51 protein-coding genes (1 of these 51 running past the window's edge) are annotated in these 57,671 nt (G+C 39.1%); 36 read left to right on the top strand and 15 right to left on the bottom strand.

Going from position 1 to position 57,671, the window contains the following annotated elements; genetic code table 11:
* From lysA to gyrA, 6 genes are all read left to right on the top strand, one after another.
* Positions 1-1,202, top strand: the 3' portion of a protein-coding gene (lysA, locus tag Aru01_RS09410; RefSeq protein ID WP_016656950.1) for a diaminopimelate decarboxylase. The gene continues 49 nt to the left of window position 1, outside the view; only the last 1,202 of its 1,251 coding nucleotides appear in the window; the start codon falls outside the window, past its left edge; the stop codon is at positions 1,200-1,202.
* A gap of 6 nt (positions 1,203-1,208) precedes the next feature.
* Positions 1,209-2,054: a diaminopimelate epimerase gene (gene dapF / locus Aru01_RS09405; protein WP_016656949.1), complete on the top strand. Its 846-nt coding sequence runs from the start codon at positions 1,209-1,211 to the stop codon at positions 2,052-2,054.
* A 45-nt stretch (positions 2,055-2,099) separates the two neighbouring features.
* Positions 2,100-3,014 carry a tyrosine recombinase XerC gene (locus tag Aru01_RS09400; protein WP_016656948.1) on the top strand — a complete coding sequence of 305 codons (915 nt, stop codon included), beginning with the start codon at positions 2,100-2,102 and terminating at the stop codon, positions 3,012-3,014.
* A 458-nt stretch (positions 3,015-3,472) separates the two neighbouring features.
* On the top strand, positions 3,473-4,222 hold the full coding sequence (locus Aru01_RS09395; protein ID WP_016656947.1) for an electron transfer flavoprotein subunit beta/FixA family protein: 750 nt from the start codon (positions 3,473-3,475) through the stop codon (positions 4,220-4,222).
* Between the two features lie 17 nt (positions 4,223-4,239).
* Positions 4,240-5,172: an FAD-binding protein gene (locus Aru01_RS09390; protein ID WP_016656946.1), complete on the top strand. Its 933-nt coding sequence runs from the start codon at positions 4,240-4,242 to the stop codon at positions 5,170-5,172.
* Between the two features lie 400 nt (positions 5,173-5,572).
* The gene (gyrA, locus tag Aru01_RS09385) at positions 5,573-8,542 is read left to right on the top strand and encodes a DNA gyrase subunit A (RefSeq protein ID WP_016656945.1); all 2,970 of its coding nucleotides are present in this window, start codon (positions 5,573-5,575) and stop codon (positions 8,540-8,542) included.
* A gap of 60 nt (positions 8,543-8,602) precedes the next feature.
* On the opposite strand, the gene Aru01_RS09380 is transcribed toward gyrA, so the two are convergent.
* Positions 8,603-8,878, bottom strand: coding sequence for a putative hemolysin (locus Aru01_RS09380; protein WP_016656944.1), 276 nt, complete (start codon positions 8,876-8,878; stop codon positions 8,603-8,605).
* A 239-nt stretch (positions 8,879-9,117) separates the two neighbouring features.
* Between Aru01_RS09380 and Aru01_RS09375 the strand changes: the two genes are divergently transcribed.
* The gene (locus tag Aru01_RS09375; RefSeq protein ID WP_016656943.1) at positions 9,118-10,500 is read left to right on the top strand and encodes a metal-dependent hydrolase family protein; all 1,383 of its coding nucleotides are present in this window, start codon (positions 9,118-9,120) and stop codon (positions 10,498-10,500) included.
* 317 nt (positions 10,501-10,817) lie between these two features.
* On the opposite strand, the gene Aru01_RS09370 is transcribed toward Aru01_RS09375, so the two are convergent.
* Positions 10,818-11,177 (bottom strand): YMGG-like glycine zipper-containing protein, encoded by a 360-nt coding sequence (locus Aru01_RS09370; protein ID WP_016656942.1) that lies wholly within the window; start codon positions 11,175-11,177, stop codon positions 10,818-10,820.
* Positions 11,178-11,421: 244 nt separating this feature from the next.
* Between Aru01_RS09370 and mscL the strand changes: the two genes are divergently transcribed.
* Entirely contained in the window at positions 11,422-11,853 is a 432-nt protein-coding gene (gene mscL / locus Aru01_RS09365) for a large conductance mechanosensitive channel protein MscL (protein ID WP_016656941.1), read from the top strand.
* 85 nt (positions 11,854-11,938) lie between these two features.
* Here the strand turns inward: mscL and Aru01_RS09360 are convergent, their stop codons facing one another.
* From Aru01_RS09360 to Aru01_RS09345, 4 genes are read right to left on the bottom strand one after another with little or no spacing between them, the layout of a single operon-like run.
* Positions 11,939-13,042, bottom strand: a complete 1,104-nt coding sequence (locus Aru01_RS09360; RefSeq protein ID WP_016656940.1) for an ABC transporter permease — start codon at positions 13,040-13,042, stop codon at positions 11,939-11,941.
* Positions 13,039-14,181, bottom strand: a complete 1,143-nt coding sequence (locus tag Aru01_RS09355; RefSeq protein ID WP_016656939.1) for an ABC transporter permease — start codon at positions 14,179-14,181, stop codon at positions 13,039-13,041. The genes Aru01_RS09360 and Aru01_RS09355 overlap by 4 nt, the downstream gene beginning before the upstream one ends.
* The gene (locus Aru01_RS09350; RefSeq protein ID WP_016656938.1) at positions 14,181-15,389 is read right to left on the bottom strand and encodes an HlyD family secretion protein; all 1,209 of its coding nucleotides are present in this window, start codon (positions 15,387-15,389) and stop codon (positions 14,181-14,183) included. The genes Aru01_RS09355 and Aru01_RS09350 overlap by 1 nt, the downstream gene beginning before the upstream one ends.
* Positions 15,390-15,408: 19 nt before the next feature.
* Positions 15,409-16,917: a TolC family protein gene (locus Aru01_RS09345; protein WP_155757971.1), complete on the bottom strand. Its 1,509-nt coding sequence runs from the start codon at positions 16,915-16,917 to the stop codon at positions 15,409-15,411.
* 365 nt (positions 16,918-17,282) lie between these two features.
* Between Aru01_RS09345 and serC the strand changes: the two genes are divergently transcribed.
* Positions 17,283-18,362 (top strand): 3-phosphoserine/phosphohydroxythreonine transaminase, encoded by a 1,080-nt coding sequence (serC, locus tag Aru01_RS09340; protein WP_016656936.1) that lies wholly within the window; start codon positions 17,283-17,285, stop codon positions 18,360-18,362.
* Positions 18,363-19,336: 974 nt separating this feature from the next.
* On the opposite strand, the gene Aru01_RS09335 is transcribed toward serC, so the two are convergent.
* Positions 19,337-20,284, bottom strand: coding sequence for a hypothetical protein (locus tag Aru01_RS09335; protein WP_016656935.1), 948 nt, complete (start codon positions 20,282-20,284; stop codon positions 19,337-19,339).
* Positions 20,285-20,532: 248 nt separating this feature from the next.
* Between Aru01_RS09335 and Aru01_RS09330 the strand changes: the two genes are divergently transcribed.
* From Aru01_RS09330 to Aru01_RS09310, 5 genes are all read left to right on the top strand, one after another.
* A complete protein-coding gene (locus tag Aru01_RS09330; protein WP_016656934.1) occupies positions 20,533-21,006 on the top strand; it encodes a YaiI/YqxD family protein in 474 nt (157 codons plus the stop codon).
* Between the two features lie 15 nt (positions 21,007-21,021).
* Complete coding sequence (locus tag Aru01_RS09325) at positions 21,022-21,933, top strand: DMT family transporter (protein ID WP_016656933.1); 912 nt, start codon at positions 21,022-21,024, stop codon at positions 21,931-21,933.
* A gap of 300 nt (positions 21,934-22,233) precedes the next feature.
* Complete coding sequence (locus Aru01_RS09320) at positions 22,234-23,469, top strand: lipoprotein-releasing ABC transporter permease subunit (RefSeq protein WP_016656932.1); 1,236 nt, start codon at positions 22,234-22,236, stop codon at positions 23,467-23,469.
* Positions 23,462-24,151: a lipoprotein-releasing ABC transporter ATP-binding protein LolD gene (lolD, locus tag Aru01_RS09315; protein WP_016656931.1), complete on the top strand. Its 690-nt coding sequence runs from the start codon at positions 23,462-23,464 to the stop codon at positions 24,149-24,151. Before Aru01_RS09320 ends, lolD begins: the two co-directional genes overlap by 8 nt.
* A 125-nt stretch (positions 24,152-24,276) precedes the next feature.
* Positions 24,277-26,664 carry a DNA internalization-related competence protein ComEC/Rec2 gene (locus Aru01_RS09310; protein WP_016656930.1) on the top strand — a complete coding sequence of 796 codons (2,388 nt, stop codon included), beginning with the start codon at positions 24,277-24,279 and terminating at the stop codon, positions 26,662-26,664.
* On the opposite strand, the gene Aru01_RS09305 is transcribed toward Aru01_RS09310, so the two are convergent.
* Positions 26,656-27,609 (bottom strand): lysophospholipid acyltransferase family protein, encoded by a 954-nt coding sequence (locus Aru01_RS09305; protein ID WP_016656929.1) that lies wholly within the window; start codon positions 27,607-27,609, stop codon positions 26,656-26,658. The genes Aru01_RS09310 and Aru01_RS09305 overlap by 9 nt on opposite strands.
* Before the next feature lie 139 nt (positions 27,610-27,748).
* Between Aru01_RS09305 and sppA the strand changes: the two genes are divergently transcribed.
* Positions 27,749-28,771, top strand: coding sequence for a signal peptide peptidase SppA (gene sppA / locus Aru01_RS09300; protein ID WP_016656928.1), 1,023 nt, complete (start codon positions 27,749-27,751; stop codon positions 28,769-28,771).
* 13 nt (positions 28,772-28,784) lie between these two features.
* Positions 28,785-29,597, top strand: coding sequence for an alpha/beta hydrolase (locus tag Aru01_RS09295; RefSeq protein ID WP_016656927.1), 813 nt, complete (start codon positions 28,785-28,787; stop codon positions 29,595-29,597).
* 86 nt (positions 29,598-29,683) lie between these two features.
* Here the strand turns inward: Aru01_RS09295 and purN are convergent, their stop codons facing one another.
* Positions 29,684-30,316 (bottom strand): phosphoribosylglycinamide formyltransferase, encoded by a 633-nt coding sequence (gene purN, locus Aru01_RS09290; protein ID WP_016656926.1) that lies wholly within the window; start codon positions 30,314-30,316, stop codon positions 29,684-29,686.
* Entirely contained in the window at positions 30,313-31,383 is a 1,071-nt protein-coding gene (gene purM, locus Aru01_RS09285; protein WP_016656925.1) for a phosphoribosylformylglycinamidine cyclo-ligase, read from the bottom strand. Before purM ends, purN begins: the two co-directional genes overlap by 4 nt.
* 134 nt (positions 31,384-31,517) lie before the next feature.
* Between purM and Aru01_RS09280 the strand changes: the two genes are divergently transcribed.
* The 9 genes from Aru01_RS09280 to Aru01_RS09240 all read left to right on the top strand — a co-directional run bounded on the left by Aru01_RS09280 (position 31,518) and on the right by Aru01_RS09240 (position 43,054).
* Complete coding sequence (locus Aru01_RS09280; RefSeq protein ID WP_016656924.1) at positions 31,518-32,717, top strand: AI-2E family transporter; 1,200 nt, start codon at positions 31,518-31,520, stop codon at positions 32,715-32,717.
* A gap of 22 nt (positions 32,718-32,739) precedes the next feature.
* The gene (hda, locus tag Aru01_RS09275; RefSeq protein ID WP_016656923.1) at positions 32,740-33,444 is read left to right on the top strand and encodes a DnaA regulatory inactivator Hda; all 705 of its coding nucleotides are present in this window, start codon (positions 32,740-32,742) and stop codon (positions 33,442-33,444) included.
* A 103-nt stretch (positions 33,445-33,547) separates the two neighbouring features.
* Positions 33,548-35,389: a rhombotarget A gene (gene rbtA, locus Aru01_RS09270; RefSeq protein WP_016656922.1), complete on the top strand. Its 1,842-nt coding sequence runs from the start codon at positions 33,548-33,550 to the stop codon at positions 35,387-35,389.
* Entirely contained in the window at positions 35,376-37,790 is a 2,415-nt protein-coding gene (locus Aru01_RS09265; protein WP_016656921.1) for a CSLREA domain-containing protein, read from the top strand. The genes rbtA and Aru01_RS09265 overlap by 14 nt, the downstream gene beginning before the upstream one ends.
* A 271-nt stretch (positions 37,791-38,061) precedes the next feature.
* Entirely contained in the window at positions 38,062-38,853 is a 792-nt protein-coding gene (locus Aru01_RS09260; RefSeq protein WP_016656920.1) for a hypothetical protein, read from the top strand.
* A gap of 7 nt (positions 38,854-38,860) precedes the next feature.
* Positions 38,861-40,003: a toxic anion resistance protein gene (locus Aru01_RS09255; RefSeq protein WP_016656919.1), complete on the top strand. Its 1,143-nt coding sequence runs from the start codon at positions 38,861-38,863 to the stop codon at positions 40,001-40,003.
* A gap of 52 nt (positions 40,004-40,055) precedes the next feature.
* A complete protein-coding gene (locus tag Aru01_RS09250) occupies positions 40,056-40,979 on the top strand; it encodes a hypothetical protein (protein WP_016656918.1) in 924 nt (307 codons plus the stop codon).
* Between the two features lie 189 nt (positions 40,980-41,168).
* Complete coding sequence (locus Aru01_RS09245) at positions 41,169-41,714, top strand: hypothetical protein (protein ID WP_016656917.1); 546 nt, start codon at positions 41,169-41,171, stop codon at positions 41,712-41,714.
* A gap of 425 nt (positions 41,715-42,139) precedes the next feature.
* A complete protein-coding gene (locus Aru01_RS09240) occupies positions 42,140-43,054 on the top strand; it encodes a lytic polysaccharide monooxygenase auxiliary activity family 9 protein (RefSeq protein WP_016656916.1) in 915 nt (304 codons plus the stop codon).
* Positions 43,055-43,433: 379 nt separating this feature from the next.
* On the opposite strand, the gene Aru01_RS09235 is transcribed toward Aru01_RS09240, so the two are convergent.
* Positions 43,434-44,213, bottom strand: a complete 780-nt coding sequence (locus tag Aru01_RS09235) for a ferredoxin--NADP reductase (RefSeq protein ID WP_016656915.1) — start codon at positions 44,211-44,213, stop codon at positions 43,434-43,436.
* Positions 44,214-44,316: 103 nt separating this feature from the next.
* On the opposite strand from Aru01_RS09235, the gene tsaA reads away from it, so the two are divergent.
* The 5 genes from tsaA (at position 44,317) to Aru01_RS09210 (ending at position 49,661) form a co-directional block, all read left to right on the top strand.
* Entirely contained in the window at positions 44,317-45,054 is a 738-nt protein-coding gene (tsaA, locus tag Aru01_RS09230; RefSeq protein WP_040331247.1) for a tRNA (N6-threonylcarbamoyladenosine(37)-N6)-methyltransferase TrmO, read from the top strand.
* A 183-nt stretch (positions 45,055-45,237) separates the two neighbouring features.
* Entirely contained in the window at positions 45,238-46,974 is a 1,737-nt protein-coding gene (tfpB, locus tag Aru01_RS09225; RefSeq protein WP_016656913.1) for a type IV pilus assembly ATPase TfpB, read from the top strand.
* Positions 46,975-47,110: 136 nt separating this feature from the next.
* Positions 47,111-47,482: a NirD/YgiW/YdeI family stress tolerance protein gene (locus Aru01_RS09220; protein WP_016656912.1), complete on the top strand. Its 372-nt coding sequence runs from the start codon at positions 47,111-47,113 to the stop codon at positions 47,480-47,482.
* Between the two features lie 123 nt (positions 47,483-47,605).
* On the top strand, positions 47,606-48,274 hold the full coding sequence (locus Aru01_RS09215; protein ID WP_016656911.1) for a response regulator transcription factor: 669 nt from the start codon (positions 47,606-47,608) through the stop codon (positions 48,272-48,274).
* Positions 48,275-48,281: 7 nt separating this feature from the next.
* Positions 48,282-49,661, top strand: a complete 1,380-nt coding sequence (locus Aru01_RS09210) for a sensor histidine kinase (protein ID WP_016656910.1) — start codon at positions 48,282-48,284, stop codon at positions 49,659-49,661.
* Between the two features lie 107 nt (positions 49,662-49,768).
* Here the strand turns inward: Aru01_RS09210 and hemP are convergent, their stop codons facing one another.
* Positions 49,769-49,939: a hemin uptake protein HemP gene (gene hemP / locus Aru01_RS09205; RefSeq protein WP_016656909.1), complete on the bottom strand. Its 171-nt coding sequence runs from the start codon at positions 49,937-49,939 to the stop codon at positions 49,769-49,771.
* A gap of 134 nt (positions 49,940-50,073) precedes the next feature.
* Between hemP and Aru01_RS09200 the strand changes: the two genes are divergently transcribed.
* Positions 50,074-50,982: an NUDIX domain-containing protein gene (locus tag Aru01_RS09200; RefSeq protein ID WP_016656908.1), complete on the top strand. Its 909-nt coding sequence runs from the start codon at positions 50,074-50,076 to the stop codon at positions 50,980-50,982.
* 14 nt (positions 50,983-50,996) lie between these two features.
* On the opposite strand, the gene Aru01_RS09195 is transcribed toward Aru01_RS09200, so the two are convergent.
* Positions 50,997-51,557 carry a hypothetical protein gene (locus Aru01_RS09195; protein ID WP_016656907.1) on the bottom strand — a complete coding sequence of 187 codons (561 nt, stop codon included), beginning with the start codon at positions 51,555-51,557 and terminating at the stop codon, positions 50,997-50,999.
* 129 nt (positions 51,558-51,686) lie between these two features.
* Positions 51,687-54,059 carry a penicillin-binding protein 1B gene (mrcB, locus tag Aru01_RS09190; RefSeq protein WP_016656906.1) on the bottom strand — a complete coding sequence of 791 codons (2,373 nt, stop codon included), beginning with the start codon at positions 54,057-54,059 and terminating at the stop codon, positions 51,687-51,689.
* Positions 54,060-54,244: 185 nt separating this feature from the next.
* Between mrcB and Aru01_RS09185 the strand changes: the two genes are divergently transcribed.
* The gene (locus Aru01_RS09185; RefSeq protein ID WP_016656905.1) at positions 54,245-55,150 is read left to right on the top strand and encodes an NAD(+) kinase; all 906 of its coding nucleotides are present in this window, start codon (positions 54,245-54,247) and stop codon (positions 55,148-55,150) included.
* A gap of 2 nt (positions 55,151-55,152) precedes the next feature.
* A complete protein-coding gene (locus Aru01_RS09180) occupies positions 55,153-55,416 on the top strand; it encodes a YeaC family protein (RefSeq protein ID WP_016656904.1) in 264 nt (87 codons plus the stop codon).
* 87 nt (positions 55,417-55,503) lie between these two features.
* On the opposite strand, the gene Aru01_RS09175 is transcribed toward Aru01_RS09180, so the two are convergent.
* Positions 55,504-56,271: a hypothetical protein gene (locus Aru01_RS09175; RefSeq protein WP_016656903.1), complete on the bottom strand. Its 768-nt coding sequence runs from the start codon at positions 56,269-56,271 to the stop codon at positions 55,504-55,506.
* 71 nt (positions 56,272-56,342) lie between these two features.
* Between Aru01_RS09175 and Aru01_RS09170 the strand changes: the two genes are divergently transcribed.
* The 3 genes from Aru01_RS09170 to Aru01_RS09160 all read left to right on the top strand — a co-directional run.
* Positions 56,343-56,762 carry a hypothetical protein gene (locus Aru01_RS09170; protein WP_016656902.1) on the top strand — a complete coding sequence of 140 codons (420 nt, stop codon included), beginning with the start codon at positions 56,343-56,345 and terminating at the stop codon, positions 56,760-56,762.
* A complete protein-coding gene (locus Aru01_RS09165) occupies positions 56,755-56,907 on the top strand; it encodes a hypothetical protein (protein WP_155757970.1) in 153 nt (50 codons plus the stop codon). The genes Aru01_RS09170 and Aru01_RS09165 overlap by 8 nt, the downstream gene beginning before the upstream one ends.
* Positions 56,908-57,321: 414 nt before the next feature.
* A partial coding sequence (locus Aru01_RS09160) for a hypothetical protein (RefSeq protein WP_217995750.1) occupies positions 57,322-57,671 on the top strand: 350 nt, incomplete at its 3' end.

Genomic DNA, 57,671 nt, shown 5'->3' with positions numbered 1-57,671 from the left:
TAGATGATTTGGCACAGCGTTTTTCTACACCCTTGTATGTGTATTCAAAAGCAACCTTAGAACAGCACTATCTATCTTTAGATCAAGCATTTGATTATATAGACCACCAGATTTGCTTTGCGGTGAAGTCAAACTCAAATATTGCTGTGCTCAATGTGTTGGCCAAATTGGGTTCAGGTTTTGATATCGTCACAGGCGGTGAGCTTGCACGTGTATTAGCAGCAGGTGGTGAGCCAAGTAAAATTGTCTTTTCAGGTTTAGGCAAGACAGAGGCTGATATTCAAAAAGCGCTCGAAGTGGGCATTGCCTGTTTTAATGTTGAGTCATATGCTGAACTTGCACGTATTGAGAAAGTTGCAGCAGCAATGAATGTACAGGCGCCAATCTCACTACGTGTCAATCCAGACGTCGATGCAAAAACTCATCCCTATATTTCGACCGGTCTAAAAGAAAATAAATTTGGTATTCCTTCCGATAATGTCTTAGAAACTTATCAATATGCTCAAAGTTTGCCACATTTGAATATTGTGGGTATTGATTGCCATATTGGCTCTCAACTGACTGAAACCCAGCCTTTTGTCGATGCACTAGATCGTGTTATTGGTATGATCGAACAGCTAAAAGAGTTGGGTATCACATTTAAACATATCGATATTGGTGGTGGATTAGGTGTACGTTACCAAGATGAAACACCGCCAAGTTTTGCAGAATATGCCAATGCAATGCGACCAGCATTAGAGAAGCTTGGTCTTAAAGTTTATATGGAACCAGGCCGCTGTATTTCAGCAAATGCAGGGGTGTTATTAACTCAAGTTGATCTACTTAAACCAACAGAACATCGCAATTTTGCTGTGATTGATGCGGCAATGAATGACATGATTCGTCCTTCTTTGTACCAAGCTTGGATGGATATTCAAAATGTACAGACCCGTCCAGTTGCAGAGGTCAAAACATGGGATATCGTGGGCGCGATCTGTGAAACAGGTGATTTCCTAGGTAAAGATCGAGAGTTAGCCTTAGAAACCAATGATTATTTGGCAGTTTTTGGGGCTGGTGCTTATGGCTTTGTGATGAGCTCTAACTACAATAGTCGAGGTCGTGCTGCAGAAGTGATGGTTGATGGCGATCAAGTGCATTTGATTCGTGCACGTGAACCGATAGAATCACTTTGGCAAAATGAATATTTATTACCTGCGGAGTAAAGCACAATGTTGTTAGAGTTCACCAAAATGCATGGCTTGGGCAATGACTTTATGGTGGTTGACTTAATCAGCCAGCGTGCCTTTTTAGATCCTGCAACGATTCGCCGTATGGCGGATCGACATTTTGGCGTGGGTTTCGATCAACTACTTATTGTTGAACCACCAGATTATCCTCAAGTCGATTTTAAGTACCGTATTTTTAATGCAGATGGTAGTGAAGTTGAACAGTGTGGTAATGGCGTACGTTGTTTTGCACGATTTGTTCATGAGCGTCGTTTGACCAATAAGACTAAACTTAAAGTTCAGACTTCTTCAGGGATTGTAGAGCCTGAATTGGGGCCAAATGGTTGGGTTCGAGTTAATATGGGCTATCCGAAATTTCAGCCGACTGAAATTCCATTTGTGACGCAAGAAACAGAAGCGTTATATACCCTTGAGTTGAAAGATCAACAGCAGTTGAATATCGATGTGGTGAATATGGGGAATCCTCATGCAGTGACCATCGTCAACGATATTTTAACTGCGGATGTGGAAAATATTGGCCCTCAAGTAGAGTCGCATGTGAATTTTCCTGAGCGCGTCAATGCTGGGTTTATGCAAATCATTGATGAAAGCAGTATTCGTTTGCGTGTATTTGAACGTGGTGTCGGTGAAACTTTAGCGTGTGGTACTGGCGCCTGTGCGGCAGCAGTTTCAGGCATTCGCCGTGGATTATTGTCTAATCAAGTCAAGGTTGAATTGGCTGGTGGTGTCTTACAAATTGAATGGCGAGAAGGCGATGTGGTTTGGATGACAGGTCCGACCAGCATGGTTTACGAAGGCCGTTTAGACCTGAGCTATTTTCAAGGTTAAGGGCGAGTCAGGTTAAGTATGTCTAACACATTGGGAGAGGCAACGATGAAAATTGGTGCGATGCAACTACTCTCAATGTGGATGAAGCAGCTTGAGCTTCAAAATCAGTCTGCACATACTCTTGATGCTTATTTTCGTGATGTCACTGCTTTTATTGACTTTTGTTATAGTCAAGATCTTGAGTTAAATCAGGTTGAAGCAGCTGACTTACGTCAATATCTGGCTTTTAAAGTTGAACAGCAACAACTGAGTGCAAGCAGTTTGCAGCGTCATTTAAGTTCAATTCGTCAATTTATGAAGTGGGCAGAGCAGGGCAAATATCTGTCGATGAGTCCTGGTGATGATTTTAAATTAAAACGCCAATCACGACCTTTGCCTGGTCTGATTGATATTGAGACGATCCATCAAATTTTAGATCAAGCACCACCTGATGCTGTCATTGAACAGCAGCTCTGGGTGCGTGACAAAGCGATGCTTGAGTTTTTTTATTCAAGTGGGCTGCGTTTGGCGGAATTACAAGGCCTTAACTTTAACGATATTCATCTTAATCGTCTGCTACTTAGGGTAACGGGTAAAGGCAATAAAACCCGCGTTGTTCCGTTTGGACAAAAAGCGAAAGATGCATTATTGGAATGGATTAAAGTCTACCAACTGTGGTTGGGAGAGTTTAGTGCTGAAAATGCAGTTTTTATCAGTCAAAAGGGTATGCGTCTTACTGCGAGACAGATTGAAAATCGAGTTAAGTCTCAAGCCTTACGTGCCGGCGTTGGTGTAGATTTACATCCGCATTTATTGCGCCATTGTTTTGCAAGCCATATGCTCAGTAATAGTGGTGATTTGCGTGCAGTACAGGAAATGTTAGGTCATCAAAACTTGACCACTACCCAGATTTATACCCATATTGATTTTGAACATCTCGCACAGGTGTATGACCGAGCACATCCGCGTGCCACTAAATAAGAGTTATCTACAACACAGGTTCAGCATCATTGATCGATCTAATCCTACAAAATTGTTGAAGCTTTAAAGTATTCCTCAGACTTGTTTATATAAAAAATGTAAGCAATATATCTCATTTGACAGACAGATAATGAAAGTTTGTATCGTGAAATTGCAAAAAAATCATGTGGTTTTTTACTGAACAGTATTGATGTGGTTTGATTTAATTTTTTTGAAAAAATGTTAAAATTCAAACAGTAAATACCATGAATAGCCTTATAATTTAAATTTCAAGCAGATTCTTTCTTAGACGATGAACTGTAGGTTCAGTTTTTTTACTGCTTTTTTAAGGCACTTTTGCGATTTGTGACTTGACCGAAATGCCAAACACACTGCAAGATAGGGCACCTAAAAAATTTAACTGAAGGGTTATCATAGCCTTTCACAACATTTAATTTGCTAAAACAGCCGAGGACTACATGAAGGCTCTTGTTGCAGTAAAACGTGTGGTAGATGCCAACGTTAAAGTCCGTGTGAAGTCGGACAATAGTGGGGTTGACTTAACGAACGTTAAAATGTCAATTAACCCATTCTGTGAAATCGCTGTTGAAGAAGCGGTTCGCTTAAAAGAAAAGGGAACAGTATCAGAAATTATCGTTGTCTCTATTGGTCCTAAAGAAGCCCAAGAGCAAATTCGTTCAGCAATGGCATTGGGTGCGGATCGCGGTATCTTAGTTGAAACTGCTGATGACATCGGTGCATTGGAAGTTGCTAAAATTTTAAAAGGCATCGTAGAACAAGAACAACCTCAGTTGATTCTTCTTGGTAAACAAGCAATCGATGATGACTCCAACCAAGTTGGCCAAATGCTAGGTGCTTTACTTGGCGCAGGCCAAGGTACTTTTGCTTCTGAAGTAAAAGTCGAAGGTGACAAAGTTCAAGTAACACGTGAAATCGATGGTGGTTTACAAACCGTTGAACTTACATTACCTGCAATTATCACAACTGACCTACGTCTCAATGAACCACGTTATGCAGCTTTGCCTAACATCATGAAAGCACGTAAAAAACCGCTCGATACTAAATCTCCTGCAGATTATGGTGTGACAACAACAACTAAACTGAAAACAGTTAAAGTTGAGCCACCAGCAGAGCGTAAAGCAGGCGTACAAGTGAAGTCAGTTGATGAGCTTGTAGAAAAATTGAAAAATGAAGCGAAAGTGATCTAATACGGAAGGATAAAATCATGAGTATTTTAGTTATCGCTGAGCACGACAATAAGACACTAAATGGTGCAACTTTAAACGTTGTTGCTGCAGCTCAAAAAATCGGTGGTGATATCACTGTATTGGTTGCTGGTGCTGGTGCACAGGCAGTTGCTGATGCTGCTGCTAAAGTGGCTGGTGTAAGCAAAGTATTGTTGGCTGATAATGCTGCTTATGCAAACCAATTGGCTGAGAACGTTGCAGCACTTGTTGCAGATTTAGCTAAAAACTACAAACATGTATTAGCTGCATCTACAACTACAGGTAAAAACATTTTACCTCGCGTTGCGGCTTTACTTGATGTCAGCATGATTACTGACATTATTGCAGTTGAGTCTGCCAATACGTTCAAACGTCCGATTTATGCAGGTAACGCGATTGCAACTGTACAATCTGATGAAGCAGTTGTAGTGGGTACTGTTCGTGGTACAGCATTTGATGCTGTAGCAAGCGAAGGTGGCTCAGCTGCTGTTGAAGCAGTTGCTGAAGTTAAAGACGCAGGTATTTCTAAGTTTGTTGCTGAAGAAATTGTAAAATCTGAGCGTCCTGAGTTAACTGCTGCACGTATCGTTGTTTCTGGTGGTCGCGGTGTTGGTTCAGGTGAAAACTACCACACTGTACTTGATCCATTAGCAGACAAGCTTGGTGCTGCACAAGGTGCTTCACGTGCTGCTGTTGATGCAGGCTTTGTACCTAACGATATGCAAGTTGGTCAAACAGGTAAAATCGTTGCACCTGACTTATATATCGCTGTAGGTATCTCTGGTGCAATTCAGCATTTGGCTGGTATGAAAGATTCTAAAGTGATCGTTGCGATCAACAAAGATGAAGAAGCGCCAATCAACGCTGTTGCTGATTATTGGTTAGTTGGCGATTTAAATGCTGTAGTGCCTGAGTTGGTTACTAAGCTTTAATCTTGCATTACTGATCAAGATCAAAAAACTGCTCCTATTCGGGGCAGTTTTTTTATGTCTGCTCATTGAGCACAGAGTATGATGCGATGGGCAACAATATGCATCAGCATGGCTTTAAAGCGTATTTTAGGCGCTTAGGTGGCGTATTGTTGTGCATATTGATCATAATTTAACATTTGACCTGTCCTTGCTTTGGTTAAAACAAAGTTTGTCTAATCAATGAGCAAATATTTTATATAAAATATAACAAGATAGTCCTTAGCCAGCAGCCAATATGGTAGATAAATATGCTATAATTTTTCGCTATAATTCTCGAATTAGCGCAGTTATTTTTAGCTAATTTTTTGCATGATTATTTAAATAAATCAAGCACTACACTTACTTGTAATAAGGAGTATGCATGAGCGTATCGGAAACTAGACCGATTGCCATTGAAGATGAGCTCAAGCACTCATATCTGGATTATGCAATGAGCGTGATTGTGTCACGTGCATTGCCTGATGTGAGAGATGGTTTAAAACCTGTGCATCGCCGCGTATTATTTGCGATGCATGAGCTAGGCAATGACTATAACAAAGCGTATAAAAAGTCTGCTCGTGTTGTCGGTGATGTAATCGGTAAATACCATCCACATGGTGATTCAGCTGTTTATGAAACCATTGTCCGGATGGCACAAGATTTCAGCTTACGTTATCAACTCATTGATGGCCAAGGTAACTTTGGTTCAGTAGATGGTGATAGTGCGGCGGCAATGCGTTATACCGAAGTCCGTATGCGCAAATTGACCCATGAAATACTGGCTGATTTGGAGAAGGACACCGTTGATTGGGAAGATAACTACGATGGCTCTGAGCGTATTCCTCAGGTTATGCCAACGCGTATTCCTAATCTATTAATTAACGGTGCAGCCGGGATTGCAGTGGGTATGGCGACCAATATGGCGCCACATAACTTAACTGAAGTTATTCACGCTTGTTTGGCTTATGCTGATAATCCGAATATTAGTATTGAAGGATTGATGGAGCATATTTCAGGCCCAGATTTCCCTACAGGCGGTATTATCTACGGTAAATCAGGCATTGTAGATGCTTACCGTACAGGTAAAGGTCGTTTGCATATTCGTGGTAAATATCACTTCGAAGAAGATCAAAAAACTGGTCGTACAACGATTGTATTTACTGAAATTCCTTATCAAGTGAACAAAGCAAAAACCATTGAGCGTATCGCTGAATTGGTCAAAGAGAAGAAGCTTGAAGGAATCTCTGAGTTACGTGACGAATCTGATAAAGATGGGATGCGTATTGCGATTGACTTAAAGCGTGGTGAAAACGCAGAAGTTATCGTTAACAATCTATTCTTGCAAACGCAATTAGAAAATTCATTCAGCATTAATATGGTGTGTCTCGATAATGGACAACCTAAGCTGATGAATCTTAAAGATATCATTGCTGCGTTTATCCGTCATCGTCAAGAAGTTGTGACTCGTCGTACGATGTACGAACTACGTAAAGCGCGTGAGCGTGGTCATACTTTAGAAGGTTTAACGGTTGCATTGGCAAATATTGATGCCATTATCGAAACCATTAAAACTTCTGCCAACCCAGCTGAAGCGCGTGAACGCTTACAAGCAGGTGAATGGGCGGGTGGCGGTGTTATTGCTTTACTGGAAAAAGCAGGCTCAGTTTCTATTCGTCCAGATGAGATTGATGGCGAAGACCCAACACGTCCATTTGGTTTAGAGGGTGATATTTATCGTTTATCACCAGCTCAGGTTTCCGCGATTTTAGAATTGCGTCTACATCGCTTAACAGGTTTAGAACAAGACAAGTTATTGGCTGAGTATGAAGAAATTCTGGGTCAAATTGCAGAATTGACTGCGATCCTTAATGACTTCAATTTATTGATGAATGTGATTCGTGAAGAATTGGCAGTAATCTTGCAGCAGTATGGTGATGGACGTCGTACCGAGATCGTTGAATCACGTATTGATTTCTGCCGTGAAGATCTTATTCCTGAAGAGCAAGTGGTGTTGACCGTTTCTCAAACTGGATATGCTAAAACACAGCCACTCTCTGACTATGCAGCACAGCGTCGTGGTGGTCGTGGTAAATCAGCAACAAGTATGAAAGATGATGATTTTATTCAACATTTAATCGTTACATCGAACCATGCTACGGTACTTTGCTTTACCAACATTGGTAAAGTGTATCGTCTAAAAGTATTTGAAGTGCCACAAGCATCACGTGGTGCTAAAGGTCGCCCTATGGTGAACCTATTGCCACTTGATGAGAAAGAAACAATTACTGCAATTTTACCTGTAATTGATGCACCGAAGAAATTTGTAGAACGTTTCGCTGATTTTAAAGCTTTTGTACAAAGTAATGCAGCGCATTTACAAAATAATGCTGTAGTTCAAGCACATTATACTGAACTACAAAATGCATTAGCGCTTTCTGAAGATCAGGCTGAAGAATTAGCAGCTGATGTTACAGCTGTGCTAAATTCAATTCAGCAAGAATTTGATGTGACTGATCTTGAAGATCCGATTATTGCTGATTTTGCACAACAAGCAGATAGCTTACCGAAAAACTTCTATGTCTTCATGGCAACAGCTTCAGGTACAGTAAAACGTGTGGAACTGGATCAGTTTAGTAATGTCCGTTCAAATGGTTTGCGTGCAATTGAGCTAAATGAAGAAGATACGCTGATTGGTGTAGCAGTTACTGATGGTGAACAACAGATCATGTTGTTCTCGAATGAAGGTAAAGCCATTCGTTTTGCAGAAAGCGATGTACGTGCAATGGGGCGTACAGCCAAAGGTGTACGTGGTATGCGTGTTACGCTTGCTGCAGCACAAGCTGAAGAAGTTGAAGATCAAGAGGTTGAAGGCGAGGATGATGAACAATCAGATTCAACGCTGGTGAGCCGTATTGTATCTTTGGTTGTTGTTCCAGCGACGGGTGAAGTGTTGTGTGCTTGTGCCAATGGTTATGGTAAACGTACACCAGTGGATGACTTCCCAACCAAGAAACGTGGTGGTAAAGGTGTTATTGCAATTAAGACCTCTGAACGTAATGGTGAGTTGATCGGCGCTGTTTCAATCGATGAAAGCAAAGAGTTAATGCTTATTTCTGATGGCGGGACTTTAGTTCGTACTCGTGCTGCAGAAGTTGCGACAACAGGACGTAATGCACAAGGTGTGCGTCTTATTCGTCTAGGTCAAGAAGAGGTTCTAGTCGGTGTTGTATCGATTGAAGCTGTAGAAGATGAAGATGAATTGATTGAAGACGTCATTGATGTGGTTGAACAAGTGACTGAAACTGAAAATACTGAGAGTGACACTCCTGTAGATCAGTCAGATCAAAGCTAAAATTAAGTAGATTAAAACGGCCGTCCATGTGACGGCCGTTTTTTTTAATCGATAACAGTGCTATTTACTTTGAGGTGCTGTGTTTCTTTGTTCAGTATGATGCAAATGGTAGAGTTTCCATTCTTCGATCACTTGCCCATCGGGGAGTTCACAGTAGCCAACTTCACCTTCTGCTTCTTTTTTAATGCTTAATTTACCGCCAATTTTCTCACAATAGACGCTGGCTGGATTGGCCATGCCGATTTTCATGGATTCTGCTTTGTGAGGCGTATTTGCACAGGCACTTAAGCCGATGATTGAAAATAAGCTGCCAGCAATAAGAAGTTTCTTGATCATTTTATACTCGTTATGACATAAATTAAAACTTAGGTTGTTATGGAAAATTTTATCTTATTATCAATAAAATATAATTTCTTTATGTAACAATAAATCAGAAATTAGTCTTTCTCGTTTAGGATAGCCTCATTGTAAAATTGACGTTATTTCAACGCATAATAACTCATGATTTTGTATCTTTGCTTGATGATGCTGTAAGCAATAAATCGAGGCCCATTACAATTTTTTAAGGAATGAACATGACAATTGCAAAATATCTTAGAAATACTTCAATCCTATTTTTTGCGATCAGCACACCTGTTTTTGCACATACGCCTCCCACACAGCCAAGTCCAGTTAGCACAGCTCAGGCTCAGCAATTAAGCGAAGTACTATTTGAAAATGTACGAATTTTTGATGGTAAATCTCAAAAACTTTCCACAGCAGTCAATGTATTAGTGCGTGGAAATCAGATCCAAGAAATTTCAAGCCAACCGATCAATGTTGCAAGCCATGTTAAAGTGATTCAAGGTCAACAAAAGGTACTGATGCCTGGACTCATTGATGCACATTGGCATGCGATGCTAGCTGCATTACCGCCAACACTGATGATGACCGCAGAAGTCGCTGATATTAATTTTATAGCAGCTCAAGAAGCAAAGAATACACTGATGCGTGGTTTCACAAGTGTACGTGATTTGGGTGGGCCGGTTTTTTCGTTAAAGCGAGCGATTGATAAGCAGATGGTTGATGGTCCACGTATTTGGCCATCAGGTTCGATTATTTCACAAACAGGTGGTCATGCAGATTTTCGTATGACCTATGAAGTTCCTTCTGCAACAAATGGTGGATTGAGTCGCGGTGAAGCTTTGGGTGGTGGGATTGTCGCAGATGGCGTAACTGAAGTACTCAAACGGACACGTGAGCAGCTCATGCTGGGTGCATCGCAAATTAAACTTGCAGCAGGTGGGGGAGTTTCCTCACATTATGATCCGATAGATGTTGCTCAATATACTGAAGAAGAGTTCCGTGCAGCAGTGAATGCTGCTGAAAACTGGGGAACTTATGTCTCTGTACATGCGTATACACCGAAGTCGATCCAAACCGCATTAAAAGGCGGGGTAAAAGTGATTGAGCATGGTCAACTGTTAGATGAAGCAACAGCAAAACTTATGGCCCAAAAAGGGGCATGGCTCAGTTCACAAGCTTTTATTGATAATGAATTTGCTAACCCTCAAGTGGGTGAAAACCGTGAAAAACAAAAACAAGTTCAAGCAGGTACTGATAAATCTTTTGAATTGGCAAAGAAATACAAGCTGAAAGTTGCGTGGGGAACCGATATTTTGTTTAACCCTAAAATGACGAAGAACCAAGGTGCGCTGTTAACCACAATGACACGCTGGTATCAACCTGCAGAAGTGTTAAAAATGGCAACTTCAACCAATGCAGAATTATTGGCACTCTCAGGTGAACGAAGTCCTTATAAAGGCAAATTTGGTGTAGTTGAAACAGGTGCGATGGCTGACTTATTGCTGGTTGATGGTGATCCGATTACAGACCTAAAATTATTGGCAGATCCAAATAAAAATCTCTTGGTGATCATGAAAGATGGCGTGATCTATAAAAATATTTTGAATAAATAAATGGTTAAATGAAAGCATTTTCATTGATCATAAATAGGCAGAGACTTGAGTATATTGTGGCTAAAAATGATTGATCAGCTGGGTGTATTTAACATGAGTTGATGTCTGATTTTAAATAGTCATGAGAAACAAGTCATTGATGATGTAAATGCCACTGTAGCTTTTCACTACAGTGGCATTTTTGTCATCATGTAAGTAGGTGAAATGAGGCTATGCCAAAGTTTAAAAGTTTCATTATTTTGTGTCTATAACACAGTAAAGGGCGCATTCAAGCTCAATATGAATAAACCCTGAATATGGATGAAGATGAAGCTAATTTACTTACGATTATTGTTATGAAGACTAGATCCAGCACCAGCACCGACAGCACCACCAATTGCAGCACCTTTAGTGCCGCCAACTTTACTGCCTACAGCTGCACCTGCTGCTCCACCCACTGCACTTGCAGCAGCATTACCATTTGAACCACCTTGTGCCTTACTTCCAGCGGCGCCACCCACACCACCTCCAATAGCAGCCCCAGTTGTACCGCCAACTTTATTTCCGACAGCGCCACCCACACCACCACCAATGACCGCCCCAGTTGTTGTACGTTTTGGTTGGGTGTCTACAGCGATACAGCCAGATAGGGCTGTGATTAAATAAGTAACAGTTGCTATAGCAAATTTATTTTTCATATCAATAGCCTATAATTAGAGTTAATTTATATTATCAAGTTTGATAAATTTTTTTTATCATTTTTTGATCGGTTTTATCAATTTTAAAAATTACTTGAATTACTATATTTTGGACAAAAACATAATTAAATTAAATGCTTAATTGTGTTTTTGACATCAATACAAACTAGTTGTTTGAGTAATAATAATTGTTAACTCATTCATACAATAACAATTTTTTTCGATATAAGTCATAGGAAAGATAATGAGTATTATTCAAGAGTTTAGAGAATTTGCTGTCAAGGGTAATGTAATGGACCTCGCTGTAGGTGTCATTATCGGTGGTGCATTTGGGAAAATTATCGACTCCATGGTTAAAGACATCATTATGCCCTTAGTTTCTTGGGTGTTAGGTGGTGATGTTGATTTCTCTAGTTGGTTCGTTGTACTAGGCGATAATCCTAAAAATATTACAAGCTTAGCAGCTGCACAAGCTGAAGGTCTGAACATCTTTGCTTATGGTAACTTCCTCACCGTCGCAATTAACTTCTTCTTATTAGCTTTAGTGGTCTTTGCTTTAGTGAAAGGAATGAATAAATTACGTAATCAACAACCAGCACCGGAGCCAGCACCAGCCGCTACTCCTGAAGATATTGAATTGTTACGTGAAATTCGTGATGAATTGAAAAAACGTTAAGTTTAAATTTTAACAATGTTGTTCAGCTGCAATGCTGAACACAATAAAAACCTCTAAATTCAAAATTGTTTAGAGGTTTTTTATTTTAAGCATTCTTGGTCGGCAAGCTAGATAAACGACGATACGCCCAGACTGTAGTGATTAATGCAATCAAGATCAAATATCCAAGTTTAGTAAGTACATCGCTTGTTGGAACACCCATTTGATTAAGCTGAATAAAGAGCTGAATTCCCTGAGTAGAGGGGAGTATTTGCCCAAAGCTGGCTAATACCTCTGGCATAGCAGCATGAGGCCAAGCGACTCCTGATAAGAGCAGGAGTGGGATTGAACTAAACACCATGATATGTCCGGCACGTTCAGGCACATCAAGATATGAAGCCAGCAATAAACTCAGTCCAACAACAGCACTGATAAATATCGGTACTGCAATAAGCATTGCCCAAAAATTGCCACCACGTGGATAATCATATAACCAAAAACTAAAGCCAAATAAATAATAACAGCCAAAACAACCAATACTAAGTGCGGCCATATAACAACCACTAAACCCAGAAAAACTCATGACTTGCTTTTGAACACGATATCCAGCGATTAACATGCCGAGTCCAATAAATAAGGTTTGATGAATAATCAAAGGGGAAATCGCAGGAAAAATATAACTGCCATAACCTGAATAAACATTAAATAATGGAATTTGATGGATGGGTAGATGAGGTGAAAAATGCGAAAACTCAGTAAAGCGTTGTAATTGTTGTTGAATGGCATGTTCAATTGAACTTGCTAGACCACTACCGATTTGTTTGGTTTTTAAAAAATTAGTGGCATTTAAATAAAGTCCCACTCCGCCGATTTCACCACGTGCCAGGCTTTGCGAGAGGTTAAAGGGCAGTAATAATATAGCATCAGCCTTTTGTTGTTTGACTAACATTTCTGCTTCAGCAAAATTCGCCGTCACTGCCATGATTTGAACTTTCGGGCTTTTACTCACCTCAGTAACAATTTGCTGGCTAATGATGCTCTGTTCTTCATCTACAATGACCACAGGTAGATGTGTGGCTTGCTCTGCTTTGTAGGCGGTGGGATAAAAAAAACTATAAAAAACCACTGACAATATCAGTGTGGTAAAAATCGCACTATTACTCACAATATCTTGTAAGGTTTGTAGGTATGCCTGCACAAAAGCCTTCATGTTACGAGCTCCTTGTGTTTTAGCGATTTAGCAATTAGTAATGCACAAAGCAAAGCAAAAATACATAGAAATAACGCGATAATACCCAATTGTGGCAAGGAGCTCATCAAAGGACTGGCCATTGCCCATTGTTGGGTTTGCAATTTTGCATATGGAGTATAAGGAATAAGGTCAGCCCAAATTTGAGTAAAAGCTACCGCATTATTGACGGGAAGGGTAACACCCGCAAAGCTTAAAGAAGAGCCACCATAAACAGCAATCACACCAAAACTCTTACTTAAGTTGCGTGTAGCCAAGACAATACAAGCACTGATATAGGCATAGGCATAATAAAATACAAACTGTGCAACTAAGATAATCCAGAGTTGTCCTGCAATGAACCAACCTCGTATAACCACCATCCAGTACATCCAAGCCCAAGTCCATAGACAAAAAATCAGGACATAAACCAGAATCTTTGCATTTAACTCTTTGAAGGTTGTCGCAAGTGTCGTTGGCGCTGCCAATGAATGCTTCGAATTTAAGTAATGATGTCCAATGCTAAATGCGACACAGCAACAGAGTAATAAATGCAAAATGGCAGGAACCATGAGAGGCTGCAAATAAAACTCATAATTGAGCCCTGGGTTATATAGGGGTGAAATTTTAACGTGTGCGGTAGGTATATTAATATCTGGAATGTGCTGTGCAAGATAATCTTCACCCATATAGGCTGCGATCGCTTGTAGTGTGCTAAGTGACATAGCTGATGAAATACTATTACCAACACTAAAATAACTGAGGTTATAGGCAATAGCGATACCCGCATCATCTGCATGAACTAAGCGTTGTTCTGCACCCTCTGGAACATAGACATAGCCCCAAATTTTAGTTTGGTTGATTTGACGTTCAACTTCAGTCAGGTCCGTTGTTTTTAATACAACATCAACTGTTGTATTTAAGCTCAGACGATGTTCAATTTCATGACTGAGCTGACTATGGTCTTGATCAACAAAAGCTATAGGTAAATGCTCAGCTTTTCCCTGATAGAACATGCTGGCAAGCATAATAAGCAAAAGCAAGGGAACAAGCGTTACCATGGCCAGATCCCAACGGTGATTGGCTAGATAACGTAGTTCTCGAAGCATGCTGGCAAACATTAAACTTTGGCCTTAACTTTAAATAATACACTCATCCCACTTTTAAGCTCAGCAGTAGGCTGAGTAGGGCTTAAGTGGAGTTTAAAACTTCGAATATCATAACCACCTGTTTGTCTTGTAGTTTTGATGGTAGCAAACTCACCCTCAGCCTCAATATGATCGATTTTAAAGTTAATCGTACGGTTAAGCGCGGGCACAAAGCCTTCTAAGCTTTTAGCCTGATAGACTTGAGCATATTGGTCTTCACGAACATTTAAACTGACCCATGCATGCTGACTTTCAATAATGCTTAATAGGGGTACACCTATTCCTACAAATTCAGATACTTTGCCATAGGTTTTTGAAATTTGACCATCAACAGGAGAGCGTAAGGTGGTTTCAGCTTCTAGAGCACTGGCTTCATTGACAGCGGCTTGAGCGATTTCAACTTGTGCATCGGCAGTTGATTTTTGTTCAACAGTACTGCCACGTTTGGCACGGGCATATTGTTGATAAGCTGCCATGCTCATTTGCTGTGCTGAAATGGCAGCAGCTTGCATTTCATCACGACGTTGTCTTGAAATCACGCCTTCTTGATATAGCTTGGCACCCCGTTGATAGGTGGTTTGAGCGAGATTTTCTTGAGCCTTTAAACTCTGCCAATTTGAATAGAGGGTTTCAATATTTTCCTGCTGGGATCCTCGCTCAGCAGTGGATTGTAATGCCATAGTTGCTTGCAAGCTGGCCAGTGATTGTTGTTTTTTTGCTTCAATTTCAGGACTATGTAGGCGAACAAGCAATTGGCCCTTATTGACCATTTGACCTTCTTTGACTAGAAACTCTTCGATACGACTCGGTAATTTAGTGCTGACATGTACTGTTTCAGCTTCAACTCGTCCTTGTAATTCAACCCACTGCGGTTGGTAGCTTTTCCAAAGTCCAAAAGCAACTAAGGTAAAAAGTGCGAGAACGATTAGGAGTAAAATCAATTTCTTAATTTTAGCTGACCTAGGTTCAGATGGATTAGACGCAGATGGAGCACCGGGTTCTGAGGTTGATGTTTTTGTATTGGGTTCATTGCTTACAGTTTTTTTGGTCTGATCCGTTGAGTTCTCTGTCGTCGTCACATCTGGTTCAGTGGAATTGACTGCTGCTGTTTGACCTGATTGGGTAGGTTGATCATCTGCTGTTGGAGTAGAGTTTTGATCGCGAGAGGATGCTTGTGTCATGTCTGATCTCCAGCATTCATTAACGAATATACATCGTATTAGGTTGATTTACGTAGTTCTGAAACTGCTCAATTGAACCGTGACTTTCGAGTAAAGTGGCAAGTGCCAAAATATAGCGATAGGCATTTAAGGCAGTTTCACTTTCTAAGGCATTGAGCATGTTTTGGGCGTCGATGACTTGAGTTGCTGTCCCCATACTTTCTTTAAAAGACAGTTCTTGAATGCGTAGGTTTTCTTGCGCTGCCTTAATATTTTGTTGTAGCAAAACATGACTTTGCTGTGCACTTTGCAACTCGTTATAGGCACGATAAATCATATTCTCAGTTTCTTGCTTGGTCCGTGAAGTCAGTAATTCAGCTGCTTGACGTTGTAACTCTGCAGCTCTGATATTTTTATTTTTATCGATACCAGAAAATAAATTATAACGAGCAGCAACACCCACAATCCAATTGTGGTCACTGTCTAGGCCATATTCACCAAATGCAAAAACACTTGGTCGTTTTGAGGCATGTTGTAATTCGACATTTGCATCTGCTAATCGTGTATCCATCTGCATTTTACGGATCAAAGCTGAATGTTCTGGAAAGCTGTTTAATAGCGCTGTGAGTGATTGATCATGTGCTGTATTGATAAAGAGAGGGGTGCTAAGTTGATCTACAGTATTTTGTTGTAGTAGGTTGCTAAGTTTAAATACGCTGCTTGACAGATCAGCTTGGGTACTTTGTAAATTACGTTGAGCATTGTTTTTAACAACCTCAAATTGCATACGTTGGCCTTTACTAATAAACCCTTGTTGTTCAAGTTTTAAGGCATTTTGATAATGCTTAGAGGTCGTTGCTAAATTAGATTGATTTGCTTGTAATAATTTATGTTGTAGCTGCACATCAAAATAGGCTTGGATTAGCTCATAACGCTGAATGTTTTCTTGTTGTTGACTATTGAGTTGACTGCGTGCTGACTTTAACTGTGCCATTTCTTTGGTTGTTGAGGTAAAACCACCTGTATACAAAGGCATTAAGACCGAAATGGTTGGGCGGATGGTCTGATCTTCAATGGTAAATTTCGCATTATTCGGAATCATACCTAGGCCACTTTGTAGGCCTTGTTGTAATTGATCTTTGACTGGACCTTTCATATCGTCTGGTAGGTTCGGCCACTGATCAACATTTTGATTAATGCTGTTACTTAGTGAGTTTTCAATATTGTTTTTAAAAGAGTCTAAAGGGACATCTACCTTACTTTGAAAGGCATAAGCGCGAACATTAAGATCAACACGTGGCATCCCTAAATTTTTGACTGCTTGTGCCTCAAGTTCACTCGCTTGTTGTAAGGCTTGGTGTGCCATTGTACTGTAAGAACCACTGAGGTACTGTTGTTCCGCTTCCGCATAGCTTAAATTTTTAGCTTGTAAAGGGTGGACCATAAAAAATCCACTGCAAATGCAGAGTAATGGTCGTGAGTAGTGTTGAATCCAGTGAATAATTGAAAAGCTAGACAGTGATCTATATAAAGGGCTTTGGCTTTGCATCAACGTGGTCTCGAATACAACAAAGTGATCAAGCTTATTTGACCTAAGGACAATATTAAATATAGATAAAAACCCATCATAAATATAAAGAACGTATTTATGACTTATATAAATAGAGATGAGTCATATTGTTTAGAATGAAAAGCAAAAGATCACGATTATTTTAAAGAAAATTTATAGTGAACGTTATGCTAAAATCCAGTAAAAATCAAATCAGTTAGCTTATTTTATTGGCTAAATAAAGTGACGCTATATTCTATATAAAAATAATCGCTATCAATCCTTGTTTTACATAATGCATCGATATGGATTATATGCTTAAATGCCATCTTCTCGTTCATTTCACTTTCAAAAAGGGAAACATCATGCGCGCGTACAATTTCTGTGCTGGTCCTGCTGCATTACCAACTGCTGTATTAGAAAAAGCTCAACGTGAACTGTTGGATTGGCAGGGTAAGGGCGTCTCCATCATGGAAATGAGCCATCGTAGTTCAGACTATGTTGCCGTTTCGGCTAAGGCAGAAGCTGATTTACGTAAGCTTATGAATATTCCAGAAAACTATAAAGTGTTGTTCTTACAAGGTGGGGCTTCATTACAGTTTTCGGCAATTCCATTGAATTTATTGGGTAAAAACAATAAAGCTGACTATATTCATACAGGAATTTGGTCAGAAAAAGCGTTAAAAGAAGCACAGCGCTATGGTGATATTCATACCGTTGAAGCGGCAACGCAAATTGATGGAAAGTTTGCAATCAAACCAGAACAGGAATGGAACTTGTCAGCTGATGCTGCTTATGTGCATTATGCTGAAAATGAAACTATTGGTGGGATACAGTTTAAAGATATTCCAAATGTACAAGCTCCTTTAGTTTCTGATTTATCTTCAAGTATTTTATCTGCTCCACTTGATGTAAGTAAATTTGGTTTAATTTACGCTGGTGCTCAAAAGAATATTGGGCCAGCTGGTTTAACTATTGTTATTGTTCGTGAAGATTTACTGGATCAAGCAAAACCAGAAATTCCGAGTATTTTAAAATATTCTGCGCAAGCTAAAAATGACTCTATGGTGAATACCCCAGCTACTTATGCTTGGTACTTAGCAGGTTTAGTTTTTGAATGGCTACTTGAGCAGGGTGGGGTTGATGCAATTCATAAGATCAATTTAGCAAAAGCTGAGTTACTTTATGGTTATATCGATGCAAGTGATTTTTATAACAACCCAATTGCTGTTCCTAACCGCTCATTAATGAACGTACCATTCACTTTAGCTAATGCTGATTTAGAAAAATTGTTCCTTAAAGAGGCTGAAGAACATCACTTATTGAACTTGGCAGGTCACCGTTCTGTCGGTGGTATGCGTGCAAGTATTTATAATGCTGTGCCACTTGAAGGGGTGCAAGCATTGGTTGACTTTATGGATGGCTTTGTTAAACGCCACGGTTAAGTCACCGAAAATGAATAAAAAAACCTCAGTTAAATACTGAGGTTTTTTTACTTTCGATGATTTTAAAAGTGAGCAAATAAACTGATTTGGTGAAAGATCACCGCGCTAAGAAACATACCGAGTATAAAAAAGCAGCATGCGCCAGCATCCAATCTTATGCGGAAGCCATTTTCTTGATGAATTAGACTAGTCGAGTGTTCGGGTATAATTTTCATCACTAAACCTAAGTAATAAATTATTGTGTGTAAGGTATTTGGTTTGATGTACTTTTATCATAATAATTAGATTAAATAAAGTACTAACTTAAATTTAATCTATAAATAACATTATCAATTATCTATAAAATTTGAATTTAAAAATGGTAGATTTTAAATTCAAATACAAACAATTAAATTAAAAACTGTGGATAAGTCTTTTGTAATGTAGAATATCTTGATCAATTTTTTTTGCTAAGACTAATGATCAAAAGGCAGGAGATTGTACTGTAAAATAAGCTTTTATCCAAATAAATATCATGATTAAAGTATTGTAATAATTGATATAAATAAGAAATTACATGTACTATTTATTCGGTTTTAAAACAAAAAGGTTTAAATCAAGTCCAAGATATAATCGGAGTATTTTATATATTGATGATTTAGGAAAGTCCTAATAATGCAATAATGTATAAAAAGTAAGTGAGCTAAATGAAGTGCTGTGTTTAGGCTTAACTGTGGGTAAAATGTTAATATAAGTTAATTGGACAATCTCTAATCAAGGGAGTCTGATTTAAATAATAATGAGTCAATCAGCCATAACAAATGAATAACAATGAGTATGCTGTATTGGAGATTGCGTTAAACTTATAGGAATACCTAGACTGTGGTTTAAATCCCTCGGCGGTTTAAGCAACAATCAAATGAATGAATATAAAACTGCTGTTAAAAGCCATTAAGCATCGGCAAATGAGATAACAGCAGTCTTTTTATCTAAAGTTATTCTGGGCTGCGCTGTTCTGCAAGCGAGTGGATCGTTGCCTGAACCCAGATATTGCCACGGATATATTGACCGATTTCGAAATTTTGAAGTTCTGGCTCTTGTGTCGCAATACGAATCAACGTTGCAGGTTGATCAGGCTCTAGAAATAAAGTGACATCATACAGCGTAAAGTTTTGCTGCATAAATGGCATGTTGGTTTTACCCACGATCTTACCTTGAAACCAAGCTTCATCTTCTTGACCCAAAGTCTCGCCATATAAATACGCCACCATTTTAGAGAAATCGACAGTGACTGGTTCAAGCTCTTCTGCTGTTTTAGGTTGCCAAGCATCAATAAGCTCTTGAAGGTTATCTGGGCTAACACCATCGTGCTCAGCCAAAATATCGTTTAATGCGTGATGATGGCGAATAGAAGCAGGGTCATCCACGACGATACTGTCATGATCCGAAACTTTCTCTAAGGCATAGGCCCAGCCATTGAGTTGAACTTGATAATCTTCATCGGCTTGGTAAAAGTCGTGATTAACGCTGTAAAGTTGGTCAAATGCATACACCGTACTATTTGGACCAAGTTGAAGTTGTAATACTGCTTGTGTATTAGATTTACAGCTAATAATACGGCTAATTTTAGCATTACAGTTATATGGGCTATGGAAACTAGGAAAAGCGGTTTTTACAGCCTTAGGTTTATTATTTTCTACGCTGACTATTTGGTTAAACATCACTTCAGCATGGCTTGGACCCTGAATCAACCACATGTGTTGGTCCATATCACATTCTTTTTCACACAAACCCATAGGCATAATTGGTGCATCAAGTGCCATGCCCAGCCATTTAGGAACATCAGTCGTTGCTTGGGGGGAAAGTAAGCTCCAATGCTCAATATGACTGCCAAAGTTTTGATCTTCTATGATAATAATTTCTGGTTTGTTTTGATTGTTCATATGCGTGCATTAAAACCTAAATAACATGTGACTATTAATCGAGGGTAATCTGTAAATTTCAAGGTGTTAATTAAATTTACTGCAGATTATTCTGCGTTTGTGTAATTTTTGCATCAAATGATGCTATTTTTTAATTTCAAGATGAGTTTAATGCATCATGATGAAATCCATAGTTTTGTCATGCCAAGCACAGTGTTTAGCCAGAATCTTTGTTACACTAAGCATCTTACTCAATACAAGGTACTGTAGTGTTGCCATTTAAACTTTGGGTTGATGCAGATGCATTACCCAAGATATTACGTGAAATTATTTTGCGTGCTTCAGATCGATATCAACTCGATATTACCTTTGTTGCGAATCAACCGATAGGGATTCGTACGTCAACACGTATTCATTTTTTACAAGTACTTGCAGGGGCTGATCAGGCCGATCAAGAGATTGTCGATCGCATGCAAAGTAATGATATTGTCATTACACAAGACATACCGCTTGCTGCTTTAGTGATCGAAAAAGGTGGAATTGCCTTACATCCACGCGGTGAAGTGTTCACAGTGGCGAATATTAAGGCACGTTTACATCTCAGGGATTTTATGGATACCTTGCGCGGTGCAGGTGTACAAACAGGCGGGCCACCACCGATTTCAGAGCGTGATAAACGAGAGTTTTCTAGTAGTTTGGATCAAACAATCCTAAAGCAAAAACGCAAATTAAATGCACTTTAGGATAGGTTGTCGCATATGCCATCTTCATTAAATATTATCCTGACATATATCTTACTGGTATTTATCTGGTCAACTACGCCACTTGCAATTGTGTGGAGTGTTGAGGATATCAATCTGTACTGGGCTTTGGTGATTCGTTTTTTCATCGCCTTGTTTTTATCAAGTTTACTCTTGCTCATACTGAAAATTAAATTACCGGTAAACCGACAGGCTTTACATAGTTATGTTGCTGGTGCTTTTAGTTTGATTGGTTCACAGCTCTTTACTTATGCGGCAACAGATTATCTCAGTTCAGGTGTATTGGCATTAATGTTTGGGCTGGCACCGATTATGGCCGGTTTAATTGGACGTTTTGCCTTTGGCCAAAGTTTAAAATGGATTCAGTGGTTTGGTATGACCATGGCAATCGTTGGTCTGGGTATTATTTGCATGAGCGGTGGCCAAGGACAACATGTACATCCAATTGGCATCATACTAATGCTCATCAGCGTATTTAATTATGCACTGTCGATTTATTGGGTAAAAAAAGTGAATGCACAGATTGAACCTATGGCTCAGGCGACAGGGTCGATTTTCGTTTCAACTTTGGTTGCATCAGCAATAATTCCCTTTATTTGGCATTTGGCACCTACCCATATGCCAGAGATGAAAAGTATCCTCGCTCTGCTTTATACCGTGGTGATGGCTTCACTCATCGCAATGTTTTGTTATTTTAAGCTGGTACAAAATATCCCTGCCAGCACCTTGTCGTTGACAACAGTAATGACACCGATGTTAGCCATGTTTTTTGGTGCAATTCTCAATGCAGAAATACCGAGTGTTTGGGTGTTTTTAGGTGCAGTCATTTTAATCTGTGGTGTGGTTGTGTACTTTTATCCAAGCTTACGGGCAAGTAGACAACAAGATAAAAAACGTTATGTGCAATAAAGTGGATTAAATCGAATAAATGTGATGAAGAAATAAGGATAACATACGTGTAATCTGTTGATATTTTTATTCAATTGTTCTAATTCGTATTTAAGTGCATGATCAAATTGATCTAATAGTGTAAGTAGTAGAAAATAGCTGCCAATATGAACTGGGCATTTTCAAAGATCATTCAATGTAATGTTGTTTGAAATCGTCTGATTATTCATCTTTAAGGCAGCATCAACTCTAGATTTTATACGGCGCGCTGTGCCGATCTTGATGCTGTAAACTTTCATAAAAACCTCGGACTAGATTGGTATGTTTAAACCTATCTCGCTATATATAGGGTTGAGATATACTCGCGCACGACGCAGTAATCACTTTATTTCTTTTATTGCTTTAGTTTCCATGATCGGTTTGACACTTGGTGTCGCCGTATTAATTACTGTTTTAGCAGTAATGAATGGTTTTGATCGTGAGTTGAAAAACAGAGTGCTCGGTATGGTGCCGCAAGCGACTGTCTCAACAACACATACCATCACCGATTGGCCTGTGCTCGCAAAACAAATTGAAGAACATCCACATGTTGCCGGTGCTGCTCCATTTACCCAATTGCAAGGCATGATTACTGCTCAAGGACAAGTGTCTGGTGTGTTGGTCACCGGGATTGAACCTAAACTTGAGAAAAAAGTATCGATTATTCAAGACCACATGGTTGAAGGTAGTATCGATCAACTGAAACAAGGCGAGTTTGGGATCGTTTTAGGTAAGCAATTGACTGACAATCTAGGTTTGAGCCTCAATGATAAAGTCACTTTGGTTCTCCCTGAAGCCACGCCATCTGCAGCGGGTATTATTCCTCGTTTTAAACGTTTTACTCTTGTTGGCATATTTAGTATTGGTGCTGATGTTGATTCTGCAATGGGTTATATTGCGCTCAACGATGCCGCCACTTTGTTACGTCAACCAGACGGCGCACAAGCAATTCGTATGAAGCTTGACAATATTTTCCTTGCACCAGAGATCTCGCAGCAGATTGCACGAGAATTGCCAGGCACTTTCTTTGCTTCTGATTGGACTTATACGCATGGTAATTTGTTCAATGCGATCCAAATGGAAAAAGCAATGGTGAGTTTACTCCTGTTCCTGATTGTCTTGGTTGCAGCGTTTAATATTGTTTCATCACTTGTCATGGTGGTCACAGATAAAAAAGCAGATATTGCGATTTTAAGAACTTTAGGTGCATCACCACGAACCATTACCAAGATATTTATGGTGCAAGGTACGATTATTGGTGTGATTGGTACCTTGTCAGGTGCTGTGCTTGGAGTTATTTTTGCTTCATCAGTGAGTAGTTTATTGGGCTGGATTAATACGACTTTCGGACTTCATTTATTTGATTCGTACTTCATTAACTATTTACCGACTTATTTGCGTTGGCAAGATGTACTGCTGATTGTCTCAGTATCTTTAATACTCAGCTTTTTAGCGACAATTTACCCAGCATGGCGTGCAGCCAAAATTCAACCTGCAGAGGCACTTCGTTATGAGTAATGTTGTACTTGAAGCTCGTAATATTCAAAAGCAATTTAATGATGGGAAAGCTTCGATTGAAGTCATTAAAGACTTGTCGATTAAAGTGCATGCGGGTGAATTTGTCTCTATTGTTGGAGCGAGTGGATCTGGTAAAAGTACTTTATTACATATACTCGGCGGTTTAGACCTTCCATCTAAAGGCCAAGTATTGCTTAACGGTGAGCGATTCGATCACTTGTCTGAGGCAGAACGTGGTTATTTGCGTAATCAAAATTTGGGTTTTGTTTATCAGTTCCATCATTTATTGCCTGAATTTACTGCACTTGAAAATGTGGCCATGCCGCTAATGCTTCGTTCAGATGCAAATTATAAGCAAGTGAAATTACAAGCAGAAAAACTGTTAGATCGCGTTGGCTTGTCTCATCGTCTGACACATACCCCAGGGGAGTTATCTGGTGGTGAACGTCAACGTGTGGCTTTAGCACGTGCTTTAGTGACTCAGCCTAAACTGATGATGGCAGATGAACCTACTGGAAACTTAGACCGTAAAACAGCTCAGCAGATCTTTGTTTTACTTAAAGAGTTGCAGCAAGAGTTAAAAATGTCGATGTTGATCGTCACCCATGATGAACAATTGGCACGTTCCGCAGATCAAACATTGCTAATGCAAGATGGTATGTGGGCTGATCCTAAAGTTTAAACGATCCGACTAAATCCCTTTTAAAGCCCATTTCGATGGGCTTTAATTTTATCTAATTTCCAAATTTAGATGATGCAGTATTGGCATGAGGCTCACTTGCATTTTAGTTGCGTGGATTGCGGGTATTGCTCAAATCGGGCGATCTGAGTCTGCCTTATCTGCTCGCTTTTCTAGCTTTTTCGATCGCGATGTTGTTTGCACAGTGGATGCAATGGCTATCACTGCACTTTTATTTAAGTGTACTGATATTATTTTTAAGTAGTATCGCGAGTTTTGCTGTAGGGCAATCCTATGCCAATCACCACCTTACAGCGCTATTGAGATATCGTGAAATTCACAGTGCCAAAGTGACGGTATTGATTTATGTAGATCGTATTGCCCAAAAATCACAGCATGAAGCCAATACTTGGCAACAACAAGTATCCGTATTAGGTCATCAGCCGGAAATAGTACATTGGCGTGTGCAGTATCCTGTACATAGCCCAATTCAATTAAAATTGGGCCATTATTATAAAGCGACTGGACAAATTATTCCTCATCACGGCTATGCTGTCCCAGCTGTGTTTAATCAAGAGCTATGGCTATTGCAGCAACGCTATATGGCAAGCTTACAACTTGAGTCTTTACAAGCTGTAGACGTGAAGGAGGTAATGAAGTTTCATGCGCCATTTGTACAGAAGCAACAGCAGCTCTTGGCAAAAATAGCTCAATATATTGAAAACAAACGCTTGGCATTTAGGCAATGGTTGCAAATACAACAGCTTTCTCAACACGGTTTAATCTTAGCTTTAGTGAGTGCAGATCAAAGTCTATTACCTGAGCACATACAGTCCTTATTTCGTCGTCTTGGTATCATGCATTTACTGGCCATATCTGGGCCACATGTCTTGATTTTTGCCTTACTGTGCTGTGCGTTAGTCAGACGAATAGTCAGTGGCTTATATCCACAGTTATTTTTGTATTGGCCACGTCCAGATTTACTATTATGGCCTTTTGTATTATGTGTTTGGTGGTATGCAGCTTTTGTTGGTTTTGAAGTGCCTGCATTAAGAACTGTACTGAGCGTGACATTATTAAGTTTATTACTTTTGATTAAACAGCGCTTTTCAACATTACATATCCTTTTATTGAGCGCGAGTATTTTACTTTTCTTTGACCCGCTCAATATTTTGGCAGCAGCATTTTGGTTATCTTATATTTCATCTCTGATTTTAATCAGAATTTATTTAGGCCAATTTTCCCAAACTGCAGTTCAAAGTGAGAGCATGAGTATAGTTAGACGACTTGTACGTCAATTAATGCTTTTAACAAAGTCGCAATGGAAAATATTTATCGCATTGTTGCCGTTAATGCTATGGGTGTTCCAGCAGTTTTCTTGGCTTGCACCATTAGCTAACTGTATCGCTGTGCCGATTTTAGCTGCTGTGGTTGTTCCTCTTGCTGTTGTGGCCAGCAGTGTTTATCAGTTCATGCCGAGTGTAGCAAAAGGGGTGTTTCACCTCAGTAATACGGTGTTGGAGTTATTACTTTGGTTATTACAGCACTTGGATCAGGCAATAAGCAATGCCATGCTGACACCTGCTTTAACCACATTAAACATTGCTGGATTAGCTATGGTGCTGATCTTATTGTTTTTACCCAATAGTTTGTTGCTTCGGCTCTATTGGTACTGCTGTGCAGTCGCATGTATTTACACACCGCAGGCTCAAGTTGCTTTTGAGCTAAATGTAATTGATGTTGGGCAGGGACAGGCAGTGCTGTTAAAAATAGCCAAGCAACATCTGATGATTGATTTAGGGGGCAGTTATAATGAGCAACAGTGGGGCATCGGTGAACATGTACTGAGTCCATTTTTGCTCAGTCAAGGTATCGTACAGTTGGATCAGGTGATCATTTCTCATCTGGATCAGGACCATCGTGGTGGCTTAAGCAGTTTATCTAAACGTATTAAGATCCAATCTTTTTTATCGAACCAGTATGATGGTGACTTTGCAAAAGCAGGCTATGCTGATGTGCCTTTTCAGTACTGTCATCAAGGACAACATTGGCAATATGAGGGTGTTCGTGTACAGATCTTAGCCCCACGACAAGAGCAACTTGCTGATGTTTCCGAACATAAGAATGATCTCTCTTGTATTGTGTATATTCAGGTGCCCAAAGCACTGGGCTACCAAAACTTTCTCATCATGGGTGATGCGGGCTGGCCAGCCGAATATCAGTTAATGCAGGATTATCCTGATCTCGATGTTGATGTTTTGCTTCTCGGTCATCATGGCAGTCGCCATAGTTCGGCTTATGATTTTTTAAAATGGCTCAAGCCACAACTGGCTGTGGTCAGTGTTGGGCGGCACAATCGTTATGGCCACCCGCATGCTAAAGTACTGAGCCGACTGCAAGCCTTGTCAATCCCATTAAAACAAACTCAGAATGAAGGCACTATGCGTTTCTATCTAGATGATCAGCAGGTCATGCAGTTAGAGCTACAACGAGATCAACGACGTTGGTTAAGATGAAGTATTTTGTTGTTGCTGTTGGCGAACAGACTCAACTAGTTGCAACGCCTCTTTAGGGTCAAGGTGATATACATTATCAAGTTCTGGATTCGCTTTAAAGCGTTTATAGCTCCAGTGATAATGTTCTGGATAGCGACGAATAAGTTGTTCAATCATATGGTGAATGACCAATGTACCTTGTTCTGCAGTCCCTTGATAAATGGCTTCATCTACAGGCTCGATGTACATATCGAAGCCGTTTGATGGGTTGCGCATCGCATATAAAAATAGTGCACTGGCTTTAGTCTTTTGAATCAGTTTAGCGCTTAAACTGCTACTGGCTAAGGGAATACCGAAGTACTCAATCATATCACCGCCAATATTAGGACTATGATCAGGCAAAATAACCGTCGTACCACCTTGTTTTAAGGCTTTAAAAATTTGTCTAACCCCTGATTCATCAGTTGGAACCAGTGTGGCATTTTCTCGACTACGTGCTTGGCGTACAAATTGATCTGCTTCAGCATTTTTGATCGGTTTATACATAATGGTCATTTGGGTGTGCTGAGCAAACCAAGCATTCATGACTTCCCATGTACCAAAATGTGGAACAACTAAAACTAAACCTTTACCTGCTGCAATCGCAGCATGTACATGCGCTTCACCTTCAATATGATGAATTCGTGAAATGTTTTTTTCATTACTACTTGCCCAAATACTAAAGAACTCGAAGTAAGACTGCATTTCATTGCGGATTGCTGCTTGCGTAATTTGATTGCGCTGTGCATCACTTAGCTCTGGCAAACAAATATTAATATTTAGGCTTAAGGTCTTTGAGGTTTTACTTACGCCAGTTAAATTGACGATGGCTGCTAAACCTCGTGCAATAAAACGCAAGAACATGATTGGTTGTCGACCAAAAAGGTTTAATAAGCGGGTTACTGTCGTTGTTTGTTGTTTTTTCATCGTGTGTAGAGAAAGTGAATCCGTTTGATTTAAGTAAAAATGCCATGATTATTATAGGTTAATTCGAGTTGATTAGACAGTTTAATCATAAACCTTGTATATAATGCTTACCTAAATTTCTATTTGGATCATCTTTACTATGTCCGATTGGCCACCACAACCACATAAAGAAAAAACCGACCAACCCGCAACGCCTACTGGGCAAGAGTGGAAAATATTAGAAAAAGCAGTACTTTCCTCAGTCAAAGAGCAACAACGTAGTCGTCGTTGGGGAATATTTTTCAAATTTGTGAGCATGCTTTATGTGCTTGCGATTTTGATCTTTATGTTTAGAGGTTGTACTTTAACGAGTTCAACTGAAAATGTTACTGGCATTACAGATACACATTTAGCCGTTGTTAATATCATTGGTACGATCGATTCGGGTAATCAGTCCGTCAACAGCATAGATACGATTAAATCATTAAAAAGTGCTTTTGAGGCGAAAGGTAGCCGTGCAGTTGTACTCAATATTAATTCACCAGGGGGTTCACCTGTACAATCTGATGATATTTGGCAAGAAATTCAATATCTGAAGAAGCAACACCCGAACAAGAAAGTCTATGCTGTGATTGGTGATATGGGCGCTTCTGGAGCATATTATATCGCTTCTGCTGCTGATCAAATTTGGGTGAATCCATCAAGCTTAGTCGGGTCGATTGGTGTAATTATGCCAAACTATGGTGTAAGTGGTTTAGCACAAAAACTCGGCATTGAAGATCGCACTATGACAGCGGGAAGCAATAAAGATATTTTAAGTATGAGTAAGCCGATTAATGCTGAGCAAAAGCAACATATTCAGGCATTACTTGATAACGTACATTCTCATTTTATTCAGGCTGTCAAAACAGGTCGTGGCGATAAACTAAAATCGACTGATCCAGCAATTTTCTCAGGTCTATTCTGGACAGGTGAGCAAGCGATTAAATTGGGGATTGCAGATAAGGCGGGTAACCTCGAGAGTTTAAAACGCGAGTTAGATATTAGTAAGACAGTCAACTATACTGTGGAGCGCACTCCTTTTGATTCAATCATGGGGCGTATGGGAAGTGAAATGGGTCAACACTTGGGCACTGCAGTAATGCAGCAAGTGCAGTCGCAAAACCAAACCAAGATACAGTAATTGCGAGTACATGATGTCGAATAGCAATAAACCGATTATACATTTTGCGCATGCCAATGGTGTGCCCTCAAAAGTTTATACAAAATTATTTGAACAACTGAGTGACGAGTATCAAGTAGTTTATGTGCCAATGATTGGCCCTGATAAGCGTTATCCAATTACCAATCATTGGCCACACTTGGTCGATCAGATTATTGATAGTGTAACGCAACAAGCGAAAGGCCAAGCGGTCATCGGTTTGGGACATTCTTTAGGCTCGGTTTTGACCTATATGGCAGCAAAGAAGCGTCCAGAATTGTTTCGTCAAGTGATTATGCTTGATCCACCTTTTATTATGGGCAAGCATTCACTGTTGTTTCATCTGGCAAAAATTTTTCATCCGAAAACCGTTGATAAAATTACGCCAGCAGGTTTATCAGTGCGTCGCCGTGATCACTGGGAATCACGAGAACAAGCGGGTGAGTTACTCAGACCCAAAGGTTTTTATAAACACTTCGATGAAGACTGTTTTCAGGCTTATTTGCAATATGCTTTGACTGAAGATCCTGCACGTGGTGGGGTAACCTTAAGCATCGCAAAAGCGGATGAAGTGGCTATTTTTAGAAATAATCCTTCACTGTGGTGGTTGCCGATGGCGAAGTCAGTTATGCCAGTTAATATGGTGGTAGGACATGACAGTCAGTTTTTAAAACGAGGCTTTCCACAGATTGCACAGCGTAAATTGGCAATTCCATTTCAGGTGACTGAGGGTGGGCATATGTTCCCATTAGAACATCCAGAAACTACAGTTGATGTCGTGAAACAGCTCATTACTCAATATCAGTAAGTTAGATGAGTGTGTGTCTGGTGATAAAAAAGCGCATCTGTTGATGCGCTTTTTTTCCCACGTTTTATATGATTAAAACGTGAAGATTAAAATTGACTAAACTGGATAGGGCGCTGTAGGGCTTGGCCACGGAAAGTCACATGACCATCTGTTTGATATTGCAAAGTGCCTTGACATAACCAGTCTACAACAAGCGGATAGATAAAATGTTCAAGCTGATGAATACGTTCAGCTAAGCTTTGAGCTGTATCGTGCTGTGCTACCTTAAGTACACTTTGTGCCAAGGCTGGACCTGCGTCGAGTTCGGCGGTAACAAAGTGTACAGTACATCCATGAAATACTTCACCACTATTCAACACCCGTTGATGGGTATGCATGCCTTTATAGTTTGGCAAAAGTGAAGGGTGGATGTTGAGCATTTTACCTTGCCAACGATTGACAAAGATTGGGCTTAAGATACGCATAAAGCCAGCTAAAATGACCAGATCGACCTCCCAGTCAAGCAACTTTTGATGCATAACCGCATCAAAACTCACTCGATCAGGATAGTCTTTATGTTCTATCACCGCTGTTGCGATACCTGCTTGTTCTGCACGTTGCAGAGCAAAAGCATCAGCTTTGTTAGAAATGACACCAACAATTTGTCCTGATACTTTTGCATCAATAATGGCCTGTAAATTGCTGCCGTTACCTGAAACCAGTACCGCGATTTTCATCATGCAAAAATCACGCGAATTTTTTCATCTGCACCAGCAACTGAAGCTGCATTTTCTTGGATATGTCCAATTTTCCAAGCAGACTCACCTTGTGCATTTAAGATATCAATTGTGCTTTGTGCATCAGCTGCATCAACAGCGATCACCATACCAACACCACAGTTAAAGGTACGATACATTTCAAACTGTTCTACACCGCCTTCGCGTTGTAGTAATTTGAATAGCTCAGGCCACTGCCAAGATGATTCATCAATAACAGCTTGTGCGCCATTAGGCAGTACACGTGGTAAGTTACCTGGTAAACCGCCACCTGTAATATGAGCCATAGCATGCACATTGATCTGTTTGCATAACTCAAGAATAGGTTTAACGTAAATACGGGTAGGTTCCATCACGACATCCGCCAAACTGCGGCCATCAATGATTTGCTCTAGGTCAACATTTTTAACATCAATGATTTTGCGTAACAATGAATAACCATTTGAATGTGCACCAGAAGATGCAACACCAATCAGCACATCGCCAGCTTTAACCTGACTACCATCAATGATTTTACTGTGTTCTACGACACCAACAGCAAAGCCAGCAAGGTCATAGTCTTCGCCTTCGTACATGCCAGGCATTTCAGCAGTTTCACCACCGACTAGGGCACAACCAGCAAGTTCACAGCCTTGACCGATCCCTGTAACGACATCAGCAGCGACGTCAACATTTAAGTGACCAGTTGCATAGTAGTCAAGGAAGAATAATGGTTCTGCACCACAGACCAAAAGATCGTTGACACACATCGCAACTAAATCTTGACCAATGGTATTGTGACGGTTTAGATTTAACGCAACGCGTAGTTTTGTTCCAACGCCGTCTGTGCCCGAAACCAATACAGGCTCTTCGTAGCCTTTAGGAATTTTGCATAGCGCGCCAAAACCACCTAATCCACCCATCACCTCAGGTCGAGTTGTTCGTTTAGCGACTGATTTGATTCGATCGACTAGTGCGTCGCCCGCTTCAATGTCCACACCAGCATCTTTGTAACTTAAACCAGTGTTTGATTGAGAAGTTGTGTTGCTCATAATGAAGTCTCCGCATTCGCGCGGAGATTATACCTGATTATGTAAAACTCTTATGTTAATTCTATGCGAAAATGCTATCTTAATTTAATTATTTTAACTTAGACTGCCAAGAAACATGAATAAGGCGCGATGATATGCATGATATAACTTTAAAACGCATTTTTATATTGTCGGCAATCGGGGTGGGATTATGGATTCTCTATCTACTCAAACCTGTCGTTATCCCATTTTTAGCGGCTTTTTTTATTGCCTACCTATTTAGTCAACCTGTCAATAAACTTTCTCGATACCTACCACGTTGGTTGGCGATCAGTAATGTCTTTTTAGCCATTATCTTGGTGGTTGTTCTGGCGATTTGGTTTGTGGTGCCTTTGGTTTGGAAACAGTTGGTTTATTTCCGTGATAGCTTACCTGCGGGAATTTCATGGATTAACCACACCTTACTTCCTTGGGGAGCGAAGGTCTTTAATCTAGAAAACATGCAAATAGATACAGACCAACTTTCTAAAGTGGTCATGGACTATGTGCAAACCAACTACAATATGGACAGCATCCAAACGATGTTGCTCTCGATCTTGCAATCAGGCCTGAGTGTCATCCAAGTCAGTGGTACTGTTGTTTTAGTTCCAATCATTACTTTCTACTTTTTGTTAGATTGGAATCGGATGTTGGCGCGTATGCATAAATTGATTCCACCACGTTTTGAAACTAAAACCATGAAAATCGTCAATGACTGTCACGATGTACTCGGTGCATTTGTAAAAGGTCAGTTTTTGGTGATGGTTCTACTGGGTATCGTTTATGCAGTTGGCTTACAAGCTGTAGGTATTGAAGTTGGCTTAATTATCGGTATGGTTGCTGGCTTAGCCAGTATCATCCCGTATTTAGGCTTTGCAGTAGGGATTATTGCTGCGGTCATTGCTGCATTATTCCAATTTGGCTTGGACTGGGTGCATTTAGCCATGGTCTTTGGTGTGTTTATGTTAGGTCAGGTGATTGAAGGCTATATTTTACAGCCCTTTTTATTGGGCGATAAAATTGGTTTATCACCTGTTGCGGTGGTATTTGCCGTGTTGGCGGGTGCGCAATTAGGTGGATTCTTGGGCATGTTGGTGGCTTTGCCTGTTGCTGCGGTTATTGTGGTATTACTCAAACATTTGCGTCAAAGTTACGAACAGAGTGATTTTTATCAAGATAGACTTGTAATTGCTCATGATCACCTCCATACAGATCAACAAAATGTAGCGCATGAAGCCTTAGACCCAACACAAGATGTAGTGCCTGAAGCACCAACAACCCTGCAATCATCTAATGATGATCAGTCAGTAAAATAAACTTTGGAGTATAAATAAACCGATGCGTCAATTGCAGTTGAATATTGAACCTCAGCTTGATGCGAAGATCAGTGACTTTTCTGGCCCTGGATGGGGTGCTGTAATTGATGCTGTGAGACAGTTACACGCTGGATTACTGAATCGGTTTTATGTCTATGGTGAGGCGGGCACTGGGAAGAGTCATTTACTCACCGCCATTTGTGACTCTTATCAAGAGATTGGCAAATCAGCCATTAAAGTTTCATTGCTGGAACTACTCGATGCACCTATTGAGGCCATCAGTGCTTTAGAAAGTTATGATTTGGTGGCCTTAGATGACATAGAGGCTATTATTGGTGTGCCACATTGGCAAACTGCGATTTTTCATTTGATCAATAGCAGTCAGCAAGATGGTGGTCAATTGGTTTTTTCCTCTCGTTTTGCGCCTAAAGAATTAAAACTCGAACTCTATGACTTACGCTCACGCCTAAATCAAGCGGTAAGTGTACGCGTTCCTAATGGTGAGGATTTTGCAGATCGCGAATCGTTACTACACTCAGTACTCACACGTCGTGGCGTACATTTTGATGCCCAGATCATTGATTACTTACTGAATCATGGGCCACACCAGCCCAGTTTGTTACTTCAGTCGGTAGATCAATTGGAAAAACTGCTACAAGGTGAGAAGACTAAACTCTCACATGCAGTTTTACGACAAATCTATGCCCTAATCAACGAATATCATTGACCCCAAAAGCCTTGTTTAATTTTTTAATTTGTGACAGATTGGGCAGAAATATGTAAAGTATTTTTGTGTCTAGAACAAATAAAAAGATGGAAAGGAGAGGCTGATGCTCAAGCGGAGCGTGGTGTTGGGACTATGTATTGGGGCGAGTCAGATAAATGCTGCACCAATATATGTTACAACAACCGAGGATACTGTTGCAGACGATAAACAATGTTCACTACGTGAAGCTATTGAATATATAAATTTAGGCATGCCTAAAGAGGGTCACAACGGATGTGGTGGTGAGGGTGCAGAAAACACGATTTATTTAAAAGCAAAAACTGAATATAAACTTAAAAGCCAAGTCAAAATCCAAAATAATCTGATATTACGTACAGAGTCTGAGCAAGGTGCAGATGAGACCAGACCAGAAATTTATAATGCTACGATTAAAATGACAGGCAAAGATCGTTTGTTTTGGATTGAGCGCCATAGTGAATCTGCTAATTCAGAAGACCCTAAGCCTGGCCCAATATTAGCCTCTTTCTTTAGGCTTACACTCAAAGGGTGTAATGATGATCAATGTCAAGATCAAGGCGGCCTGATTTATAATAAAGAAAATATTGAAGTGACTCGTAGCCAACTTCAAGGTGGCAAAGCACGACTCGGTGGTGCGATTTATAATGCAGGTGAATATAAAGAAGGTCAGTCACTAAGTACAGTTAAAATGTTTAACGCTTTGTTTAAAGACAATAAAGCAGTACAAGGTGCAGTTATATATAGTGATTTACCGCAGTATATCGGTACAGGTTTAGTTCTTAGAGACAATGAAGTTACTGATGTTAACGCTGCACTAATGGAGATCAAAACACCTTTTACAGAAGAGCAGTTAAAAAAATTAGGCAATACATTATTACGTGGTGTGAGTAATAGTACGGTATTTAATAATAAAGGCTTTGTAATTCGTGTTGTCGATGGCATGAGCTTGAACAACAATACTATTATTTTGAATAATAAGGGCTTGATAGTCGATTCACCACTTAAACAAGCTTATGTCGCCAACAGTATTTTGCTCAACAATGGACAACAAGACTGTCAGGTGAAAGGTACAGTTGAAGCCAATAATATGACCAATAACCTGTATAGCGCAGGTTGTGAAGGTAAACAAGGACAGGTATTACCTAAAGGTACAGTTTTACTTGCAGGTAAAAGTATCGATGCTGAATGTGATATTGATAGTGAGGGCATACTTTGCCCATTTAATAACAAGAGTAAAGACAGTGATTGGGGATTTTTTAAACCGCGCTTATTAAATCGATATAAATTTATTACCGATTCACCAATTGTCAATCGTGGTCCAATTCTTGGAGAACAAGAGATATTATCTTGTGCTGCGATGGATCAACGAGAGAAGCCTCGCCCTGTCAATCAACCTGAACACTGTGATCGTGGTGCAATTGAACTCTATGTAGACACGCTTAATACAGAGAGGGTGGGTAAAGACATTTTTTATGGTCAAGTTGCAACGATGACTTTAGATGAGCAACTTAAAGATGGTGAGTTGGTTCGCCCAGAAGTGTGTGTCGGTTTATTTGGTCAGCGTCCAGATGGTCAAAACTGGCAACCTGGTTGTTTAAAAACGGTGCAATCCAATAGTACTTTGACTTCCAAAGGAAGCTTAAGTATCAGCCAAGCAGGTGTATTAACCTATGTACCCAATGGGAATTGGCATGGTTTAGATGAATTTACAACATTAGTGGTCACCACTACCACACGTTTTACTGATTCGACAAATCCTTATGTTTCAATTCCTACGCGAATTGTACAAGGACCTCAAGATGGTATTGATAATAAAAAAGTCGGTGGTGGTGGATCTACAGGTCTGTGGGGTTTATTGGGTCTTGGTGCTGTAGCGGCTTTACGCCTCGCAAGTCGTAAACGAGGAGCAAAACATGATTCAATATAAAAAAACCGCTTTGGTCGTTGCAACACTGACTTTAATGAGTCTATCTCTGAGTGCACAAACTGCTGATCGAACAATTTATGTAACGACATTTGCCGATGAAGATGGAGAGAACTCAAATGCGTGTTCTTTGCGTGAGGCAATTGTTACTGCATCTACAGGTAAAGCCTATGGGGGCTGTCCTGTCGGGGAGGTTGTTGCAACTCGTGCAACCGTGATTCAGTTGGAAGCAGGTGAGTATCAACTTAAACGCGAATTACAACCGACCCAAAATGTCGTTATACAAGGTAAAGCGCCTGTTAACTATGAAAAGCCTGATGTGTTAACCAATGATTATCCTGCGTTAACAGCCATTCAAACTAAAATACGTGCAGTAGCGAATAATCGTATTTTAAATAGCTCAACATTTAATCAGCCCGCCGTGACCATAGATAATGTTGAACTTTATGATGGTGTGAGTACTGGTCGTGGAGGAGCACTTTTAGCTGGCGGTGCTCTGATACTAAATAATGTATCTATTTTTAATAGTAAAGCTCAAGAAGGTGGGGCGGTTTATCTTGACGGCGTCTATAGTAGCTTTACTGCCAACCGTGGTCGTATAGAAGGTAATCAGGCTGAGCGTGGCAGTGTAATCGCAATGAGCTGTAGTGATAACCTAACGACGACAGTGCGAGAAGTCTATATCGACTTTATGAGCATCCTGAACAATGGATCTGCAAATAGTCAAAGTACTTTTGCTTACTGTGGGCAAGCTAAAGCCCGAATCAGTGCCAGTAGTATAGGTCTCAATCAGGCAGATCCGACACGTGGTAGTATTATTCAATTTAGTTCTAAAACACCTTATGGCAATGTGCCATTAAGTGTCAAAAACACTTCATTAGAGTTATTAAGTAACACTATCACTCAAAATACAGCTTTCTCGACATTACTTTATGATGGGGCGGGTAAAAAAGACCTTAACTTTAATGTGTTAGCTTTTAATACAGGGAAGTCTTGTCGTTATGCAGACAAGCGTGAAGGGGTTAAATATGCAAATATTTATGCACGAGGTAATGCTGTTTTACTCAAAGCTGGTCATGATGAATGTGAGCTGATCAGTGAGGATGCTGAAGCAGTTGCGAAGGATAATATTGCAGTAGATCAGTATAGTTTTAATCAGCTGCTCAGCCCTTTATCGCAAAACACACCTGATGAATATACTGCATATATGCCAATGTATTTTACTAAGCCGGGGATGAGTAATAATCCATTGATTGATAGCAAGTTTGAATCAGGTTGTAGTAACTTGGATCAGCGTGGGATTAAGCGGATTAATGTGGTGAACTCTGTAGGCAACGATGAAAAACCCAATACATGTGATATAGGTGCAACAGAGGTGCTGCGTTTAACAACCAGTAATTTAACTGCAGCAAACCCATCTATAGTGGACTTACTTAAGGAATTTGAAGCGGTTCGTGATAGCTTTGATGCATTCGTTAAGAATCCACAAACTAAACCAGAGTTTTTGCCTTACTATAAGTTACAAGTTGAAAAATATGCAAAACTCCGAGAGTTGACCGAGGCAAAGCAAAAGTACCGCACAGTTTTTATAGACCCTTTTAAAGGCAATTGGCCTGATGAAACGGTGAGTGATCAAGGGGTGCGTGAGATTAAACATCTGAGTGCTGATTTATATGATGTATCTTATCAAGCACTCGGTGTTGGAAAGTTGGATAGTGACAATAAATTTCAAGGACAATTTGATCAGAACTTAAAGTGTGAATGGGATAAGGATCTAGAACAAATTCTGATGTATCGCTTGGATGATCGTATTACTCCAGATGGTGATACAGAGTTTTGTTCATATAAATTGACCATGAAATCCAATCCTGCTAAATCGTCATCAGCTTATATCATGGTGAGTTTTAGAAATATAGAACCTGTAGCAGAGCCTGTGAGTTATACCGTCTCTCCTGGAGATACGGGATGGACTGAGCTTAAGCTACTTGAAAATACCCATGACAAGGGCGATGGTGATGTCAGTAAACTGCAAAGTAAGCCGAATAAACTAAGTTATTATACGGATGAAAAAGGACAGGATTTAGCAATTCGTTTTACCCAAACACGTGATGCAGTACAAATTCAGTCTGAGCGTTCAGGCCCATGTCCTGATGATGTGAAGCTGACCTGTCATGGTGGTAAAATCCAAGCTAAATTAAAAAATACCTTTGATCCTTTTAACTATAGATTAAAATATCTGGTATACGATGTGGAAGGTTTGGCTTCTAAAGAAGCAGAAATTGAAATTATAAACACAGGCTCTTCAAAGGGTGCAACCAGTGGCGGTGGTTCAGTGGGTATGCTGAGCACATTGGCATTATTGACTTTAGTCTATTTACGTCGTAGGGCCAGCCGTGTGAAATAATTCGCTGCTCTACATCATTTGAGTTAAAGTCAAAACAGAGACCTACTAACATCGCCTCATCATCCATGGGGCGATGTTTTTAGTTTGTGTTATAGACTTGTCAAGTATGTGAGCGATGTGAATTCAACTTGATAAAATTGTATTCTCTTGGTTATTTTTAACTTTGCTCAATTGTAATTCTAAAATGTGGCACAATCTTTATTACTTGGTATTCGTAACCGTTTGATCACAATGATTGTTTTGTCACATTGATTTGTTACTCAGGAAAAATATGCAAGCACTGAGCTCCTTAATACCACTTCATCAGATAGCGATATGTCCTGAACAATTACTTTTGATTCAGCGAACTGAACTGTTGCCATTATTACAGCAACCTTTGTTGCTGAATCAATATGCACAGCAAGTGGTGCAAGCGCAGGCGGCTTTGTTAAATCATATTGATCCTTCGTTAACTCAACAATTGAGTCAAGTGATTACCGAGATTATTCATCAACTATCACAGTCTTCTAAGAAGTTGAAAAACAAGCGGTTTAATCGCTTACAGCAGTGGCTTGGCATCGACTTAGAATTTGATAGTGCGAAGGTGCATTATATTCAACAGTTGGATCAATCGATTGATCAGGCAAATCAATTGAGTCGACGCTTGGCATTAGAGATTGCCCAATCGCAAACTCGCTACGAGCAACTTTTAGCTTTAAGGGTAGATATGGCACAGCATATTGCAGCTGCTCAACGTTTTTTAGAAGACTGTCCTGTATTTATTCGAGATTCACAGACTTTAGAGCACTTTCAGCAGCGTATGGTACAGAAAATTCATAGTTTAAATACCTTACAATCTAGTCATGATCTCGCTATGGTGCAAATGCAGTTAAATCAGCAATTAGCATTTGGTTTGATTGATCGTTTTAAAGAGGCACAGCAGGTGTTAATTCCTGCTTGGCAGTACCATCTCAAACTCAATCAAGAAAAACAGCGTGCAAATAGTGCAATAGACATCACTGAACTCAATCGTAACCGTGATAACTTAATTCAAAGTTTAAAGCAAGCATTAGAAAACCATTAGGATTATTATGAATACATTAGAATTGCAACAGCGCATTATTGAGCTTACTCCTGAGCAACAGCAACAATCATTTTCGGAATTAAATTTGACGGAAATCGGTTTGAACGCCGATGACTTTGTTGCGGTGATGGACATACATAAAGAGCTTGATGAAATTAATCAGAATCGTGTAGCTGAATATGGTAAAAATATCGCGGTGAAGACTTCAACTTACACTGATGAACTTTTGGGTCTAGTGAAAAATAGTGAACTTGAAGACACTGGAAAAAAATTGAATGAAGTTGTACAAACTGCTCAACAAATTAATCAGTCTAACTTACTCCATCCAGGCAAGAACTCTGGTTTTTTTGCCAGTTTATTTAATAAAGTACGTGGGGCTAAACAAAGTTTTGATCAGCAGTTTGATAATACCAAACAACATTTAGATCGATTAGTGGGTGAAATTGAAACAACACAAACTGGTCTAAAAAGTCGTGTAACCACATTGGACCAGATGTTTGGTGCTGTGCAAGAGGAGTATAAGCAACTTGGTCTTTATGTTGCGGCTGGTCAATTGAAGTATCAGGCGATTCAACAGTCACTTACACAACTAAGTCGTGAGGAACTAAGCCAAGATCCTACACGAACTCAATTGGTTTATGACTTAAATCATGTGGCAAACAATTTAGAAAAACGCATTAGTGACTTAAGAGTGTTGCAGCAATCAGCGATGCAAACCTTACCGATGATTCGAATTATTCAGTCGAATAATTTGATGTTGGTTGATAAGTTCTATGCAATTAAAAACATCACATTACCCGCTTGGAAAAACCAAATTAGCTTGGCCATTTCATTGCAAGAGCAAAAAAATAGTGTACAGCTTGCGAACAGTATTGATGATGCAACCAATGAATTATTACGTCGAAATGCAGATTTATTACATCAAAACTCTGTAGATACCGCGAGGGCTAATCAGCGCTCAGTGATTGATATTGAAACACTTGAACATGTACAGAACAGCTTGATTAAAACCGTCAATGAAGTTATTCAGATTCAGAAAGAGGGGATGCAACAGCGTGAACAGGCTCAGGTTCGTTTGCGTGGTCTGCAAAATAATTTAAATCAACTTGTGTTGCAATCTAGTACAGAAATACCCAAGTCTAAGGTTTAAACTTGGGTTTTAATTAATAGTTGATGATCGTTGTATATTTGAGGAGCATCTCTTGTCTGGTTTTGACCCTATACGAGCGCAGACTGCAGTAAAAGATGTCAATTTAAGCTTAACGACCTTGCTGCGTCGTCAACGCCGTTTATATCTGCTTGCACTTGTGAGCTTGAGTTTAATGGTATTGGCGCTTTTTCTGACAGTGATTCAGCAGCAGCTTGTCTTAAGTTTTTGGGATTTAAGCCGTAGTGTGGAACAGTTACACATTCCAGCAACTGTCGATTTAACCAGCTTTCAAAGTAGAGAATTGCCGCATTATTTTGAGCGCTTTTTAAGTTGGTTAGGTTGGTTGTTCGTTAAAGTCATTGCAGTATTGATTGGTGGTTTTCTCCTTATTCGTTTACTTAAGCATTTTGGTTATTTTCAACGACGATTTAAATCTTTGGTGCTCAAGTTTGTCGCTTGGCTCATTTGTTGTATTTTGATTTGGTCAAGTTTGAGTTATATCCAATATCGTCTCAATGCCACTGAGCAGCAGTCTTATTATATGCTGTTAAGTTATGATCATAATATTCAAGAAAGCGTTATGGCGCAGCAGCTCGCACATGGACGAGAGCTTGAGGCAGTAAAAGCATATCTATTGGCTCAAACCGCTTTACTGCATGATCCAGTTGATAAAGCAGCAGCGCAAACTTATATGCAACAGTTATTATTAAGTGAACAATCACAACCTTATTTTGCGAGTTATGGATTTAAACCCGAACAGCTCTGGGCAATGCAACAGCAGTTATATGGTAAAAGTATAAGTCCCACAGCTCAGCAACTCGATATTTACGCTTTGAAAGCTGAGAAAGTATCTATCGTTGTCAAATGGTTACTCTATGCATTTGCAGTAGTTGCCTTAATCAGCGCTATGTTGAGTTATTTATTTGCACGTAATATTCAGCAACGCTGTCTACGCATTCAACAGTTAAGGACTTAAAATTATTTAAAAAAATTGTATGTCAATGTTGGTTTTCTTCTAAAAAGTTTTGTGCTGTGGTTATTATGTGTACAAAATGTTAGTTGGTTAATATTTTATCAGTGTTGTATGTTGAAATATCTAGATCCGTATCAACGAATTATATTTAGCTCAATATTGAGTCGATAATAAAAATAAAGGATCTAGTAGATGCAGCTTAAAGTGTTTTTATGTGGCTTATTTTTGGCTACTTCGGGGTGTAAGCAAACTGCTGATGAACTGCAATATACCGCAGTGGTAGAACCTAAAGTGCAGCTTGCTGAGCAAGCTGAGTTAGATAAGACTTGGAAATACCGCACAATCGTTCAGGGAAAAAATCAGAAGATAGATGTCTGGGCGGTTTATGATCTCGGGGCAGCTTATGCACAACCAGCAGGGCAGTTAGTTATTCATCGTGATTCAACAGGTGTTATGCGCGTTGAAATCGTAGCTGAAAATGTACATTTTCATTGTGATCGAAGCTATTGTCCAATCAATGTCTCTTTTGCTGGTAAGAACTACATATTTTATATTGATACCGCATTATCTACAGCTATTGAGCAAAGTAAAGTTGTGCTTAATCTAGGTGAAGTTGACATTTTTTTAGAATTATTACGCGAGTCTGAGTTGGTTGAAATAAAAGCAGATTTTTTCCCAGCGACATTGCCTAAGCTAATTTTTAATACACAATTATCTTCAGAAATAAAGTCTTTTTAAGATTGAGTCTAATAAACCTAAATAGTCAAACTCTGATTAAGTTTTGCAGTATTTATCACTATTTTAAAATATTAATTTGTATTGAATATTAATATTTTAAATTTGGTGATAATGAATGGAAATTATTTTAAATAAAAGTGAATGGTCATATTTTTTAAAATAATTTTTCTCTATGTTTATTTAAAATTTAAGACTTGTTTATATTTTATTAATGTAGATTTATAGCATAAATTTTAATAACTGTGTTTTTTGTCTGGTATTTATTATCTTTGTGATAATTGAAATTTTTTATTTTTAACATCATTCAAACATTGTATTGCAAGTGTGTTTTAGCTGATTATAATTGCCAGTATATAGTTAGGTTGTTTGTAAACTATATACAATAAATTTTATCTTATAAATATTTTTTTTATGACGGAATTATAATGCGTAAATTAATTTTATTAAATACAGTTCAAATATTTGCAATACTTTTTTCCCAACAAGTTTCTGCACATGGTGGGGTATCTTATCCAGCAGCTCGACAGTTTCAATGTAAAGAAGATGGTAAGTTTTGGGGAGCTTCTAGTGCCATTCCAAATGCAGGTTGTCGTGCGAGTTTTGATGTGTCAGGTTACTATGCTTTTATTCAGTGGAATGAAGGTGCAGCAAACCCCAACCCGCGTAATAACCAAGCTGCATTAGAAAAAGCAGTGCCAAATGGTTTACTTTGTGCAGCTGGCGATAAGAATAAACGTGGCTTAGATGTGCCACAAAATAAAGGATGGAAAGCAACTCCACTACAAGCAGGTTCAAGCTTTAAACATGTGTGGAAACTTACCGCACCGCATTTTCCTTCAGACCATGCTATATACATTACTAAGAAAGATGCAAACTTCCAAAATCGTGAATTACGATGGTCTGATCTTGATTTAGAGCACCCATTGTATAAAGGTAAAATGGCTCCAACAACGATTAATTCAGATGGTACTGCTGTTTATAACACCGATATTCGTATTCCAGCAGATCGTCAAGGTAAGGCAATCTTGTACTCAGTTTGGCAACGTGATGATGCAGGTAATGAAGCCTTCTTAAACTGTAGTGATATCGATATTCAACCTTTAGCGAATACTAAACCTACTGTATCGACACCTAAACCAGCTGTGACAAATGTTAAACCGATAGAAAGCAACACGAAACCTACAGCTGGAAAGCCATGGAAAGTACCAGCAGGTGCAGTACAAATTGGAGAGCCAATTCAACAGCCAGCAGTGAATAAACCTAAGCCTGTAACTAAACCTTGGAAAGTTCCTGCTGGTGCAACAGTAGGTCATACTGTAGATGAGCCTGCTCATAGATAATATGACATAGTACTGAATATTTAAATAAATACGTTTTTATGGGGTTGGTAATTTATAATAATTAAAATGAATTATATAATTATTTTCTTTTGAATCTAAATTTAATCATTGATTAAGCGTGTGATAGATGTTTTGATTAAGTTTTTACTTTTTATATTCATGTTCTGTTTAAAGTAAATGATAAGCTGAGTTCTATTTTAGTGAACTCGGCTTTTTTACTTTAGTTGTGATTAGAGTTTTTTGATTATTATACTGCGGAGTGAGGTCGGCTTTGTGTTGAGGGAAGTAATATAATAAGAGTGCTGATTGTTTTGATAATAATAAAAAGTCCCAACCTTATAGGTTAGGACTTTTTATTTAATTTTGTCGAAGATAATTATTATTTTTCAACAAAAGCACGTTCAATAACATAATCACCAAGTTCACCCATACGTGGCGATTCTTTTAGACCATGTTGATCTAATAAGTCTGCAACGTCTTTTAAGAAGTGTGGGCTACCACATAACATCGCACGGTCAGTTTCAGGATTAAATCGAGGTAAACCAATTTTTTCAAATAGTTCACCAGATTCGATCGCATGAGTAACACGACCACGAGTGTGGAATTCTTCACGTGTAACAGTTGGGTAGTAAACTAATTTTTCTTGAATACCAATTTCTTGGAAAAATTCGTTATTTGGTAGTTCATCTAGAATAAGCTCTTGATAAGCGAGTTCTGATATAAAACGTGTACCATGAACAACAATAACTTTTTCAAAGCGCTCATAAGTCTCAGGATCACGAATGACCGATAAGAATGGCGCTAGACCAGTACCTGAAGAAAGTAAATATAAGTTTTTACCAGGGTTAAGATCGTCTAGTACTAAAGTACCTGTAGGTTTTTTAGAAACTAAGAGTTCATCACCAACTTGTACTTTTTGTAGAATTGATGTCAGTGGACCGTCTTGAACTTTAATTGAGAAGAATTCGAGTTCTTCTTCGTAGTTGGCACTAGCAATAGAGTATGCACGCATGAGTGGTTTACCATTGACTTCAAGCCCAATCATTACGAATTGGCCATTCTTAAAGCGTAGTGCAGTATCGCGAGTGGTTTTAAAACTAAAAAGGGTATCATTCCAATGATGGACGTGCGTGATCTTTTCGACGTTAAAAGCAGCCATTAAATGTCTCAATAAACATAAAAAATTAATATAGACCACTATTCTAAACTAAAATCATTCTCGATAAACTGAATAAAATTAATTGAGCTTATGAGTAAAAATGATGAAGCCCTGCATACAAGTCCCAATCATCGCGTATATGCATAGTCCATTTCGCGAAAAGTTTGGAATTCCGCGACAACCAAATTTGGTTGAAGTTGAATCTTATTTGGAAATGCAGGCACCTTATAATGATCTTGCGGCATTTGAAGGAATTGAAGAGTTTAGCCATTTATGGCTAATTTGGAATTTTCATGATAATAAAGCAGTTTCATCCAATGAGGCAGCAGCACCTAGTTTTCGTGCACAAGTCCGTCCACCACGTTTGGGGGGCAATCAAAAAATAGGAGTCTTTGCGACTCGTAGTATGTACCGACCCGCTGCTTTAGGTCTTTCAGTGGTTAAGTTTAAGAAAGTGGTAAAACAGGGTAAGTCTGTGCGTATTTATGTTTCTGGGAGTGACTTATTGGATGGCACACCGATCGTTGATATAAAACCCTATATTCATTATTCAGATGCGATTGTGGATGCACAAAGTGGTTATGCTCAACAACAACCACTGACTAAGGCTGTAGTGTGGCGAGATGTCTCCGTGGAGCAACAACAAGGGTATCTAGCCCAAGGTCTATTAACTCCACAAAAGATCGCTGAACTTGAACAAGTGCTAGCTTTAGATCCCCGACCTGCATACCAACAAGACACAACAAGAATCTATGGCATGATGTTTGCCGAATTTAATATTAAATTTAATGTTAGTGATTATGCGGTCGAGATTGTGCAGATTGAAAAGATAGTAGATTAAATAGATTGCAGCGATAAGTTTTCTAGGCCGTTTCAATTTACTCTATCAGTTCGATTGGACGGCTTATTGCAAAGAGAAGGAGAGAAGTTGTCTATTGGTTGATGATGTAATTGGGTTTTTGCTTAAAGGCCAAAGAAAAAATAATAAGAAACCTTGAATAAAATAATATAGGAATAACATTTCATGCATGTGGATTTTAACATCGATAGTACTTGGTGTTTACAGCAGCTACATCAAGATGGTTTGATCACTCAACGTGATCTCGATTTAGTTCGAACAACTCCACGTCGTACCGAGCAACAGTCGTGGCATGCTTTGCAGTGGATTGCACATTTTAAATTATGTAATCTTGAACATAAATCTACACTGAACTTAAATGATTTATGTTTGTGGCTGGCGAAGAAATCAGGCTTAGCACTTTATACATTAGATCCACTTAAATTGGACATCGCTGCTTTGACTCAGATCATGAGTCAAGAGTTTGCACTCAAAAATCATATCCTAGCTGTCGAAATTCAGCAGGATCAGGTTTGGATTGCGACAACACAGCCATTTAATCAGCAGTGGATTCCCCAATTGGCAATGAGTTTAAAGCCCAAAAATATTAGTGTTGTTCTACTTGATCCTGAAACAATGCAGCGATATCAGTCTGAATTTTACAGTATTAACCAAGCGACTTATGCGGCAAAAAAACAATACGATCGTCATCAATTTGCTGAACCCGCTATCATTCAAGTGGAGAGTGAGCTTGATGAACAACATATCGTGCAGTTAGTGGATTGGTTACTACAATTTGCATTTGAACAGAGAGCTAGTGATATTCATCTAGAGCCGCGTCAAATACAGGGACAAGTTCGATTTCGCATCGATGGATTATTACACTGTGTTCATCGCATGCCGATGACTACATTTAATGCCGTAGTGGCTCGACTTAAGATATTAGCACAGCTTAATGTTGCAGAGCGGCGCAGACCACAAGACGGTCGTTTAGCTATGCAAACCTCACACAAAGAACAACGAGAACTGCGTATATCAACTTTACCTACGGCATTTGGTGAAAAAATGGTATTAAGGATTTTTGATCCAATGCTTTTGCTGAGAGATTTATCGCAATTGGGTTTTAGTGCAAATTTGTTGGCGACATGGCAGCAGTTGATTCAAGCAAGAAATGGCATGATTTTAGTGACTGGGCCAACAGGTTCAGGCAAGACAACAACGTTATATTCGACCCTCAAACAATGTGCTACAGAACAATTCAATGTCTGTAGTATCGAAGATCCGATTGAAATGCTAGAACCTAGTTTTAATCAAATGCAGATTAATCCAAAAATAGATTTAGGTTTTGCAGAGGCCATTCGAGCACTGATGCGACAAGACCCTGATATTATTATGGTTGGAGAGATCCGTGATCAACGCACTGCACAGATGGCGATTCAAGCCGCGCTCACAGGACATTTGGTTTTTTCTACGTTACATACTCAAGATGCAGTGTCGAGTTTGATTCGATTGCAGGACCTAGGCATACAACCATTTTTAATTGCAGCAACTTTATTGGGTATTCTAGCGCAGCGTTTAGTAAGAAGACTTTGCCCATATTGTAAACAACTTGCGCTGGTTGATGCGATTAAATGGCAGCACCTTGTTGCAGATTATCACTATGTGCAACCTGAGCAGCTCTATCGAGCACGAGGTTGCCCTCATTGTAGAGAAACAGGTTTTGTGGGACGTATAGCTCTTTATGAGTTTCTACCTATTACTACGGCTTTAAAACAACAGATTATTCAGGGCAATCAACATCTACACATACGTGAGGCTGTATATAAAGCAGGCATTTTACCTTTACGTATAGCTGCGGCTGAACAGATTTTACAAGGAGAAACCAGTTTAGATGAGGTCTTTACGGTTTTACCTTGGGGATAATATTGTATAAGAGTGATGATTCAACTTTTTTGATTGATTAAAATTCTTAAGATTCACTTCATCTGAATTTGTTTAACTACAGATATCGAAATGATCGTATCGCAATAAACTCTCACAAAACAATGAGGAAAGTAGTATGAAAATAATCTCAAAATTTTTAATCGCAGCTGCGGTGATTACAACCACAAGCGTAGCGATTGCCAATATACCTGTGAATCAAAATGTGGTGAATCAAGCGGCTGTTGTTAGCCTTAAAACTGTTAAGCAAGCACTCAATGCAAAAGATAATACACAAGTTGAATTACGCGGTAATGTGGTTAAATCACTGGGTGATGAAAAATATGAATTTCGTGATCAGACGGGCAGTATTACTGTCGAAATTGATCATGAATTATGGCAAGGTCGACCAATTGCTGCAAACACGGCTATTACGCTTGTTGGTGAGGTTGACGTTGATTATAAACCAACGAAACGTGTTGAAATTGATGTGAAATCACTACGTTTTTAATTGCTAGTGTTTAATGTCAAAATTCATTGAATGAGAAACCACATGTCATGATGTCATGTGGTTTTTGGCTATTATAATTGATAATTAAGTTTAGAATCTTGTTAAAAAACTTGGGGCTAATTTATGAGAATTTTACTTGCTGAAGATGATGCTTCTCAAGCTGAAAGTATTAAAACATGGCTTGAAATGGATGGTTATAGTATAGATTGGGTTGAGCGGGGGGATCATGCCATTTTGGCCATTGAACAACATGACTATGATTGTATTTTATTAGATCGTGGCCTACCGAAAAACAGTGGTGATGAGATCATTGAAAAAATTCAGCAACTTAAATTGTCTTGCCCTGTTATTTTTATCACCGCACGTGATTCTATTTCAGATCGAGTGAGTGGCCTAGACCTAGGTGCACATGATTATTTAGTTAAGCCTTTTAGTTTAGAAGAGTTATCCGCTCGTATTCGTAGTCATTTACGCCAACAACAAAGTGTACATAGTCAACAATTATGTTTTGCTGATTTATGTTTAGATCCACAAGCTAAAGTGTTAACTCAAGCGGGTACAGTAGTTAATTTGACTGCTAAAGAGTTTCAGATTTTACATAAATTGATGCAACGTCCAGGCCATGTGATGACCCGCGAACAACTCGAACAATCACTTTATGCATGGGGCGATGAAATTGAAAGTAATGCTATTGAAGTTTTTATCTATCAAATTCGTAAAAAAATTGGGGTGAAAATGATTAAGACGATTCGAGGACTAGGTTATCGCATGCATCAAGAACCGAAAGAGTAAGCTTGACATGACAAAGGTCAATATTTCTTTGCAAAGTCGATTAATAAAAACGGCAATGCTGAGCTCTATGATTGCGGGGATTGTTGCACTTTTATTTTTAGTGCTGATTTCTATTTATCAGAGCATGAGTATGCAAGATGAGATTATGGATGAAGTGGCTGATATGCTTTTAAGTCGAGATATAAAGCAAAATCATGGTCTACAGGTCGATGATCTCAGTGAAGAATTTTCGATTAACTACCAACTGACCTTTGATCAGCAATTACTCACTCAATCTAAAGAATTTCCATCGATCAAGCCAAGTTCAATTTTGAGTTATGGAGATGGTCAGTATGCTTATGCATGGCATGAACAACAATTGTGGCGTTATTATCACGTACAAGATAATGAGCGTCATATGCAGGTCACACTTTATCAGCCCTTAACCGAACGTTTTGATGATTTCTGGGGCAGTATTTCAGTCTACACCGCAGGATTAATTATTTTATGGTTATTACAAGCACTGCTACTGAATTTCTCTGTTAGGAAACAATTTTCTTCAATTAAACGTCTATCACAGCATATAGCAGCGAAAGACAGTAATGATTTAAGCCCAATTGAAAATATCCAACCAGAGTTCGTAGAATTACAACCCATTTTACAGCAGCTCAATTTGTTATTCTCACGCTTACAACATGCGTTGGCCGCAGAGCAACGTTTCACTGCAGATGCAGCACATGAGTTACGCTCGCCACTTTCAGCCATGCAAATGCGCTTACAGGTATTACAGCGTAAACATGTAGGACACTTAGAGCAAATACAGCCAGATTTGGTTGCGATACAACAAGATTTAAACCGAGGAGTACAAGTCCTTGAAAATTTATTGTTATTGGCTCGCTTAGATCCAACGGATCAACAACAGTTACATAAGCAGCAGTTTGATATTCAGCGGTTATTGCATGAGGTATTAGCGTCTTTAGAACCCTTCATCGTGGAAAAAAATATTGATGTTCAATTAGATTTTCCAATACAAGACATGAAGCAAGAGGACGAATACTGGGTGTGGGCACAGCGTGAATTTCTTTATATCTGTATACGCAACTTAATTGATAATGCCATACGTTATAGCGACTTTTCTGCAAAAGTCACCATTCGCTTTCAACAAACTCAGCAACAGAGCATTTTATTGATCGAAGATAATGGGCAACAACTCACTAATGAAACTTTAGATCGTATGGGTGAGAGATTTTATCGTGCATTGGGAAGTAAGACACAGGGTAGTGGCTTAGGCTTATCAATTTGTAAAAAGATTATTGAATTACACCAAGGACAACTACAGTTTAGTCGAGCGCCGACGGGTGGTCTAAGCGTAAGTATAAGTCTGGTGAATAAGAATATAATGAATTAAAACATTTAACATAAAATATGGGTCAAAAGAAAAGGGCAGTATCTATATCGTTATAATTACTGCCACTCCCACGTTTGAGTTTATTGTGTGCTCTCAGCTTGGTTTAATTATTTAGTTAAGATTAAACGGTTGTTACGTGTGAGACGCAAACGATATTCTTCTCCTGCATGCATAATGCGGATTTCTCGACCTAGCGAGAATAGATTGCTTGAATGCAACATAGGTAAAGCGTGGTTTTGTTCGTGGCTGCGGGTAAATAGGCTAAATGGTGCGTTCATGGCGTTACTCCGTGGTGTTTTTTATTGATTTAAATGATAATCATTATCGAATGGGTCTGTCAACATAATTTTGTGGTTTATAAAAAAGCAATTGCTTAGACTAGGGGCTCTTCTGTGTTTTAGTACAAAATTCTATGTCTCAAAAGTGTATTGATGTCGCAATTGGCTTAGTGTTCTATCAGGCTAAGCTACTTTTAGGTTGGCGCAGTGCCAAACAGCATCAGGGTAATAAATATGAGTTTCCTGGAGGGAAAGTGGAGACTGGCGAGCTTCCTGTTGATGCATGCCGCCGTGAAATTTTTGAAGAGGTTGGTGTGGATTTAGTGCACTGGCATGCAGTAGAAGTGATTGAGCATCAATACGATGACTTACGACTAAAGTTACATGTGTTTTCTAGTCAGATTGATCGCGCGCAGCTTGATCTTATACAGGCTCCATGGGCATGGTATACACGCGATGAATTAACGCAATTGAACTTTCCTGCAGCGAACCATAGCATAGTGCAACGTTTGTTCTGGCCAAAGTTAATTAAGATCAGCTCAGATTGGCAAGAGATCTACCAAGTACAGGCAGATCGATGGTTATATCTGCGTTGTTCTTCCACTCAACAAAATGATGCATTGCTTAAAGTCTTATCAAACGTTGATGAAAAGGTATTGTCTCAACTGATTGTTAACATCGAAATCTGGTCGCAGTTAACAGCACAACAGCAGACACAGGTTGCTGCTGTACATTTTAAGCAGCAACAGTTTATGCAGATGAATGAACAGGATTTACCAAGGCATATACGTAGTTTTGCAGCTTGCCATGATGAGGCTTCGATTCTGTACGCGAATCGTTTAGGTTTTGATGCGATCAGCTTAAGCCCAGTAATATCTACACCTACACATCCTGATCAACAAGGACTAGGATGGCCCCAGTTTTCTCAACTCGCAGCACTCACACAGTTACCGGTTTTTGCCTTAGGTGGTATACATCCACAAGATTTAGTCTTGGCAGAGCAAAATCATGCTTATGGTCTGGCGGGTATCCGTAATTTTTAATACGCGGATATACTCTAAAGTCGTTGTAACTGGGCTTGAGCCTCACTCACTACTTTGGCTTTGTTCTGTTGTTGGCCTGCGCTCATGATCACTTGCCAAAGTTGTTTCTCAAGGTTTTTACTTTGTGCAAAACTGAGACCACGACGTGCTAAAGATTCAGCATTATTGGGCTGCTTTCGTTTTTCGGCGATGAGTGCCAAATATAGAAAGTTCTCAGCTGACTGCGGAGCAAGACGCTGAGCTTGCATCGCATATTGTTCTGCTTGATCAAGCTGACCACGTTGTAAAGCAAGTTGGCTTTGTTGCATTAACTGCTTAAAGGCGGGGAGTTGTTGACCATCTTCAAAATGTTGTCTTTGTACTGCTTGTTTAGGGGGCTGTACAACGATCGGTTGGCGTTTGATTTCTGGTTGCTCATAGGGTGTTGTGGTTACACCAGACGGGGTTTTTTCTTGAGCAGGTGTTTTGTTCTGCGTAGGCTGTGGTGGCTTACTGGTCGTTTCGGTTGGCAGACTCTGACAACCCACAAGACTGATGAGAATACTAGTAAGTGCTAAAGATTGTTTAAATTTCATATCGAATTGATGCGGTGAAAATATCTATTAGCATACTCAAAGTTCTTTATAAATGAAAAGCCCTACTGTGCAATGAATTGTCAGCAGGGCTTGAATGAGTAATTGGCCTTAAATCTTATGGACTCAATATTATTGGCTTAAAGGATTGGGCTCATTTTGCATAAATTGTTCATCATCATTGTTGGTCTGATTGTTTTGCTCCTCATTATTTCCATTTTCTGCACTGTTCTCTGCATCAGGGATATACGTTGGCTGTACCTCATAATAGGGTAAACCACACGCTGTTGCATGACGTGGGACACTAAACTGTGTCATTGGCATATACATCGCACCCTCACAATTTTGGGCTGAGAGGTTACCACTTTCCAGATCCACCCAATGCCATTGAATATCACCTGTTTGTTTTAGATTTACTGGTTTTTGTCGTAGTTGCTTCATGACATTAATCCAGACAGGGAGAGCACCACTCGAACCTGTTAATCCAGTAATTTTATTGTCATCTAAGCCAAGCCATACCACAGCAACATGGTTGCCAGAGTATCCTGCAAACCATGAATCTCGAGCATCATTCGTGGTTCCTGATTTACCTGCCAATTTAAGCTCGGGTGAGAAGGTGTTATAGCTTGCACGACCTGTACCTGAGCTCATCACTTGTTGTAGACCATAGTTAAGTAGGTAAGCAGATGTTGGATCAATGGTTTGTTGAACACTCAAACTATAGCGATCAAGTACCTTACCTTTATCATCTACGACTGAGCGAATTGATTTGATTGGATACTTAAAGCCACCTGTAGCAAAGTTACTATAAATACTGAGTACTTCCATTGGAGACATATCAACAGCACCAAGGAAAATCGATGGATAACTTGGGATTTTCGAATTCACACCAAATTTAATCAAGTGATTACTGAAACTCGAAACACCAAATTCATTACCTAATCGAACTGCTGATAAGTTATACGAGTTTGCTAAAGCACGTACCATAGGTACAGAGCCATAACTCGTACCGCTATAGTTCTTCGGTGTCCAGTTATTTGTACCATTAATATTCAGACTAATTGGACTGTCGTCTATCTTGCTGGCCCAAGTATATCGGCCTGATTCAAGTGCAGATAAATAAATCACAGGCTTAAGTAGTGAACCGACTTGACGTTTTGCATCTAGGGCACGGTTAAAACCAGTGAAGTCTTGTGTTGAGCCTACGGCTGCAACCAATTCACCATTTTCAGGATGCGTCACCAAAACAGCACCTTGCAAGTTTTTTAAACGCTGTGGATTGGCATTAGATAATTTAGTGACTGTCTGTCTAAAACTATTTTGCACTCGTGTTTGTGCGATTGGGTCTAGCGTTGTAAAAATACGTAGGCCTTGATTGGTTAAAGCCGATTCCTGATATTCACTTTTAAGTTGGCGACGCACAATATCAAGAAAATCAGGGAAGCGTGATGGCCCTGTTGTTGGTTTACTGACGACTCCAAGAGGACGAGCAGACTCAGTTTCATACTGTTGTTGAGATAAATAGCCCATGACCAACATATTGTTTAATACAACATTACGACGTTTTAGCGCACCTTCAGGATTTTTCCATGGATTATAGAGGGTAGGTCCTTGTACTAAGCCCACGAGGTAAGCTTGCTGTGCTGTATTTAACTCTCGTAAAGGTAAACCAAAGTAAAACTGTGAGGCCAAGCCATAACCATTTATCGAATAGTTACCATTTTGCCCCAAATTTACTTCATTTAGATAGGCTTCTAAGATTTCATCTTTGCTGTAATGAAGCTCAAGTAAAAAGGCCATTAGCGCCTCATTGACTTTACGCTTCAATGTTTTCTCAGGGCTTAAATAAAAGTTTTTAACCAGCTGTTGGGTCAAAGTAGAACCACCTTGACGTCGCCCACCAGTAATATTACTGACAATAGCGCGTGCTGTACCTCGAACTGAAATACCATGATGCTGATAAAAATTACGGTCTTCAGTCGCGATTAAAGCTTCAATCAGTGATTTAGGCACTTTGTTGAGTTTGATTAACACTCGATCTTCATTGTGCTGTGGATAGATACCACCAATTAACATCGGTTCAAGGCGGGCGATCCCTGTACTTGAGGGCTTTGTCGCACGTACGTCACTGACCTGATTGTTGGCAAATGAAATTTGTAAGACTTGTTCAGGGTCTACACTGTCACCAAAGTCAAAACCACGAGTATGCACATAAAGTGCACCATCTCTTTGCACATAACTACCAGATTTTTCATAGTTACTGCTCTGTTTATAACCGAGCAATTTTAACTCTTGCTCTACATCTGCTTGGCCAACTGGCGCATTGCTATAGATTTCTAGCGGGCGAGCAAAAACTTTAGCGGGAATGTCCCAGCGGTTGCCTTCAAATTTATCGCGGATAACATTATCCAAACGCACTAGATAAATGCTAAAAGCAATTGCAGCTGCAATGATGAGCAGAGAAAATATGAGCGCTATTAAGCCTATACCACGTTGAAACTTCATATATGTCAGAGATCGCCTGATGATTTTTGACCATCATGCGAAGCTTTTCTTGAATTTGCAATAATTAAACTGTGAAATGTTACTGATGGTGACAACAATATGCTGTGATTTCGTAGCGTATTGTTTTTTAAAAATGAAAATATTAATGCTATTATAGCCGAAATCCCTACGGAGCCTGATCATACGTGCAAATTTTACCAAAAACATTTAGAAATATTGGTTTAATTGGGCGACCAGACAAAACTTCAGCCGTAGAGTCTCTTTGTCTTATCCATGATCATCTGTTGCGCCTAGGGTTAAATCCAGTATTGGATGCAGATACAGCAAAATTTGTCCCGTACCGTAATACACAAACGGTCAGTCGCCACCTATTGGGTGAAGTCACAGATTTAGTGATTGTCGTTGGTGGGGATGGTACTTTACTCCATGCTGCACGAGCCTTAGTGAAGTATGGTACACCTGTACTTGGGGTGAACCGTGGCCGTTTAGGATTTTTGACAGATATTAATCCAAGTGATGTATTGCTGAAGTTAGATCAGGTTTTACAAGGTCAATTTCAGCTGGACAGACGATTTTTACTTGAGCTTGAAATTCGCAGTAAAAATGAACTCATTTTTGACGCAATTGCGTTAAACGATGTCGTGTTGCACTCGGGTAAGTCTGTTCATATGATCGACTTTGAGTTAAATATTGATGGCCAATATGTATATCGTCAGCACAGTGATGGTCTAATTGTTTCGACGCCTACAGGTTCAACAGCTTACTCACTGTCTGGTGGTGGGCCAATTTTACATCCAAGTATGGATGCTATTGCCTTAGTACCAATGCATCCTCACACTTTGTCTTCACGTCCGATTGTTGTGGGTGGGCAAAGTGAGATCAAGATTCGTATTCGTGAAAATCGGGTAATGCCTATGGTCAGTGCAGATGGGCAACATAGTGTGGCACTGAATATCGGTGATAATTTATATATTCGTAAGCACCCGTACAAACTTACTTTATTGCATCCACCTGGTTACGACTTCTATATGGCATGTCGAACTAAACTGGGTTGGAACCAAGAATTTGAAGCTTTGCATCAGCAGGATTAGATATGAACATAGAACAAATGCTTTCGATGTTAGATGAAAACATCGTTGAACGTTTAAAAACTGCAGTTGAAATTGGTAAATGGCCAAATGGGGTTGCCTTAACTGCTGAACAGCGTCAAACCTGTATGCAGGCTGTGATTGCTTGGGAACATCAGCATGTTGATCCGACTCAACGTACAGGATACATCTCTAAACCGCAAAAGGAAGAGGACAGTTGTTCTTCACATAGCCATGAGGAAACTGAAAAACCTATCCGTTTCATTTAATTCAAATTCAATATTGTGACCCACTATTTTATATATGAAATAGTGGGCTCGTTTATTGATATGATGTGCTTAGAGTTTCCCTAATTTTTAGTTACTATTCAACTTGAAATGTTGAGTGAGTTGTTGATTTTTCTTAAGTGTTTTGAAGTAGTTTAATTCTTTAGTTGTAGTGGTGCTTGACGCTAAATTAGGTACATGTAGAGCAATATTTTTACCTGTTTCACAAGATTGTATATAGAGATCAAAGCATGTCGTTATGCTAGGATCTATAGAGGCATGGTTTACAAAGACTGGTTTTAACAGTGTTATATAATAATTAATGCAATCTAGATCTTGAGTAAAACTCTGGAGCGGTTTAATTTTTTTTTGAAAATTCTGCAAACTACTTATGTCAGCAGGAATATTAAAACAGTTTACATTAACAAAGTTTTCCTTGATTTCATGAACATAGGGCTGAATGATATTGTTGCCATTTTTTTGTATTACTTCAAAGAATGGAGCTGTAGATATTGAAAAAAGTCTAGTTTGATTACCATCAAAATAAGAATATACAATAGTGGAATGCTTTAGGTTTTCAATTGGAACACCCTCTACCATTCGTTTGTTTAGCTCATCATCAATTAGATCTAACAGCTTAAGTAGACCTTGTTGATGATTAATAAAGTGCTGTTCAATACGATTTGAAAAAATCTTTTCACCCGTGATGGCAATAGCTCCTCGCGGCCATAATTTAATTTTTTGTTCTTGGTCTGAGTGTAGTTGTAAGGCCCCTGACTGGATATCACAGATCATGGAGCGTTTGTCTGCAGCAATAACTATACAATCCCCAATATGGGCTGAAAGGATCATGGTCATAATGCGATTGCTCAATCTTTAAATATTTTGTAGTATTACTTAACAATGTAAATAAATAAAGAGTAATAACGATGGCTGGTGGATCGCAAATTTTGATTGATAGTCAGGGAGTAACGGTTACAACAAATGGTAAAGTTGTCTTTAAGGCAGGGCAGCACGTTTTTGAAAGTGGAGAAAGGGTACTTGCGCCTGAAAATGTGTTACCTAAAGCGCCAACTGACTATAGTCGAAAATTTTTTATTCCTTCTAAAGTGGAGTCGCTAGAAAAGAATATAAAACACTCAAATCCCACGCAGATTATAGGATTCAGAACAGATGATCATGAACCCGTTTTTTTTGAGCATTTAAACACTAAGAGCCAAGAACAAGAGATAGAGACAAAACGATTTTATATAGATAAATTAACGAATACGATCGTTCATCTTTTTGTGGATCTCCCTGTGATGAACATCCATGAAAATGATGATGACTGTGGTAGTATTAATGAATAATTCATATATTACTTTAGATATTTTCGTTGTAGATACAAATAATAAAAAAATTGATAATTTTCCATTTAACGGAAGTTTTTCTAATGAAATAAATCAAAAACAAAAAATATGTGACGAAAATGGAAGTTGTAAATTAACATTATAAATAGGCACTTCTTATCATGTCTCTATTTTAAAACCTGTTGACAGTTATCAAGAAAAATTAGTTATTGATGTAAGCGTAGAACTGAATAATTTTACGATAAAAATTATTCTAGATAACTCTATTGGAATGAAAAAAAATAAATGAAATAGCTGATCAAGGGGCTATTGTGGAAGTAGTTGATAAGGTAACAATATATAAGTAGATACCCTCCAAATAAAAATGAAAGGTAAACTTTATTTAATATTATGAAAAATATACTTAATAATTAGGAGCGGAGATTTTGAAAAACTTATTAAAAAATATTGATTCTAGTAGTATTTTTTAAGCGCTTAAATAATTTTAATGATCGTAGTTCTAGTATTAATGGATAATTTGAGAGTGGTAGGAAATTTCTTATTTTTAGGATTTTGTCTAATGATTACAGTGAACAGTTATGCAGAAAAATTAGAAATCATAAGTTCGTGGTTTGATGAAGGTCCAAGTAATGATGAAGGTATACCATTATATGTTTTTACAATTAACTTAACTCAGGTAGATCACAAGTTGATTGGAGAGTATTGTTATGTTTCTAATTATGGCAAAAGAGATGATTGTAATAATCCTATCAGAGGGAAAAAAATTTCAACAGGTTTATATCAAGTTGATTTCAATAGTAGTTTTGGCGGTAAAAATGGGCTAGCTGAAATAAAATTCTTAGATAAAAAAATGTATTGGATTGTTCATAGGTTTCCGCGGTATGGGGCATATTCAATACCTAAAGAGTC

This window comes from Acinetobacter rudis, assembly GCF_000829675.1.
In the GTDB taxonomy this organism is placed as follows: domain Bacteria; phylum Pseudomonadota; class Gammaproteobacteria; order Pseudomonadales; family Moraxellaceae; genus Acinetobacter; species Acinetobacter rudis.
Note: the sequence above shows the minus strand (reverse complement) of the source record. Positions and strands in the feature narration are given on the sequence as shown.

What these genes read in the sequence shown, in the direction of transcription:
- Aru01_RS09220 (WP_016656912.1), top strand. Translation starts at nt 47,111, where the DNA reads ATGAAAATAATCTCAAAATTTTTAATCGCAGCTGCGGTGATTACAACC.
- Aru01_RS09235 (WP_016656915.1), bottom strand. Translation starts at nt 44,213, where the DNA reads ATGGCTGCTTTTAACGTCGAAAAGATCACGCACGTCCATCATTGGAAT.
- hda (WP_016656923.1), top strand. Translation starts at nt 32,740, where the DNA reads ATGCGTCAATTGCAGTTGAATATTGAACCTCAGCTTGATGCGAAGATC.
- Aru01_RS09170 (WP_016656902.1), top strand. Translation starts at nt 56,343, where the DNA reads ATGGCTGGTGGATCGCAAATTTTGATTGATAGTCAGGGAGTAACGGTT.
- Aru01_RS09370 (WP_016656942.1), bottom strand. Translation starts at nt 11,177, where the DNA reads ATGAAAAATAAATTTGCTATAGCAACTGTTACTTATTTAATCACAGCC.
- Aru01_RS09380 (WP_016656944.1), bottom strand. Translation starts at nt 8,878, where the DNA reads ATGATCAAGAAACTTCTTATTGCTGGCAGCTTATTTTCAATCATCGGC.
- Aru01_RS09265 (WP_016656921.1), top strand. Translation starts at nt 35,376, where the DNA reads ATGATTCAATATAAAAAAACCGCTTTGGTCGTTGCAACACTGACTTTA.
- serC (WP_016656936.1), top strand. Translation starts at nt 17,283, where the DNA reads ATGCGCGCGTACAATTTCTGTGCTGGTCCTGCTGCATTACCAACTGCT.
- tfpB (WP_016656913.1), top strand. Translation starts at nt 45,238, where the DNA reads ATGCATGTGGATTTTAACATCGATAGTACTTGGTGTTTACAGCAGCTA.
- Aru01_RS09175 (WP_016656903.1), bottom strand. Translation starts at nt 56,271, where the DNA reads ATGACCATGATCCTTTCAGCCCATATTGGGGATTGTATAGTTATTGCT.
- tsaA (WP_040331247.1), top strand. Translation starts at nt 44,317, where the DNA reads ATGAAGCCCTGCATACAAGTCCCAATCATCGCGTATATGCATAGTCCA.
- Aru01_RS09165 (WP_155757970.1), top strand. Translation starts at nt 56,755, where the DNA reads ATGAATAATTCATATATTACTTTAGATATTTTCGTTGTAGATACAAAT.
- Aru01_RS09240 (WP_016656916.1), top strand. Translation starts at nt 42,140, where the DNA reads ATGCGTAAATTAATTTTATTAAATACAGTTCAAATATTTGCAATACTT.
- Aru01_RS09360 (WP_016656940.1), bottom strand. Translation starts at nt 13,042, where the DNA reads ATGAAGGCTTTTGTGCAGGCATACCTACAAACCTTACAAGATATTGTG.
- mrcB (WP_016656906.1), bottom strand. Translation starts at nt 54,059, where the DNA reads ATGAAGTTTCAACGTGGTATAGGCTTAATAGCGCTCATATTTTCTCTG.
- Aru01_RS09280 (WP_016656924.1), top strand. Translation starts at nt 31,518, where the DNA reads ATGCATGATATAACTTTAAAACGCATTTTTATATTGTCGGCAATCGGG.
- Aru01_RS09390 (WP_016656946.1), top strand. Translation starts at nt 4,240, where the DNA reads ATGAGTATTTTAGTTATCGCTGAGCACGACAATAAGACACTAAATGGT.
- Aru01_RS09255 (WP_016656919.1), top strand. Translation starts at nt 38,861, where the DNA reads ATGAATACATTAGAATTGCAACAGCGCATTATTGAGCTTACTCCTGAG.
- Aru01_RS09320 (WP_016656932.1), top strand. Translation starts at nt 22,234, where the DNA reads ATGTTTAAACCTATCTCGCTATATATAGGGTTGAGATATACTCGCGCA.
- Aru01_RS09195 (WP_016656907.1), bottom strand. Translation starts at nt 51,557, where the DNA reads ATGAAATTTAAACAATCTTTAGCACTTACTAGTATTCTCATCAGTCTT.
- Aru01_RS09345 (WP_155757971.1), bottom strand. Translation starts at nt 16,917, where the DNA reads ATGCAAAGCCAAAGCCCTTTATATAGATCACTGTCTAGCTTTTCAATT.
- sppA (WP_016656928.1), top strand. Translation starts at nt 27,749, where the DNA reads ATGTCCGATTGGCCACCACAACCACATAAAGAAAAAACCGACCAACCC.
- Aru01_RS09305 (WP_016656929.1), bottom strand. Translation starts at nt 27,609, where the DNA reads ATGAAAAAACAACAAACAACGACAGTAACCCGCTTATTAAACCTTTTT.
- Aru01_RS09215 (WP_016656911.1), top strand. Translation starts at nt 47,606, where the DNA reads ATGAGAATTTTACTTGCTGAAGATGATGCTTCTCAAGCTGAAAGTATT.
- Aru01_RS09325 (WP_016656933.1), top strand. Translation starts at nt 21,022, where the DNA reads ATGCCATCTTCATTAAATATTATCCTGACATATATCTTACTGGTATTT.
- mscL (WP_016656941.1), top strand. Translation starts at nt 11,422, where the DNA reads ATGAGTATTATTCAAGAGTTTAGAGAATTTGCTGTCAAGGGTAATGTA.
- lolD (WP_016656931.1), top strand. Translation starts at nt 23,462, where the DNA reads ATGAGTAATGTTGTACTTGAAGCTCGTAATATTCAAAAGCAATTTAAT.
- hemP (WP_016656909.1), bottom strand. Translation starts at nt 49,939, where the DNA reads ATGAACGCACCATTTAGCCTATTTACCCGCAGCCACGAACAAAACCAC.
- Aru01_RS09210 (WP_016656910.1), top strand. Translation starts at nt 48,282, where the DNA reads ATGACAAAGGTCAATATTTCTTTGCAAAGTCGATTAATAAAAACGGCA.
- Aru01_RS09295 (WP_016656927.1), top strand. Translation starts at nt 28,785, where the DNA reads ATGTCGAATAGCAATAAACCGATTATACATTTTGCGCATGCCAATGGT.
- Aru01_RS09335 (WP_016656935.1), bottom strand. Translation starts at nt 20,284, where the DNA reads ATGAACAATCAAAACAAACCAGAAATTATTATCATAGAAGATCAAAAC.
- Aru01_RS09400 (WP_016656948.1), top strand. Translation starts at nt 2,100, where the DNA reads ATGAAAATTGGTGCGATGCAACTACTCTCAATGTGGATGAAGCAGCTT.
- Aru01_RS09180 (WP_016656904.1), top strand. Translation starts at nt 55,153, where the DNA reads ATGAACATAGAACAAATGCTTTCGATGTTAGATGAAAACATCGTTGAA.
- purM (WP_016656925.1), bottom strand. Translation starts at nt 31,383, where the DNA reads ATGAGCAACACAACTTCTCAATCAAACACTGGTTTAAGTTACAAAGAT.
- purN (WP_016656926.1), bottom strand. Translation starts at nt 30,316, where the DNA reads ATGATGAAAATCGCGGTACTGGTTTCAGGTAACGGCAGCAATTTACAG.
- Aru01_RS09395 (WP_016656947.1), top strand. Translation starts at nt 3,473, where the DNA reads ATGAAGGCTCTTGTTGCAGTAAAACGTGTGGTAGATGCCAACGTTAAA.
- Aru01_RS09375 (WP_016656943.1), top strand. Translation starts at nt 9,118, where the DNA reads ATGACAATTGCAAAATATCTTAGAAATACTTCAATCCTATTTTTTGCG.
- Aru01_RS09245 (WP_016656917.1), top strand. Translation starts at nt 41,169, where the DNA reads ATGCAGCTTAAAGTGTTTTTATGTGGCTTATTTTTGGCTACTTCGGGG.
- Aru01_RS09355 (WP_016656939.1), bottom strand. Translation starts at nt 14,181, where the DNA reads ATGTTTGCCAGCATGCTTCGAGAACTACGTTATCTAGCCAATCACCGT.
- gyrA (WP_016656945.1), top strand. Translation starts at nt 5,573, where the DNA reads ATGAGCGTATCGGAAACTAGACCGATTGCCATTGAAGATGAGCTCAAG.
- Aru01_RS09350 (WP_016656938.1), bottom strand. Translation starts at nt 15,389, where the DNA reads ATGACACAAGCATCCTCTCGCGATCAAAACTCTACTCCAACAGCAGAT.
- rbtA (WP_016656922.1), top strand. Translation starts at nt 33,548, where the DNA reads ATGCTCAAGCGGAGCGTGGTGTTGGGACTATGTATTGGGGCGAGTCAG.
- Aru01_RS09200 (WP_016656908.1), top strand. Translation starts at nt 50,074, where the DNA reads ATGTCTCAAAAGTGTATTGATGTCGCAATTGGCTTAGTGTTCTATCAG.
- dapF (WP_016656949.1), top strand. Translation starts at nt 1,209, where the DNA reads ATGTTGTTAGAGTTCACCAAAATGCATGGCTTGGGCAATGACTTTATG.
- Aru01_RS09260 (WP_016656920.1), top strand. Translation starts at nt 38,062, where the DNA reads ATGCAAGCACTGAGCTCCTTAATACCACTTCATCAGATAGCGATATGT.